A 56,193-nucleotide genomic window follows, 5' to 3' on the forward strand; every position below is an offset into this window, starting at 1 on the left:
CCGAGGGCACGATCCGCAAGCTCTTCGCCGAATCCGTCGGCGAGAACACCGTCCATGGCTCCGATGCGCCGGAGACCGCCGCCATCGAGATCGCGCAGTTCTTCGCCGGCAACGAGATCACCGGCTGATCCAGCGATCGCTGTCTTTGCATGAGAGGCGGGCCGCATCGCGGTCCGCCCTTTTGCATGGGCTCAACCGGTCGCCATGCCGGATCCATGCTCATGGGTGCAGAGGCTGTGATCGGCCAGCGTCTCGATGACCCGGCATTCCGCCAGCGACCCGTGGCGACAATCCCCGATCATCCGGGCGAGCTCGTCCCGTAGCGCCTCCAACTGCGCGATGCGCCGCCGCACCGCGGCCAGATGCCGCTCGGCGATGCTGTCCGCCCCCGCGCAGGAGGCCCGGGGATCGCGCGTCATCGCCAGCAATTCCCGGATATCCTCGACCGAAAAGCCGAGATCGCGGCCATGGCGGATGAATTGCAGCCGCTTCAGATGCTCCTGGCCATAGCTGCGCCTGTTGCTGGCGGTCCGGGCCGGGGCCGGCATCAGGCCGATCTGCTCATAGAAGCGGATCGTCGGCACCTTGACCCCGGCCGCCTCCGACAGCGTTCCGATCGGCATCTCCTGCATCGAAGGTGTCTCCCACCAGATTTTCGCTTGATCCTCTAGTCGCTAGAGCATGTAGCGTTCGGGCCTCTACGATGAAAGGCCTACCCGATGAGCGATTCCTGCACGAGACATCATGATCATGCCGCCGCGACCCCAGCCGCGCCCGAAGCGAGCTGCGGCTGCTCCGGCAACCCGGTCTTCGACGGCGTCGACCCCACCTATAAGCGCATCCTCTGGACCGTGATCGCGCTGAACGGGGTGATGTTCCTGGTCGAACTCGTCTCGGGGCGGCTCGCCGGCTCGCAGGCGCTGCAGGCCGATGCGCTGGATTTCCTCGGCGACACCCTGACCTATGGCCTCAGCCTCGCCGTGATCGGCATGACGCTGCGCACGCGCTCGCTCGCCGCCATGGCGAAGGGCCTGTCGCTGAGCGTGATGGGCCTCTGGGTTCTGGGCTCGACGCTCTATCAGCTGCTCGGGCCGGGGCTGCCCAAGGCCGAGATCATGGGCGTGGTCGGGTTTCTGGCGCTCGCGGCCAATCTCGCCAGCGTGCTGCTGCTCGCCCGCTACAAGGATGGCGACGCCAATGTCCGCTCGGTCTGGCTCTGCTCGCGCAATGACGCGATCGGCAATGTCGTCGTGATGATCGCTGCGCTCGGCGTCTGGGGCAGCGCCACGGCCTGGCCCGATCTGGCCGTCGCGGCGATCATGGCCGGCCTGTTCCTGCACTCCTCGAGCCTGATCCTGCGCCAGAGCTGGCGCGAGCTGCGGGCCGGGCGCGATCTCGGCGCGCTGGCGAGCCATGGCCATGCGCATGGTCATGATCACGCCCATTGAAAGCCTTCTGCCAACCGGGCCGGGACCGCGTCGCCGCGGCTCCCGGATCGGACGGGGCAGGGCGATCAGAAGCCGAGATCGAAGGCGTAGCTGGCGGAGACGCCGATGGTGAAGGAATCGCGCGAGCCGAATGTCTTGACGATCGGGGTCCGCACGGCGTCGCCCATCAGGTGCTTGTATTCGACATAGCCGGTGGTGGAGAGCCGTTCCGTCCAGTTGTAGGTCGCCTGCGCCAGCACGCCGACGGAGTGGACGCCGGAATTATAGCGCTGCAGCAGCCCGCCGGTGCCGATGCCCGAGAGCGGCCCGAAATAGGTGCGCAGGTAATCGGCGCTGACCAGCGTCATGCGCGGCCCGGCGCCGATCTCCCAAGCGCTGCCGATGCGGGTGAAGGCATCGAGCTTGACCTCGGCGACCATGGCGTCATGGGCGATGAAGCCGCGGCGCAGATCGACGCGGCCGCGCAGCCAGGAGGTCGGATAGAACTCGACGAAGCCGCCGGCCTCGAAGCCAAATTTGGTGTTGCCGACCAGCGAGAGGGCGGGGTTGGTGCTGGCCCGGCGCTCCCAGAGCAGATTGCCGGAGAAGCCGATCCGCCAGCCCTGGCCGGAGAAGAAGCCGATCGAGAGCCCGTCATCCTCGGAGGACCACCAGGTGCTCTTGATGCCGCGCCCCAGCGAGATGATCGGCCGCGGCCGGAAGATGTAATCGTCCGAGCCGGCGTAATCGGGTTGATACCGCAGCCCGGCGCCGAGCTTCAGATTCCAGTTCTGGGCGGATTGGGGGGAGGTCAGGGTGCTGTAGTCGCTGGATTGCGCGGCAGCGCGCTCCACCGGCGACAGGACGAGGCAGGCGAGAAGCCCGGCGACAAACGCAACGCAACGCATCGACACAACTCCGGCGCGACAGCGCCTTCCGATCAGGAATTTCATGCAATCTGACCCGTTAGTGTTAATTGCGCGTTGATATCTGCGCGGTGCTCGCCGGCGGCGCCGGGACGATCCCCGGGGACATGTCCCGCCGGCGGGATTCGCCGAGGCCCTTGCACCCTAGGCCGGGCCGGCTCTGCAAGGAACCGCATTCCCAATCACGGTTGCGTCGGCTACCAGTTGAGCATGACAGAATTGCCCCGCATCGCGCATCACCCCTCGGTCTGCCCGCATGATTGCCCCTCCGCCTGTTCGCTGGAGGTCGAGGTGATCGACGGGCGCAGCATCGGCCGCGTCAGGGGTTCGAAGCGCCAGAGCTACACCGATGGCGTGATCTGCGCCAAGGTCGCGCGCTATTCCGAGCGCATCCACCATCCCGACCGGCTCCTCCATCCGCTGCGTCGCGTCGGCCCCAAGGGCTCCGGGCAGTTCGCGCGGATCAGCTGGGACGAGGCGCTGGACGAGATCGCCGAGCGCTTTCTCGGGATCGAGGCGGAATTCGGCGCCGAGGCGGTCTGGCCCTATTACTATGCCGGCACCATGGGGCTGGTGATGCGCGACGGCATCAACCGGCTGCGCCACGCCAAGCGCTATTCCGGGCAATATTCCACGATCTGCACCACCATGGCCTGGACCGGCTTCATCGCCGGCACCGGCCGTCTCGCCGGGCCCGATCCGCGCGAGATGGCGAAATCGGATTGCGTGGTGATCTGGGGGACCAACGCGGTCCATACCCAGGTCAATGTGATGAACCACGCCGTCAAGGCGCGGAAGACGCGGGGCGCCAAGATCGTCGCGATCGACATCTATCGCAACGCCACGCTCGACCAGGCCGATCTCGGGCTGGTGCTGCGGCCGGGTACCGATGCCGCGCTGGCCTGCGGCGTCATGCACATCCTGTTTCGCGACGGCCATGCCGACCGCGACTATCTCGCCCGTCACACCGACGCGCCGGCCGAGCTGGAAGCGCATCTGAAGACGCGCACGCCGGAATGGGCCGCCGCCATCACCGGGCTGAGCGTCGCCGAGATCGAGGAATTCGCCGCGCTGGTCGGCACCAACAAGCGCAGCTTCTTCCGTCTCGGCTATGGCTTTGCGCGCCAGCGCAACGGTGCCGTCTCGATGCATGCCGCGCTCTGCGTGCCGACGGTGACGGGCGCCTGGCAGCATGAGGGAGGCGGCGCCTTCCACAGCAACAGCGGCATCTACAAATGGCGCAAGAGCCTGATCGAGGGGCTCGACGTGATGGACCGCTCGGTGCGCCAGCTCGACCAGTCGCAGATCGGCCGCGTCCTCACCGGCGATGCCGAGGCGCTGCGCCAGCGTGGCCCGGTCAAGGCGCTCTTCATCCAGAACACCAACCCGGTCTCGGTCGCTCCGGAGCAGGAGCTGGTCAAGCGCGGCTTCGCCCGCGACGATCTCTACACCGTGGTCCACGAGCAGTTCATGACCGAGACGGCCGCGATGGCCGACATCGTGCTGCCGGCGACGCAGTTCATGGAGCATGACGACATCTATCAGGGCGGCGGCCACCAGCACATCATGTGGGGCGGGAAACTCGTCGATCCGCCGGGCGAATGCCGCTCGAACCATGAGGTGATCTGCGCGCTGGCCGCGCGGCTCGGCGCCAGCCATCGCGGCTTCGCCATGACCGCGCGCGAGATCGTCGACTGGACGCTGCGGGAAAGCGGCCGCGGCACGCTGGACGAGCTGATCGCCACTGATTTCACCGATGTACAGCCGGATTTTCGCACGGCGCATTATCTCGACGGCTTCGGCTATCGCGACCGCAAATTCCGCTTCAAGCCGGATTGGCCGGCCGTGCCGAACGCCAATGACGGGGCGGTCGGGCCCTGGCAGCAGATGCCGGCGCTGCCGGATTACTGGAACGTGCTGGAAAGCGCCGACGAGGCCCATCCCTTCCGCCTCGCGACCAGCCCGGCGCGCAGTTTCCTGAACTCGACCTTCACGGAGACGCCGGGTTCGCTGAAGAAGGAGGGCCGCCCGACGCTGATGCTGCACCCGCTCGACGCCGCGGCGCTCGGCATCGGCGAAGGCGACGAGGTCGAGATCGGCAATGGCCGCGGCAGCGTCTTCCTGCACGCCGTGCTGTTCGACGGCGTGGTCAGGGGGGTGGCGATCGCCGAATCGATCTGGCCCAACAGCGCCCATAGGCACGGGCGCGGCATCAACACCATCACCGGCGCGGACGCAGTCGCGCCCTTCGGCGGGGCCGCCTTCCACGACAACAAGATCTGGGTCCGCAAGGCGGCGCTCGGCGATGCCGCGCAGCCCGTGAGCGGCGCGGGCTGAGGCTCGCGGTGGCGACGCCGCGCTGCGTCGACGCCACGCTTGACCTTTGCCGATCGCTATGGACCATCGCAGCGCGCGGATGGGCCGGCCCTTAGGCTGAGTCTCCGCAACCATGGGAATGTCTCGCGATGATGATTCGGCGGATGGGTGCGGCTGTTCTGGCCGCTGGGGTGGCTGCGCTGCTGTCGGTGGCGGCACAGGCCGCGAGCAGCCAGGCGCCGTTGCCGCCGCCCGATCCCACGGCGAAGAACCTCAGCCCCTACCGCATCCAGCTGCGCGCCTTCGACGCCTGCCTGGTCACCCAGTCGCGGCTGATGGGCACCACCCGCGAGGCCGTGCATTCCGCCTGCAGCTGCTACGCCAAGGGCACTGTGGGGTCGATGACGAAGGCGGAGCTCCAGGCCTTCCGCGACACCGGCTATTTCGACGACAGCACCCGCGCCAAGGCGCTCGGCTTCATCGATAGCTGCCGGCTGCGCCGCCCGATCTGACGGGTTGTTACAACCGGGCGGGTTGTATCCTCGCCCTGTTCCTGACATGTTCTGGCAGGAGGCTGCGACAATCTGTTCCATGAACGGAGCGGCCGCAGCGCTGCATCCGGCCGCAGCCATTTCAGGACAGGACATTCAAGCGATGCAACGCGCCGAACGTTTGCTCGATCTGATCCAGAGCCTGCGCCGCCGCCGCCGGCCGGTCACGGCCGATACGCTCGCCGCCGAGCTCGACGTCTCGGTTCGCACCGTCTATCGCGATATCGGCGCGCTGACGCGCCAGGGCGTGCCGGTGCGCGGCGAGGCCGGCATCGGCTACATCCTCGACGCCGGCTTCGACATGCCGCCGCTGATGCTCTCGCCGGACGAGATCGAGGCGGTGCTGGTCGGCATGCGCTGGCTGACCGAACGGGCCGATCCGGTGCTCGCCCGCGCCGCCGAGGATGTCGTCAGCAAAGTGGCAGCGGTGCTGCCTGCGCATCTCAAGCCGATCCTGCTCGACGGGGCGCTGTTCGCGCCCGTCTACGGCGCCGACAAGCCGGTCGATCAGGTCGATGTCGCCGCGGTGCGCGCCGCCATCCGCCAGGGGCGCAAGCTCCAGGTGCGCTATCGCGACGAGGCCGGCCGCGAATCCGAGCGGATGATCTGGCCGATCGGCATGACCTTCTTCGACAGGGTGCGGATCGTCATCGCCTGGTGCGAATTGCGCGGCGCCTTCCGTCATTTCCGCACCGACAGGCTGACCGATCTCGTGGTGCGGGAGGAGCGCTATCCCGCCCGCCGGGCCGATCTGTTCCGGCGCTGGCAGGCGGAGGAGGCGCAGGCCCAGCGCGACGGCGAGGCCTGCGAGAAGAATCGCGGCGCGGCCGACCAGGCTCAGCGCGCGACCAGCGCCCCGTCGACCAGCGCCACGCGGCCGGAGGCGAGCTGCGCCAGGGCCTGAGGATAGATCACATGCTCCTGCGCCAGCACGCGGCGGGCGAGGGTCTCCTCATCGTCGCCCGGCAGCACCGGCACGCGCGCCTGTGCGATCACCGGCCCGGCATCGAGCTCCGGCACGACGAAATGCACGCTGCAGCCATGTTCGGCGACGCCCGCCTCCAGCGCCTGGCGATGGGTGTGCGTGCCCTTGAACAGCGGCAGCAGCGAGGGGTGGATATTGATCATCCGCCCCTCCCAGCGCCGTACGAACCAGGGCGTCATGATCCGCATGAAGCCGGCGAGTGCGATCAGCTCGATCTGGTTGACCCGCAACACCTCGTCCATCGCCCGCTCGAAGGCCTCGCGATCGCCCTGGAAGGCGCGATGATCGACGATGGCGGTGGCGATGCCGAAGCCGCGGGCCCGCTCCAGCCCGCCGGCATCGGGCCGGTTGGAGAGCACCAGCGCGATCTCGGCCGGATGGTCCGGCGCCTGCGCCGCCTCGACCAGCGACACCATGTTCGAGCCGCGGCCGGAGATCAGGATCGCCGTGCGCTTGCGCGGATGGGTCCGGCTCACAGGGCGAGCTTGCCGCGATAGGCGACCGCGTCCTCGCCCGCTGCCAGCGCCACGACCTCGCCGAGCCGCACCGGCGCTTCGCCCGTGTCCCGGAGTGCGGCCTCGACCTCGACCGCCTTGCCGGCTTCCGCCGCGACGATCATGCCGATGCCGCAGTTGAAGGTGCGCAGCATCTCGGTTTCGGCCACGCCCCCGGTCCGGGCCAGCCAGCCGAAGACCGGCAGCACCGGGATGGAAGCCAGATCGAGCGCGACGCCGAAGCCCTCCGGCAGGACGCGCGGGATGTTGTCGGGGAAGCCGCCGCCGGTGATATGCGCCAGCGCCTTGATGCCGGAGGTGGCCTTCAGCGCCGCGAGCAGCGGCTTCACATAGATGCGGGTCGGCGTCAGCAGCGCCTCCGCCAGGCTCTGCCCGGCGGCGAAGGGGGCGGGCGAGGCCCAGCCGAGCCCGGTCATCGCCACGATCCGGCGCACGAGCGAATAGCCGTTGGAATGGACGCCGGAGGAGGGCAGGCCGAAGACGACGTCGCCGGCGGCGAGATCGCCGCGCGGCAGCAGCGCGCCGCGCTCGGCCGCGCCCACCGCGAAGCCGGCGAGGTCGTAATCCTTCTCGGCATACATGCCGGGCATCTCGGCGGTCTCGCCGCCGATCAGCGCGCAGCCGGCCTGGCGGCAGCCATCCGCGATGCCGCGGACGATCTCGACCCCGACAGCGGGATCGAGCTTGCCGGTGGCGTAGTAATCGAGGAAGAGCAGCGGCTCCGCGCCCTGCACGATCAGATCATTGACGCACATGGCGACGAGATCGATGCCGATCGTGCCGTGCAGCCCGCTCTCGATCGCGATCTTGACCTTGGTGCCGACCCCGTCATTCGCCGCGACCAGGATGGGGTCGGAGAAGCCGGCCGCCTTCAGGTCGAACAGCCCGCCGAAACCGCCGATCTCGGCGTCGGCGCCGGGACGTCGCGTCGAGCGCACCAGCGGCTTGATGGCGTCGACCATCGCATTGCCGGCATCGATGTCGACGCCCGCCTGCGCATAGGTCAGTCCGTTCACGCCGGGCTTGGTCATGTCTCGCGCCTCGCTTGGATCAGCGCGAGCGATAGGCAAGCACGGCCCGGCTGGCAAGCCGGGAAGGGCCGCCGACCTTGCCGATCCACCGTTTCCGGGGCTAGCGTCGCCGCCCATCGCCGGGAAAGCGCGCCATGACCCTGCCGAACCTGATCACCATCGGAAGGCTGGTTTTAGTGCCGGTGCTGATCATGATGATCGTCAACGAGCGCTGGCAGGGCGCCTTCATCCTCTTCCTGATCGCCGGCCTGTCGGATGCGCTCGACGGCTATCTCGCCAAGCATCACGGCATGGCGAGCGAGCTCGGCGCCTATCTCGACCCGATCGCCGACAAGGCGCTGATCGTCTCGATCTACATCACGCTCGCGGTCGTCGGCGTGATCCCCTCCTGGATCGTCATCCTCGTGGTCTCCCGCGACATCATGATCGTCTCGGCGGTGATCCTGTCCTGGGTGATGCTGCGGCCGGTGCCCATCGCCCCGATGATCATCAGCAAGCTCAACACGGTCGCGCAGATCGGCTTCGCCGCGCTGGTCCTCGGCAGCAAGGGCTTCGGGCTGGATCCCGGCCCGGCGCTGCAGATCGCGCAGGGGCTGGTGGCGCTGTTGACGCTCGGTTCGATGGCGGCCTATCTCGGCTATTGGCTGCGGCACATGGCCAGCTGAACCGACCGTCCGGGTTCGGCGCCGACGCCTTGGAAGACCGACTGCCCATCCCCATTATCCGCCTCCGGGCGCCGCCGAGCACGAGAGATCGAGACAGATGACATTGCAGCGGCAGATCGGCTTCTGGCTGGCCTCTCTCTTCCTGCTCGTCCTGCTGCTGGTGCTGCTGCGCGACGTGCTGCTTCCCTTCATCGCCGCGCTCGCTCTGGCCTATCTGCTCGATCCGCTCGCCGACAGGCTGGAGCGCCTGGGCATGAGCCGGCTCGCCGCCACCCTCGTCATCCTGGTCGTCTTCCTGCTGCTCTTCGTGCTCGCCCTCGTGCTTCTCGTGCCGCTGCTCGGCCAGCAGCTCTCCGCGCTGGTGCAGAAGCTGCCGACCGACGCCGCGCGGCTGCAGAGCCTGGTGCTCGAGCGCGGCGGGCCCTGGCTGGAGCGGCTCGGCGGGGCGGAACTGGCCAAGGATGCGCAGAGCTCGCTCGGCAACATCGTCGGCGAGGCGACGAAATGGGTCGGCAGCGTGCTGCAGGGGCTGTGGACCGGCGGCACCGCGATCATCGGCCTGTTCTCGCTGCTGGTGCTGACGCCGGTAATCGCCTTCTACCTGCTGGTCGATTGGGATCGCATGGTCGCGACCGTCGATGGCTGGCTGCCGCTCGACCATCGCGAGACGATCCGCGGGCTGCTGCACGAGATGGACCGCTCGATCGCCGGCTTCCTGCGCGGGCAGGCGCTGGTCTGCCTGCTGCTCGGCCTGTTCTACGCCGTCGGGCTCAGCCTGCTCGGCGTCAATTTCGGCGCGCTGATCGGCATCATCTCGGGCTTCCTCTCCTTCATCCCCTATGTCGGCTCGCTGACCGGGCTCGTCCTCTCGGTCGGCGTCGCGATCGTGCAGTTCTGGCCGGACTGGACCATGCCCCTGGCGACGCTGGCGGTCTTCGCCGCCGGGCAATTCCTGGAGGGCAACATCTTCCAGCCGAAATTCGTCGGCGATTCCATCGGCGTGCACCCGGTCTGGCTGATGTTCGCGCTGCTCGCCTTCGGCACGCTGTTCGGCTTCGTCGGGCTGCTGCTGGCGGTACCGCTGGCGGCGGTGATCGGCGTGCTCTGCCGCTTCGCCCTGCGGCAATATCTGGCGAGCAACATCTATCATGGCGGCAGCGCCGCCAGGGCGGCCGAAGCCGCGGCCAAGATCCGGGCCGAGGGCTGAGCCGGCCCCGCAATGCCATGGAAGAGCCCGCAGCCATGACCGAGGCGCCCCGCAAGCCGCGCCAGCTCGCCTTCGACCTGCCGGTGGACAGCCGCCACGGCGTCGAGGATTTCCTCATCGGCCCCTCCAACGAGGCGGCCTATGCGCTGATCGAGGCCTGGCCCGCCTGGCCCGAGGCCTGGCTGCGGCTGATCGGGCCGGAAGGCGCCGGCAAGACCCATCTCGCGGCGATCTGGGCGAAAACCTCGCATGCCTGGACGGTGCAGGCGCAGGAGGTCACCCAGGCCGATGTGCCGCATCTCGTGTCGCAGGGCGCGCTCGTGGTCGAGGATTGCGATTCCGGCCGCCTCGACGAGCCGGCGCTGTTCCACCTGATGAACGCGGTGAAGGCCAAGCGCGGCACGCTGCTGCTGACCGCCCGGAGCGCGCCCGATCGCTGGGGCCTGACGGTGCCGGACCTGCTGTCGCGGCTGCGGCTCGCTCCGCATGCGGTGATCGAGCCGCCCGATGACGCGCTGCTGCGGGCCGTGCTGGTCAAGCTGTTCATCGACCGCCAGCTGATCGTCGACACCGGCATCATCGAGATGCTGGCGCAGCGCATGGAACGCTCCTTCGCCGGCGCGCGCGCTCTGGTCGACGGGCTCGACCGTCTGTCGCTGGAGCGCGGCCGCCGCGTCACCCGCGCTCTGGCCGGCGAGGCGCTGGCGGCGCTGTTTCCGGACACGCCCTAGAAGCGCCCGCCAAGCGGCGCAACCCTTCCAGCGCCTCAGGCCGGCGGCTGCGGCGTCAGCACTTTGCCTTGCGGGAAATCGAAGATCTTGCCGGTCTCGGTCCAGCCGGGCGAGGCGAGCTGCAGGAGATGCGGCGCGAGTTCCTCCGGCGTCTTCAGCGTCAGCGGGTCTTCGCCCGGCATCGCCTCGGCCCGCATCCGCGTCCGCAGCGGCCCCGGATTGACCAGCATCACCTTCATCGGCGTCGTCGCGGTCTCCGCGGCATAGGTGCGCGCCATCGCCTCGACGGCGGCCTTGGAGATCGAATAGGGGCCCCAATAGGCCAGGCATCTATGCGCCGCGCCGGACGAGAGCATGATCACCCGCGGCGCATCCGAGGCCTGCAGCGCCGGTTCGACGCTCTTCAGCAGGCGCCAATTCGCGCTGACATTGATGTCGAAGACCCGGTTCCATTCCTTGGGCGATGCATGGGTCAGCGGGGTCAGCGGCCCCAGTATCCCGGCATTGGCGAGCAGGATGTCGAGCTTGCCCCAGCGCTGCAGCAGGGCGGGGCCGAGCTTCTCGATCGCCGCCGCATCCGCCAGATCGACCGGGACCAGCGTCGCGCCCTCGCTGCCGGTCGCCTTGATCTCGTCATCGAGCTCCTCGAGCGCGCCGGAGGTGCGGGCCAGCGCCACGACATGCGCCCCCGCGCCGGCGAAAGCGAGCGCCGCCGCCCGGCCGATGCCACGCGAGGCGCCGGTGACGAGCGCGACGCGCCCTTGCAGAGGCTTGGTCATCCTGTGGATCCCTGTCGCGGTAGAGCGGAGCTCCGGGGGCGCGACGCCGTCTTGCGGGTCGCGCCGGAGATCCGCGGAGAGGCCCGGCGCCGGTCAGCCCGCCTCGGCCAGAAGCGAGATCTGCTGCTTGGCGCTCTCGCCGATCACGTCGGTCAGCGAGGTCGGGTAGTCGCCGGTGAAGCAATGATCGGTGAATTGCGGCCGCACCGGATCGCGGCGGTCATGGCCCATCGCGCGGTAGAGCCCGTCCACCGACAGGAAGGCCAGCGAATCGGCGCCGACGAACTGCCGCATCTCCTCCAGGGAATGCGTCGCGGCCAGCAGCTTCTCGCGGTCCGGCGTGTCGATGCCGTAATAATCGGGATGGGTGATCGGCGGCGAGGAGATGCGGAAATGCACCTCGCGCGCCCCGGCCTCGCGCATCATCTTGACGATCTTAAAGCTGGTCGTGCCGCGCACGATCGAATCGTCGACGAGCACGATGCTCTTGCCCTCGACCACGCTGCGATTGGCAGAATGCTTCAGCCTGACGCCGAGCTCGCGGACCTTCTGCGTCGGCTCGATGAAGGTGCGCCCGACATAATGGTTGCGGATGATGCCGAGCTCGAAGGGGATGCCGCTGGCCTGCGCGAAGCCGAGTGCCGCCGGCACCCCGGAATCGGGAACGGGCACGATGACGTCGGCATTGGCCGGAGCCTCCTGTGCCAGCACCGCGCCCATCTGCTTGCGGCGCTCATAGATGCTGCGCCCCTTCACGATGGAATCGGGCCGGGCGAAATAGATGTATTCGAAGATGCAGGGCCGCTCCGCGGTCGGCGGGAAGGGCTTGTGGCTCTCGATCCCCGCTTCGGAGACGACCACCACCTCGCCATTCTCGACCTCGCGGATGAATTTCGCGCCGATGATGTCGAGCGCGCAGGTCTCCGAGGTCAGGATCGGGCAGCCATCGAGCTCGCCCAGCACGAGCGGGCGGATGCCGAGCGGATCGCGCGCGCCGATCAGCTTCTTGTTGGTCATGCCGACGAAGGCATAGGCGCCCTCGATCTGGCGGATCGCCTCGACGAAGCGCTCGATGAACTGGCCCTTACGGCTGCGCGCCACCAGATGCAGCAGCACCTCGGTATCGGAGGTCGACTGATAGATCGCCCCGTCCCGCACCAGATTGCGGCGCAGGGTCAGCCCATTGGTCAGATTGCCGTTATGCGCCACGGCGAAGCCGCCGCCATGCAACTCGGCGAAGAGCGGCTGGACATTGCGCAGGATGGTCTCGCCGGTGGTGGAGTAGCGGACATGGCCGATGGCCTGCGCGCCCTTGAGCTTCTCGATGACGGCGGCCTCCGAGAAGGTGTCGCCGACGAGGCCCATGCGCCGCTCGGAATGGAAGCGGCTGCCGTCGAAGGAGACGATGCCCGCCGCCTCCTGGCCGCGATGCTGCAGGGCGTGCAGCCCGAGCGCGGTCAGCGCCGCGGCATCGGCATGGCCAAAAATGCCGAAGACGCCGCATTCCTCCCGCAGCCGGTCGGCATTGGGGTCGAAAGCGTCGTCAGGCACGATCTGCGGGTTCATCGCGGTCTCCATGCATCAGGTCCCGGAGGGTCCTGCGCCAGAATTACGGACGTGTCGTGGCAGGCTTGCTGGTATCGATGATGCGCTGCAGGGCGGCGCGGTCGCCGGCGCCGGGGGCTTCGGTCCGGCGCTGCGGATCGGAGGTCGGGCTGGCCGGGGTGCGCGGCTCCTCGGCCGGGGCCTCGGTCGGCTCGTCGCCGGTCTTCGGCTTCAGCCGCTGGATGAAGTCCGTGTTGATCTCGGCCGGCAGCATGGTCAGCAGCGAGCGCCCGGTCTGCTCCAGGATCGGCCGCGCCTTGGCGTCCCGCGCCCAGGGCGGCATCTTGGTGTCGCCGATCAGCGAGGAGAACAGGAGATAGCCGATCACCGCCAGCAGCAGCCCGCGCCCGGCGCCGAAGACGAAGCCGAGGGTGCGGTCCAAGGCGCCGATGCGCGAATCGAGGACAAAATCCGAAATCCGCGCCGTGATCAGCGAGACGATGATCAGCGTGACCAGGAACAGCGCCGCGATGGTGGCGATCAACGCAATGGTGTCGTTCGGAATATATTGCTTGGCGAGGGGCAGCAGCGAGGGGTGAAACACCCAGGCGACCGCGGCCGCCGCGGCCCAGGAGGCGATGGCGAGCACTTCGCGCGTCAGCCCCCTGACAGCGGCCAGCAACGCCGAGATCAGCACCACGCCGATGACGACGAGATCGAGAATTGTCACTGGCATGGACGGGCCGCTTCGCTCGAATTGGGGATGGCCTGCAGCAAATGGGCGGGCCGCGTTGGTTTTGCTATACGCGCTCGCGTCCGCGGCGTCACCATAGCCGCGGCTTCATTTCACATCTCTGCGAGGCGCGCGCGCCGCGATATCGGCAACGAGCTCCGTGACATGGCCGAAGCGGCGCAGCATCAGCCCGCCGCCATCCCCGGCATCGGCACCGCCGGCCGGCATCAGCGCCGCCTCGAAGCCGAGCTTGGACGCTTCGCGCAGCCGCGCGGCGGCGACCGAGACCGGCCGAATCGCGCCCGACAGGGCGATCTCGCCGAAATACACCGCCTCGGGCGGCAGGATCGCCCCCGTCAGCGACGAGACCAGCGCCGCCGCCACCGCGACATCGGCGGCCGGTTCGTTGACGCGCATGCCGCCAGCGACGTTGAGATAGACGTCGTGCTGGCCGAGCCGCAGCCCGCCATGCGTCTCGAGCACGGCGAGCACCATGGCGAGCCGGCTGTTCTCCCAGCCGACCACGGCGCGGCGCGGCGTCCCGAGCGAAGTCGGCGCGACCAGCGCCTGGATTTCGACCAGCACCGGCCGCGTCCCCTCGATCCCGGCGAAGACGGCAGCACCCGGCGCCGCCTGGTCGCGCCCGGCCAGGAACAGCGCCGAGGGGTTGGAGACCTCCGACAGGCCCATGCCGGTCATCTCGAAGACGCCGATCTCGTCGGTCGGCCCGAAGCGGTTCTTCTGCGCGCGCAGGATGCGGAAGGCGTGCACGCCTTCTCCCTCGAAGGAGAGCACGGCATCGACCATATGCTCGACGACGCGCGGCCCGGCGATCTGGCCGTCCTTGGTGACGTGGCCGACGAGGATGAGGCAGGCGCCAGAGGTCTTGGCGTAGCGGATCAGCGCCTGCGCCGAGCCGCGCACCTGCGTCACAGTGCCGGGCGCGCTCTCGACCTCGCCGGACCACATGGTCTGAATCGAATCGATCACCACCAGCGCCGGCCTGGTACCCTGGTTCAGCGTCGCGACGATATCCTCGACATTGGTCTCGGCGGCCAGGTCGACCGGCGCCTCGGCCAGCCCCATCCGCTCGGCGCGCAGCCGCACCTGCCCGGTCGATTCCTCGCCCGAGACATAGACGACGCGGCGCCCCGCCTGCGCCAGCGCCGCGCAGGCCTGCATCAGCAGGGTGGATTTGCCGATGCCGGGATTGCCGCCGATCAGCAGCACCGAGCCCGGCACGAAGCCGCCGCCGGTGACGCGGTCGAGCTCGCCGATGCCCGCGGTGATGCGCGGCGCGTCCTGGGTCTCGCCCTTCAGCGTCTCCAGCGCGAAGACACGCCCGCGCGCCCGTCCGCCGGCCGCCGGCCGGCCGCCCGGAACCGGCGCCGCCTGCGCCTCCTCCGACAGCGAGGACCAGGTGCCGCAGGCATCGCATTTGCCCTGCCAGCGATGATAGACCGCGCCGCAGGCCTGGCAGATATAGGTCGGTCCGCGCTTGGCCATCTAGCCGGCCCGCCCGCCGCGCGCCGGCAGGATGCGAGCGTGTTCCGGGATCGATGCCGTGGCGCTGCGGCAGGGCGCAGCCGCCGGCTCAGAGCCCGACATAGCGGCGGCCATAGCGGCGTCCGAGGCTGGTCAGGATCTCGTAGCCGATGGTCTTGGCGCCCGCTCCCACCGCCTCGAGATCGAGCGGCCCGCCGAGAAGCGTCACCGCCTCGCCGCGCGCCGCCGAAGGCGCATCGGTGACGTCGAGGATGATCAGATCCATCGAGACCGAGCCGACGAAGGGACAGGCGACCCCGCCGACCAGCGCCGTGCCGCCGGGGAGGGCGTCGGTGCCGCTGGCATTGCGCGGATAGCCATCGGCATAGCCGAGGCAGATGGTGGCGAGGAGGCTGCGGCGGGGTGCCGTCCAGCGGCCATTATAGCCCACCTGCGCTCCGGCCTCGACGCTGCGCAGCTGGATGATGCGGGCCTCGAGGCCGACGACCTGGCGCATCGGATTGGCGCGGCCCGGCGTCGGATTGCCGCCATAGAGCGCATAGCCCGGGCGGGTCAGGGCGTAGGAGGGGCAATCCGGCAGGAAATGGCCGGAGGAGTTCTTGAGCGAGGCCGGCAGCCCGGGAAAGGCCGCGGCGATCGTGGCGAAGTCGGCGGCCTGCCGCTCGCTGGCGGGATCGGCCTCGTCCTCGGAGGCCGAGAAATGCGTCATCAGCAGGCCGATCCCGGCGGCCGCGACCGCGTCATGCCCGCGCGCCAGATCGAGCGCTTCGGACGGCTGCAGGCCCAGCCGGTTCATGCCGGTATCGACATGCAGGGCGGCCGGGCGCACCGCCGCGCCCGTCGCCCGGAAGCCGCTCCACTCCGCCAGCTCGTCCCGCGAGCCCAGCACCGGCGACAGGGCGTGCTCGGCGTAGACCGCGCATCGACCAGGCAGCAGCCCGTTCAGCACATAGATCGTCGCCTCCGGCGCGACGCTGCGCGCCCTGATGCCCTCGGAGAGATGCGCGACGAAGAAGCTCCGGCAGCCGGCGCCGGAAAGCGCCGTGACCGCCGGCTCGATGCCGATGCCATAGGCGTCGGCCTTGACCACGGCGCCCGCTTCGCTCCCCGCCAGCGCCGCCAGCTGGCGCCAATTCGCCACCAGCGCGCCGAGATCGACGGTCAGCGTCGCGGCGTCGGTGTGGGGCTGGACCGTGTCGAAGCGGCTCATAGACGATCCGGCAGATGCGATTCATCGGCGCGGTCGGAGAAGCGCGTGACATCGGCGTCGAATTGCAGCTGCACCGTGCCGGTGGGGCCGTGGCGCTGCTTGCCGATGATCAGCTCGGCCAGCCCATGCGCCTGCTCCATCTCGATCTGCCATTTATTGTGCTCTTCGGTGCCGGGGCGCGGCTCCTTGCCCTTGAGGTAATATTCCTCGCGATAGACGAACATCACCACGTCGGCATCCTGCTCGATCGAGCCGGATTCGCGCAGATCCGACAATTGCGGGCGCTTGTCGTCGCGGCTCTCGACCTGGCGCGAGAGCTGCGACAGCGCGATGATCGGCACCGACAGCTCCTTGGCCAGCGCCTTCAGGCTGGTGGTGATCTCGGTCAGCTCCTGCACGCGGTTCTGGCCGTTCTTGCCGGAGCCCGAGAGCAGCTGGAGATAGTCGATGAACAGGACGTCCAGCCCCTTCTGGCGCTTGAGCCGGCGGGCGCGGGCGACGAGCTGGGCGATCGAGATGCCGCCGGTCTGGTCGATATAGAGCGGCAGCTTCTCGATCTGCGCCGCGACATCGGTCAGCCGCGCGAAATCGGCCTCGGTGATACGGCCCTGCCTGATCTTGTAGGAGGAGATGCCGGACTGCTCGGCGACGATACGCGTGGCCAGCTGGTCGGCCGACATTTCCAGCGAGAAGAAGGCGACGATGCCGCCGTCGACGCTCTTGATCGAGCCGTCGGGCTGGCGCTCGCCGCGCCAGTTCTTGGCGATGTTGAAGGCGATGTTGGTGGCGAGCGAGGTCTTGCCCATGGCCGGGCGCCCGGCCAGCACGATCAGGTCCGAAGGCTGCAGCCCGCCCATGCGCTGGTCGAGGTCGCGCAGCCCGGACGAAATGCCGGACAGGCCGCCGGCGCGCTGATAGGCGCTCGCCGCCATGTCGATGGCGAGGCGCAGCGCCCCGTCGAATTTCTGGAAGCCGCCCTCGTAGCGGCCTTTTTCCGCCAGCTCGTAGAGCTTGCGCTCGGCCTCCTCGATCTGCTCGCGCGGCGGCAGGTCGACCGGCGCGTCATAGGCGACGTTGACCAGATCCTCGCCGACGCCGATCAGCTGGCGGCGGATGGCGAGGTCGTAGACGGTGCGCCCGTAATCCTGGGCGTTGATCACGGTCGTCGCTTCGGCCGCCAGCCGCGCCAGATATTGCGAGGCGGTGATGCCGCCGAGATCCATCTCGCCGACGAAGGTCTTCAGCGTGATCGGCGTGGCGATCTTGCCGGCGCGGATCAGGCTCGCCATCAGCTCGAAGACGCGCTGGTGGATCGGCTCGAAGAAATGCTCCGGCAGCAGGAAATCGGAAACCCGGTAGAAAGCCTCGTTATTGACCAGGATCGCGCCCAGCAGCGCCTGCTCGGCCTCGATGTTCTGGGGCTGGACGCGGTAATCCGGCTCGCGAGTGTCGAGGCGGGCGACGAGGGCGGTTGCTGTGGCCATGGCCTTCGATAGGTCAGAATCGGCGGGCAGGGAAACCGAAACAAAAAGAGAACACAAGATTTAGGCGGAACTCTGCCCGCTGTCCACAGGCCGGCTGCGTCCCCGCTATCGGCGCCGACCGATTCTGCCTCCTGCGCGCGTGCCGCGCCTGCCGCCGGGCCCATGAAAAAGGGCGCCGCGATCGCTCGCGGCGCCCCTGTTTTCGGTCCGGCGTCGCGTGCGATCAGCGATCGTCTTCGCCGGCCTCGGCCAGCGCGGCGCCGACCTCGAGCCCGAGATCGTCGAGGTCGAACTCCTCGCGGGCGGTGACGTTCTCGCCGCGGACCTGGCGCTCGGCCTCCTCGGCGGAGCGGGCGACGTTGATCGTCACCGTCACCGAGACTTCAGGGTGCAGCACGACCGGGACGGTGTGCAGGCCGAGCGTCTTGATCGGCGCGTTGAGCGTGACCTGGCTGCGCGCGACGTTGAAGCCGTCGGCGGTCAGCGATTCCGCGATGTCGCGGGTCGAGACCGAGCCGTAGAGCACGCCGGACTCGCCGGACTGGCGCAGGATCACGACCGAATGCCCGTTCAGCGTCTCGGCGACCGATTCGGCCTCCGACTTCAGCTCGAGATTGCGGGTCTCGAGCTCGAGCTTCTGGCTTTCGAAGCGCTTGCGGTTCTCTTCGGTGGCGCGCAGCGCCTTGCCGCGGGCGAGCAGGTAGTTGCGGCCGAAGCCGTCGCGGACGCGGACGACTTCGCCCATCTGGCCGAGCTTGGCGACGCGTTCGAGCAGGATCACTTCCATGGTCTTCTTCTCCGTGATGAGTCTGGTGGATGGTCAGGCGTTGGGTGGTGGCGGGGGAGCCAGCCGCTTGCGCAGGCTGAACAGGGTGTCGAGGAAGCCGGCCAGGACCAGCAGGGGGGTCAGCACGGCCTGCATCACGACGAGCGCGACATACACCGAGATCAGCATCGGCATGCGCCAGGGCCGGCCGCGCGAGGCGTCGTGCAGGAAAGCGAGGCCGGTGAACATGAAGGCGGCGAGCAGCGCGCCGGTCAGCGCCGCGCCGGCGACGCCGATGAAGCCGCCCAGCGCCGAGGCGACCAGCGCCAGCACCAGCAGCAGCAGGGCCTGGCGGGGCAGGGCGGTGGAGGGGATGAAGGGCCAGGGCCGCGCCAGACGGCCCGAGACCTGCACCACCTTGGCGGCGATCCAGAGATTGAGCGCGATGGTGGTGACGAAGGAGGCGCCGATGCCGACCGGAACGGCCGGGGCCAGCGTCTGCGCGAGATCGCGCACGCCGACATCGGAGGGCAGGTTGACCAGCTTGGCCCGCGACATCTCGGTCAGCAGGTTCTCGATCATCCGGGTGATGACGCCGCGATAAGATTCGTAATCGGTGGTCATCACCAGCGCGCTGCCGACCGTGACCAGGGCCGCCGTACCGGCGATCCAGAGCAGCAGCCGGCCGAGTGGGTACCATTCGACGCCATGCTCCTCCTGCCGTGCGAGCAGCGCGAGATAGGCGATCCACCAGGCGGGGAGGGCGATGATCACGGCATAGGCGGCGCCGGCCGAGGCCACGAGCACGATGGCGATGGCGATCGCCCCGGTGAGGCTGGCGACGAGGCCCGACCGGTGGTTCCAGCCCAGCGCGGCGATGAAGATGGGAAGCGGGGCCGCGGAGTACAGCAGCAGCGCCAGCGGCGATCCCGTGATCACCACTGCGAAGAGCAGAGCCGAAACGAGGCCTGCGCCGATGCCGACGGTTGCGAGCATGTCCTGTCCTGCTGTCCCGCTGCTCGCAGCCTCGCGGCCGGCAGGGTGAGAGGCGCTTTCGCCTCAACGAACCAGGCGGGGTTTCACCGCCGGGCGACCAGATGGAAAGAGAAGGCCCGGCGGCGCCCGAAGACGCCGCCGGAAAACGTATGAGCTCAGCGGATGACGTAGGGCAGCAGGCCGAGGAAGCGGGCGCGCTTGATGGCCTGGGCCAGCTCGCGCTGCTTCTTGGCCGACACCGCGGTGATCCGCGACGGCACGATCTTGCCGCGCTCCGAGATGTAGCGCGAGAGCAGGCGCACATCCTTGTAGTCGATCTTCGGGGCGCCCTCGCCCGAGAAGGGGCAGGATTTGCGGCGGCGGAAGAAGGGGCGGCGTGCGCCGGCTGATGCAGTCGACATGGCTCAGGCCTCCGCGCCGGTGGTTTCGGTGGTCTCGTCGTCGCGACGCGGGCGGTCGCGACGTGGGCCGCGATCGAAGCGATCGCCGCCGCCGCTGCGGTCGAAGCGGTCGCCCCGCTCGCCGCGATCGTCACGGTCGCGCTTCTGCAGCATGGCCGACTGGCCTTCCTCGAGCTCCTCGACGCGCACGGTCAGGAAGCGCAGCACATCTTCGTTGATGCGCATCTGGCGCTCCATCTCCAGCACGGCGGCGGAGGGGGCGTCGATGTTCAGCAGCGAGTAATGCGCCTTGCGGTTCTTCTTGATGCGATAGCCCAGCGACTTCACGCCCCAATACTCGACCTTGGGAACCGAACCGCCATTCGCCTCGATGATGCCCTTGAACTGCTCGACAAGGGTCTCGACCTGCTGCGCGCTGACGTCTTGTCGCGCGAGCATGATATGCTCGTACAATGCCATTGATTGGCCCTTCTGTTTCACCTGCTTCGCCCGGCGCGGAGCCCTCCGAGCCCTGGAACAGGCCCGACAGGATTTCATCGAAGGCGGAGACACGGGATGACGGCGCCTGGAGAAGAGCCTGCGAGCCGTGCCTGCGGGCAGGACTCGCCATCCGTTCAGCCTCCGGCCGAACAAGCAGGGCTGCTCGATACAGCGTCGCCTTGCCCCGCGCAACCGAAATCGCGGCGGTAACCCTGTGAATTTGCATAAAATACCGGCTGAAAGCTTGACGAGGGCGCGCCTGCAATGTGACAGCGCCGGTCCGACGCTGTTTTACCCGCCGTTAATCCTTCAGTCGACCGAGGGCACATGACCATCGCTTTCATCTTCCCGGGACAGGGCTCGCAGGCCGTCGGCATGGGCAAGAGCCTCGCCGAGCAGTTTCCCGCCGCGCGCGCCGTCTTCTCCGAGGTCGACGACGCCCTGTCGCAGAAGCTCTCGACGCTGATGTTCGAGGGACCCCTCGACGAGCTGACCCTCACGGCGAACGCCCAGCCGGCGCTGATGGCGGCGAGCCTCGCCGTGCTGCGCGTGCTGGAGGCGGAGGCCGGGCTCTCGATCGGCCGCGACGCGGCCTTCGTGGCCGGCCATTCGCTCGGCGAATATTCGGCGCTCGCCGCGGCTGGCGCGCTGACGGTGGCCGACGCCGCCCGCCTGCTGCGGATCCGCGGCGACGCCATGCAGAAGGCGGTGCCGGCGGGCGAGGGCGCGATGGCCGCGCTGCTCGGTGCGGAGCTCGATCTCGCCCGCGCGATCGCCGCGGATGCGGCGCAGGGCGAGGTCTGCGAGGCGGCCAACGACAATGGCGGCGGCCAGGTCGTGCTCTCCGGCGCCAAAGCCGCCGTCGAGCGCGCCATCCTCCTCGCCGGCGAGCGCGGCGTGCGGCGCGCCATGCTGCTGCCCGTCTCCGCGCCCTTCCATTGCGCGCTGATGCAGCCGGCGGCCGCGCTGATGCGCGATGCGCTGGCGCAGGTGGAGCTGAAGGCCCCCGCCGTGCCGGTGATGGCCAATGTCGGGGCGGCGCCCTTGTCCGATCCCGACGCGATCCGCGCCTCGCTCGTCGCGCAGGTCACGGGCACGGTGCGCTGGCGCGAATGCGTGCTCGCCATGGCAGCCGCCGGAGTGACCGAATTCATCGAGCTCGGCAGCGGCAAGGTGCTGGCCGGGTTGGTCAAGCGCATCGTCGCGGGCGGCGCCACCATGTCGGTGGGAACCGCCGACGACGTGGCGGCTTATAAGGCGCGGTCCAACTGACAACGGCGGAAAGCCGGAGCACGGGGAGAGACGATGTTTGAGCTCACGGGGAAGAAGGCGCTGGTGACCGGCGCGACGGGCGGGCTCGGCGGCGAGATCGCCAGGCTGCTGCACCGGCAGGGCGCATCGGTGGCGCTGTCGGGCACGCGGGTCGAGGCGCTGGAGGCGCTGGCGGCCGAACTCGGCGAGCGGGCCTTCGTCACGCCCTGCAACCTCTCCGACAAGGATTCGGTCGAAGCGCTTGTCCCTGCGGCGGAGGCCGCGCTGGGCGGGCTCGACATCCTCGTCAACAATGCCGGCATCACGCGGGACAATCTGTTCCTGCGCCTCAAGGACGAGGATTGGGACAGCGTCATCGCCGTCAATCTCACCGCCGCCTTCCGGCTGTCGCGGGCCGCGGTCAAGTCGATGATGCGCCGGCGCCATGGCCGCATCATCTCGATCGGCTCGATCGTCGGGACCACCGGCAATCCGGGCCAGGGCAATTACGCCGCCGCGAAGGCCGGGCTGATCGGCATGTCCAAGGCCCTGGCGGCGGAGGTGGCGAGCCGCAACATCACCGTGAACGTCGTCGCCCCGGGCTTCATCGAGTCGCCGATGACGCAGGCGCTGAACGAGAAGCAGCGGGAGGGCATTCTCGCCGACGTGCCGATGGGCCGGCTCGGCTCGGGGGCCGACATTGCCGCCGCGGTCGCCTATCTCGCCAGTGACGAGGCTGCCTACATCACCGGGCAAACCCTGCATGTGAACGGTGGAATGACAATGATCTGAAGGGGTTGACGCGAGGTGCCGAGGTCGTGCCGGAAGCGCCGCTTCGCTCTCGCCAGCCTCAAAGCCCTGTGCTAACTAGCGCGCACGCGCCGGGCGTGGCTCGCCGGGGGGCTTGACGGAACCCAGGTTGTTGCGTTTGTGCAGGCGTTGAGAGTCCGCCCCGCTCGTCCCCGGACAGGCGGGATTCCGGAGTGCATATCCCACTACGCGTCGCGATCGAGCGGTGTGTTTTTCAAGCTTTAAGGAAGAGACCCATGAGCGATGTCGCCGAGCGCGTGAAGAAGATCGTGGTCGAGCATCTCGGCGTCGAGCCTGAGAAGGTCGTCGACGGCGCGAACTTCATTGAGGATCTGGGCGCCGACAGCCTCGACACGGTCGAGCTGGTCATGGCGTTCGAGGAAGAGTTCGGCGTCGAGATCCCCGACGATGCGGCCGAGACGATCGTGACCGTCGGCGACGCCGTCAAGTTCCTGTCGAAGAGCGCCTGACCGGACGGTCCGGCACGCGCTGAAAGAGCCATGGCCTCGCAACGTCCACCTCTGCCACGTCATCCTTCCCTGCGGCGGGTCGTCGTCACCGGCCTCGGCATGGTCACGCCGCTCGGCTGCGGCGTCGAGCCGAGCTGGGCGGCGATCCTGGCGGGGCGGAGCGGGGCCGGGCCGATCACCAGCTTCGACGCGAGCGATCTGCCGGCCCGTATCGCCTGCAACATCATTCGCGGCGATGGCAGCGACGGCAGCTTCAACCCCGATGAGTGGATGGAGCCGAAGGAGCAGCGCAAGGTCGACGACTTCATCGTCTTCGCCATGGCTGCCGCCAAGCAGGCGCTGACCGACGCCGACTGGTTCCCGCATGAGCATGAGGACCAGATCGCGACCGGTGTCGCGATCGGCTCCGGCATCGGCGGGCTCGGCGGCATCTACGAGGCCTCCATCCTGCTGAAGGAGCGTGGGCCGCGCCGGCTCTCGCCCTTCTTTATTCCCGGTCGCCTGAGCAACCTCGCCGCCGGCTATGTCTCGATCGAATACGGGCTCAAGGGCCCCAACCACGCCGTGGTGACCGCCTGCTCCACCGGCGCGCACGCCATCGGCGACGCGGCTCGCATGGTTTCGCTGGGGGATGCCGACGTGATGGTCGCCGGCGGAACCGAATCGGCGATCAACCGGCTCGGCATCGCCGGCTTCTGCGCCTGCCGCGCTTTGTCGACGAATTTCAACGACACGCCGGAAAAGGCCTCCCGGCCCTATGATCGCGACCGCGACGGCTTCGTGATGGGCGAGGGCGCGGGCGTCGTCGTCCTCGAGGAGCTCGAGCACGCTCTGGCGCGCGGCGCGCGCATTTATGCGGAAGTCGTCGGCTACGGCATGTCGGGCGACGCCTATCACATCACCTCGCCGGCCGAGGATGGCGACGGCGCCTATCGCTGCATGGCGATGGCGCTCGACCGCGCCGGCATCACCGCCGCCGATCTCGACTACATCAATGCGCATGGCACCTCGACGCCGCTGGGCGACGAGATCGAATTGCGCGCCGTCGAGCGGCTGCTGGCGAATGCGCCGCAGCGCCCGTCGATGTCCTCGACCAAATCCGCCACCGGCCATCTGCTCGGCGCGGCGGGCGCGATCGAGGCGATCTTCTCGATCCTCGCGATCCGCGACCAGGTCGCGCCGCCGACGATCAACCTCGACAACCCGTCGGTCGAGACGGAGATCGATCTGGTGCCGCATGTCGCGCGCAAGCGCCGCATCGACACCGTGCTGTCGAATTCCTTCGGGTTCGGCGGCACCAACGCCTCGCTCGTGATGCGCCGCTACGGGGACTGAGCGCGCAAACAGCGCGCTTTCGCCACAATATCTGCTAAGGTGTCATCGCGTTCGGCGGTGACGATCTTCCCCGACGATTGTGACGCCGCCGCCGGCAAGGCTGCGGCAGGACGAGTGCGAGTTCTGAACCTGTGAATCAATCGCCACGTGTCGCCCCGAAAAGCCCCAACGAGGCGTTGAAGCCGGTCACGCCGCCGGCACCGCCGCCGAAGGCGCGCCGCCGGCGCCGCAGCCCCTTCATCGCGATGATGAGCGGGTTGTTCACAGCGCTGGTCATCATCGCCGGCTTCGTCGGCGTCGGCATCGCGGTGCTGGACAGCCAGAGCAAGGCGCCCGGCCCGCTGGCGAGCGACCGCGTCCTGATCATTCCCCGCGACAGCGGCCTGACCGAGATCGCCGATCTGCTGCAGCGCGAGGGCATGATCGAGCATCCCTGGACCTTCCGCGCCGCGGCCCTTTTGTCGGGCAACTGGACCAAGCTCAAGGCCGGGGAATACCTGTTCAAGGCCCGCGCCAGCCAGGCCGACATCCTCAACATCATCGCCGAGGGCAAGGCCGTCGAGCACGGCATCACCATTCCCGAGGGGCTGACCAGCGAGCAGATCGTGGCACGCCTGCGCGAGAACGAGCTGCTCAGCGGCGACATCATCCAGACGCCGCGCGAAGGCTCGATCCTGCCCGATACCTACAAATTCCCGCGCGGCTTCGCGCGGCAGGCGATCATCGACCGGATGGCGCGCAGCCATCGCGAGGTCCTCGCCGAGGTCTGGCGGCGCAAGCCGGCCGATCTGCCGATCAAGACCCCGCAGGAGCTGGTCGTGCTGGCCTCGATCGTCGAGAAGGAGACCGGCCGCGCCGATGAGCGCCCGCGCGTGGCCGGCGTCTTCATCAATCGGCTGAACCGCCGCATGAAGCTGCAATCGGACCCGACGATCGTCTATGGGATCGTCGGCGGCAAGGGCACGCTCGGCCGCTCGATCCTGCGCACCGAGATCACCCAGGCGACGCCCTACAACACCTATGTCATCGACGGGCTGCCGCCGGGGCCGATCGCCAATCCGGGCCGCGCCGCGCTCGAGGCCGTGGTCAATCATTCCCGCACCAAGGACCTCTATTTCGTCGCCGACGGCAGCGGCGGCCATGCCTTCGCCGAGACGCTCGAGCAGCATAACCGCAACGTCCAGCGCTGGCGCCAGATCGAGGCGGCGCGCCGCGATCCCGGCCGCGCCGCACCGGACAATTCGGTCGACAAGGTCGAGCCGCCGCCGGCACCGGAGCAGCGCACCGAGGCTCCGGGCGCCCAGCGCGCCGATCTCGGCGAGAGCGACGTCTATCCCGTGCCGGCCAACCGGCGCACCGCCGCCAGCGCCGACGGCACCCGCATCCGCGCCTTCGACGCGTCGGAGGGCACGCCGCGCGACCCGCTGCTCAACAAGACCTTCGATCTCAACTCGCCGAAACAGATTCCGCCGCTGCGGCCCTGAACCGGCCTCTTGCCAGTTTTCCACCAGCCGCTGCAGCCATCTCGCTTGCCGCTCGCCGCACCCGACACTACGGTCCCGCCGCATAAGGGCGACTGAAAGGACCGACGTGGCGATCGAGAGCATGACCGGCTTTGCCCGCATCGCCGGTGTCGAAGGCATCCATGCCTGGGCGTGGGAAATCCGCAGCGTCAACGGGCGCGGGCTCGACATCCGCGTCAGGGTCCCCTCGGGATTCGAGGCCGTCGCGGAGGTCGCGCGCAAGCGGCTCGGCGGCGCCTTCGCGCGCGGCACCCTGCACGTCAACCTCTCCCTCAGCAGCGATGCGGCACCGCCGCGGCCGCGCATCAACGAGGCCGCGCTCGCCGCGCTCGTCGAGGCCGTGGCGCGGCTGCCGGCGAGCGACGCCATCCGGCCGGTCAGCTATGACGGCCTCCTGGCGGTCCGCGGCGTGGTCGAGCTCAGCGATGAGGCGCAGGATGTGCTCGGTCTGGTCGAGGCGCCGGTCCTGGCGGGGCTCGAGGAGGTGGTGGTCGCCTTGCGCCAGGCGCGGCACAGCGAGGGCGCGGCGCTGGAGGCGGTGCTGACCGGGCAGATGGAGACGATCGAAAGGCTGACGCGGGAGGCGGAGGCCCATCCCGCGCGCGGCGTCGAGGCGATCCGCGAGCGGCTCGGCGCGCAGGTCGCGGCGCTGCTCGGCGCGAGCCCGGCGCTCGATCCGCAGCGCTTGCATCAGGAGGCGGCGCTGCTCGCGGTCAAGGCCGATATCCGCGAGGAGCTCGACCGGCTCCAGGCGCATGTCGCGGCGCTGCGGGCGCTGCTGAAACAGGGCGGCCCGATCGGCCGCAAGCTCGATTTTCTCTCCCAGGAATTCGGCCGCGAGGCATCGACGCTCTGCGCGAAAGCCGGCGATGCCGGTCTGTCGCGCATCGGGCTGGAATTGCGCACGGTCGTCGACCAGATGCGCGAGCAGGTTCAGAATGTGGAGTGATGGCTGATGGCTGACGTGCTTCGCCCGGCCCGCCGCGGCCTGATGCTGATCCTGTCCTCGCCGTCGGGCGCCGGCAAATCGACGCTGACGCGGCTGCTCTCGCAGAACGAGAACAATCTCGACCTCTCGATCTCGGTGACGACGCGCCAGCGCCGCTCCTCCGAAATCGACGGCGTGCATTACCGCTTCATCGACCGCGCGAGCTTCGACCAGATGCGCCAGCATAATGATCTGCTGGAATGGGCCGAGGTGCATGGCAATGGCTACGGCACCCCGCGCCGCGACGTCGAGACCTCGCTGCGCGAGGGGCGCGACGTGCTCTTCGACATCGACTGGCAGGGCACCCAGCAGATCGTCAAGAAGGCGCGGGAGGATGTCGTCACCATCTTCATCCTGCCGCCATCGATGGCCGAGCTGCGCTCGCGTCTGGTGCGCCGGGCCGAGGACGCGCCGGAGGTCATCGCCAAGCGCCTCCAGAACGCCCGCGACGAGATCGCCCGCTGGGAGAAATACGATTACGTCATCGTCAACGAGGATGTCGAAGCGGCCTATGCCTCGGTCCGTGCCATCCTCACCGCCGAGCGGTTGAAGAGGACCCGCGCCACCGGCCTCGGCGAATTCGTCGAGCGGCTGCTGGCGGAGCCTCTGCCTTAAAGCGCGGGCTGCGTCGATCCGGCCAGGGAGAGCGGCCTCAGCCCTGCCCGTCCGCTTGCGGCCGCGCGGCCTGGCGCAGTGTCGCCAGCACCTGCGCCAGCCTGACGAAGCCCGCGACAGGGATCTCCTCCGCCCGGGCCGTCTCGGAAAGGCCCGCCGCCTCGATCAGGGGCAGCGGCTCGGGCAGCACGGCCTTCAGGCTCTGGCGCAGCATCTTCCGGCGCTGGCCGAAGGCGGCGAGCGTGATCCGCTCCAGCAGCTTCAGGTCGCAGGGTTCAGGCGCGGGGCGGGGCACGATATGCACGACCGAGGAGGTGATCTTGGGCTGCGGCACGAAGGCGGTGCGCGGCACGTCGAACAGGATCCTCGCCTCGCAGCGCCAGCCGACCAGCACCGCCAGGCGGCCGTAATCGGCGCGCTGCTGCGGCGTCGCCACGATGCGCTCGGCCACTTCGCGCTGGAACATCAGGGTCAGCGAGCTCCACCAGGGCGGCCAGGGATCGGTGCTCAGCCAGCCGACCAGCAGCGGCGTTCCGATATTGTAGGGCAGGTTGGCGACGATGCGGGCCTGGCCCGGCCCGACCAGCGGGCGCAGATCGGTCGCCATGGCGTCGCCATCGACGATCTCCAGCCGGCCGGGATAATGCGCCGCGATCTCGGCGAGCGCCGGCAGGCAGCGCTTGTCGCGCTCGATGGCGATGACCCGTCCGGCGCCATTGGCGAGCAGCGCGCGGGTCAACCCGCCGGGGCCGGGGCCGATCTCGACGACGGTCTCGCCCTCCAGCCTGCCGGCCGCCCGCGCGATCCGGCCGGTCAGATTGAGGTCGAACAGGAAATTCTGGCCGAGCGCCTTCTGCGCCATCAGCCCATGGCGTTCCACCACCTCCCGAAGCGGAGGGAGATCGTCGATCTGGCTCATGCGCCGCCGCTGCCCGTCGCATCCGCCATGCGCCCCGCCAGGCGCAGCGCGGCGCAGAGGCTGTCCGGCCGGGCGATGCCGCGCCCGGCGATGTCGAAAGCCGTGCCATGGTCGGGCGAGGTGCGGATGAAGGGCAGGCCGAGGGTGACGTTGACGCCCTCGTCGAAGGCGATGGTCTTGATCGGGATCAGCGCCTGGTCGTGATACATGGCGAGCGCTGCGTCATAGCCGGCGCGGGCGCGGGCATGGAACATGGTGTCGGCGGGATAGGGGCCGGAAGCGTCGATCCCCAGCGCCCGCAGCGCCGCGACGGCCGGGGCGATGATCTCGGCATCTTCCGAGCCGATGCTGCCGCTCTCTCCCGCATGGGGGTTGAGCCCGCTGAGCGCCAGCCGGGGTGCCGGGATCCCGAATTGCGACCGCAGCCCGGAGGCCACGATCCGCCCGGTCTCGACGATCGCCTCCTGCGTCAGCCGCAGCGGCACCTCGCGCAGCGGGATGTGGATCGTCACCGGCACCACCGCCAGCTCCTCGCACCAGAGCATCATCACCGGGCGCGGCGCGACGCCGTCCACGGCGGCGAGCTGCGCCAGGAACTCGGTATGGCCGGGATGGGCGAAGCCGGCCGCATAGAGCACGGCCTTGGCGATCGGATTGGTCACCACGGCCGCGGCCTGCCCGCGCCGGACGGCAGCGACCGCCTGCTCGATCGAGGCGATGGTGGAGGCGGCCCAGCGCGGGTCGGGCGAGCCCGAGGCCGCCTCGACCGCATGGCCATGGCCGACCACCGGCAGCGCCCTTGAGAACCGGCTGGTCACCCCGTCCCAATCGCTGGATTCCAGCGGCACGGCGAGGTCGAGCCGCCTCGCGACCGCGGCGAGATGGGTGATGTCGCCGAGATAGGCGAAGGCCGGCAGAGCCCGCTCATGCCGCAGCAGCCAGGCGCGCAGAGCCAGTTCGGGGCCGATCCCGGCGGGATCGCCTTGCGTCAATGCGAGGGGGCGCTCGGGCATCCCTGTCTTCCCGTGAGGACGCCCTGGCCTGGACGCGCCTTCGTCAGCGCGTCGAGGAGCTCACGCCGTCGCCGACGGTCTGGCCGTCGAGATTTTGCGAGTAGCTGATCTCGCCCAGCGTCCGCAGTTCGAGCCGGAACATCACCGTGCGCGAATCCTTCGTCGCGCCGGCCTGACGGTCGGCATAGCTCTGGGTGTAGCTGACGTCGAAGATCGTGCATTCATCGGTGTAGTTGAGACCGACCGAGGTCGAGGCGGTTTGGAACAGCCCGGTATTCGGGTAGGTCGGCAGCGCCGTGGTCGCCGGCGCGGCGGAATAGGCGGCGTATTGCGTCCGGTACCGCTCGCGATCGTATTTGTACTTGTCGAGATCGAAGAGAACGCCGCCCCGCAGGCGCCAGTTCTGCGCCACGAGGATCGAGCCGTTGAGCGACAGGCCCTCGCGCCGGCGGCTGGTGCCGAGCTCGGGCTGCGGCTCGTAGCGGGCATAGCCGACCGAGGCCGAGATGATGCTGTTCGAATAGATCGCCGAGCCGTCGATGCGCTGGGCTTCCAGGCTGGTCGCATCGAGCCTCGCCGCGCCGGCCATGGTGAAGCCGCGGAAGGGCGAGAACTGCGCCCGGGCGACATAGTCGGAGACGTCGTTGGTCAGGCCGGAATTCAGGCCGGTGTTCAGGAGATCGCCCTGGGCGAAGGAGTTGCGTCCGCCGAGATGATAGGACTGGCCGAGCAGCAGGTTGGCGAAGGCCTCCCGGCCGAAGCGCCCGGTATAGAGCATGCCGACATTGGCGCGCGACCCGCCCTCGACGCGGTCGTAGCCGGAGAATTTGCCGCTCCACTCGAACAGGTTCGAAGCGTCGAAGACCAGGCTCTGCGAATCCTCGTTGGCGATGCGCAGGCTGCTGGTCTCGTTCGGGCGGGCGACGATCTGCGCCACCGGCTCGATGATATGCGTGCCCCAATTCGTCCTGGCTACGAAGGGATAGCGGTACATCATGCCGACCGCCGGCATGGCGCGGCCGAACACCTCGTCCGACGGATCGGCGATGGTCGTGACGCGGTTGTTGAAATAGCCGGTCGTCGACGGGTTGACCGAGAACAGGTCGGCCCGCAGCGAGGCGTAGGGGGTCCAAACCTGGCCGATCGGATCGATGAAGTTGCGCCGCCAGGAGACCTCCGCCGTGGCGCGGGCGATATTGCCGGCCAGCCCGCGCACCAGGCACTTGTCCTTGGTATAGACGGCGCAGCCATCATAGAGCGAATAGCTCGGCGTCACGAGCAGGCTCGTCGATTGCGCCGGGATCTCCTGGAAGGCCGCCGCCTCGCGCGAGAGGTTCGTCAGATTGACGTTGAAGGAGAGCTCGCCGCCCAGGAAACTGGGTTTGTGGACGCGCTTGTTGTAGTCGAGCACCGGCAGCACGACCGGCTGCTGCTTCTGCCAATCCGAGGAGGTCAGCGGCTGGAAATAATAGCCGCGCAGGTCGAACCAGGCGCTCTCGCTCTGGCCGTTGAGATAGACCGTCGAGATCGATTCCTGCAGATAGGTGGTCGAGCTGATGCTCTCATTGATGATGCGATAGTTCTTGTAGAACCAGCGATCGGTCGATCCGGCGACGTTCCAGCCGAAATTCCAGCGCGGGTTGATGAAGAACTTGCCGCTGCTCTCCACCGAACCGCGGAAATCCTTGTCGCCGGCGCCGAGCGGCGTCGGCAGGAAGGCGGTCGGCTCCTTTTGGAAAATGCCGGAGACGCGGATCTTGTAGGAGCCGTTGACCAGCCTGTGGCGCCATTCCGCCTGGCCGAGCAGGCCCTGCCGCGACAGATAGGTCGGCGTCAGCGTCAGATCGTAATTGGGGGCGAGGTTGAAGAAATAGCTCAGCCCGACGCCATAGCCCAGCGCGTTGGTGTTGATGAATTTTGGCGCGAGGAAGCCGGATTTGCGCTTGACGGTCGAATCCGGGCCCGAGAAATACGGGATATAGGCGATCGGAACGCCGGCGAATTCGAGCCGCGCATCCTCGTAATAGATCGTCTGTTCCGACTTCTTGTGGATGATGCGGGCGGCCCGTACCTGCCAAAGCGGCGGCCGCTCAGGCTTGTCCACGCAGGGCTCGCAGGCGGTGTAGATGCCCTTGTCGAAGATGAAGGTCTCGCCATCCGTCCGCTCGGCCCGCGGCGCGGTGAAGCGGGTCTTGTCGGTGTTCACCACCCGCAACGAATCGATGAAGCCGTCGCGGAAATCATCGGTGAGATTGAAGCGGTCGCCGGTGATGACGCTGCCGTTGCTCTCGGTGATGCGGGCATTGCCCGTGGCGATGACGCGGCTGTTCTTGCGGTTGTAGACGACGCGGTCGGCCTCGATGGTCCGGCCCTGATAGAGGATCTGGACATTGCCGACGGCGGACACCGTGTCGTTGTCCTTGTCGTAGACCAGTTCGCGCGCGTCCACGACCATCCGCTCCTGGGGAGCGGGCGCCGGCACCTGTGCCCAGGCCGGGCCGGCGCAGAGCAGAGGGGCGAGGCTCGAGGCAAGCGCTGTCGCAGCTGCAAAGCGCGTCATGCCTTTCACGCTCCACCTCATACGAGCAACCCTAAATTAACCATAGGCACAGTATATCTCACCCGTCTTCCTGATGCAGGAGCGCCAGGACGCCGAGCATGGTTCCCACCACGGCCGGCAGCCAGGCTGCGATCACCGGGCTCACGATGCCCGTCGATCCCAACTCCTCCGACAGCTGTGTCGCCACATACAGCACGAAGCCAGCCGCAACACCACCTATCACCAGTCTGGTCACACCACCAAACCTGAAAAATCTTAAGGAAACGGACGCGGCCACGAGCACCATCGCGACCAGCAGCAGCGGCCGCGCCAGAAGCGATTGATAACGCAGCTCATATCGCGTCGTGTCCAGGCCTGCGCGTTTTGTCTGCTCAATGACCGAGGGCATCGACCAGAAGCCGACGGCGTCGGGCGGGGTGAAGCTTTGGCGCATCTGGTCCAGTTCCAGCGTCGTGGCGAACAGGTAGCTCGTGTAGCTCTGTGGCTCTTCCGTGGCGGAGGTCACACGCGCGTCGACGAGCTCCCAATGGCCGGTGCGCAGCATGGCCTGGCGGGCGTCGATGCGCTCGATGAACCGTCCCGCCGTATCAAAGCTGAAGATCGTCACCTGCGCCAGCCCCGTGCCGTCGGGCAGAGCGGAGACGGCGCGGATGATCGCCTGGCCGTCGACGCTGCTCTGGCGCAGCCAGATCGGTTGGCTGGTCAGGACCTGGCCGGACCGCGCGAAGATGCGGGCCTCCAGCACGCTCGCCTGGCGTTTCAGCGTCGCCGAGATCGGGTTGTAGGCGACGACCGAGAGCAGGCCGATCACCCCGGCCACCAGCGCGGCCGGCTGCAAAAACTGCCAGGCGGAGACGCCGACCGAGCGGGCGACGACGAGCTCGAGCTTGCGGCTCAGCGTCAGCAGCGCGAACATCCCGCCGAACAGCGCGGCGAAGGGGAAGATCTGCTCGGCGACGGCCGGCACCCTGTAGAAGGCGAGCTGGACGATCAGCGGCGTCGTGGCGACGGGAGAATCGCCCGCCCGGCGCATCAGCTCGACGAAATCCAGCGTGCCGATCAGGAAGAAGAAGGTCACGAAGACGCTGAGGATCGCGCGGATGAACTGGCGCGTGAGATAGCGCCCGAAGGTCGAGACGAGCAGCATCAGGCGCGCCTGAATTTCAGGGCCAGCGCCGCGATCGGCGCCGTGACGGGCTCGAACAGCCGCGCCAGCCAGGGCCGTATGCTCTGCCCGAACAGGATCACCGCGACGGAAAGGATGATCGAGACCAGCGGCAGGAGATAGAGCAGCAGAACGGCGAAGCCGGAGCGCACGCTGGCGGTCCAGGCCGCATAGGCGCCGATGCGGACGGCGCCGACGATCAGGATCGCCGCCTGGATCGCGAAGGCCCGGCCCTGGCGGGTGGTGCGCGCCTCGCCGATGCAGGCGAAGGCGATCAGCATGAAGGCGAAGGGATAGAGCGGCGCCGAGAGGCGGTTGTGCAGCTCCGCGCGGAAGCGGCCGGACTGGAACTGGTAGTATTTCTCGTTCGGATCCTGGTTGAGGAGCTGCCAGGTGGTGCGCTCGCGCGGCTTGTAGATCACCCCGTCGCCATCGCCCTCGCCGGCGCCGCCGGCCGCCTCGCCCGAGAGGGCGGAGAGGTTCAGGGCGTAGCGCTCGAAGGAGATGATCGAGGTCGAATCGGTGCGGCTCTCGCGCTGGATCGTGCCTTTTTCCAGCATCAGGAAGCTGCTGCCTTCAGCCTCCACGGTGCGGCCGCGCTCGGCGATGTAGATCGAGGGCTGGTTGGGGTCGCGCCGGTCCTGCATGAAGATGCCGAGCAGCGCGTCGCCTGATTTTTCGCGGTAATGGAATGTGACGCCGGAATCGAGCGAGACGAACTGTCCCTCCTTGACGACATTGGCGACGAAATCCGCGCGGATCAGCGTGATCAGGTCGCGCAAAGCGCGGAACCCGGCCGGCATCACCGACAGCGACATCCACGCCACCAGCAGCGAGGTCGCGATGGTCAGGACGATGAAGGGCCGCGTCAGCCGATGGGGGGCGACCCCGGCGGCGTTCATCACGATCAGCTCGGAATCGCTGTTGAGACGGTTCAGCGTATAGAGCGTCGCCATGAACAGCGCGACGGGCGCGATGCCGGCGATCAGAGCGGGCAGAGAGAGCAGGGTGACGGTGAAGAAGATCATCACCGTCTGGCCCTTGCCGGTGACGAGATCGACCTCGCGCAGGGCCTGCGTCACCCAGATCACGCTCGTCAGCCCGACCAGCAGCACGATGGCGGCCACCGCGGCGATCTTCAGGATGTAGCGGTCGAGGCGCTGCAGGATCACTGAGGGAGTTTCCGTTGCGAAAAGTTGACTGCGGCGGCCGCTGCGGCCCTTGGACGACCGCCGCAACCCACCCTATGGTATAGGCGCAAACATGGCGCAAACGGGAATCGTTTGCGGCAGCCACCCCACCAGCCACTCCTACCCCGTCCTCGCCAGATTGTGAGCCATCGATGTCGCAGCGCCTCAAGCTTGAGCTGAAACCCCTCGACGCGGTCACGGGTCAGGACCTGGTCGTGCTCGTCGCCGACGGCCTTGCTGCCCCCGGCTCCGCGCGCGATCTCCTGGGCGAGGCGGGCGAGGAGCTGCTGGCGCGGGCGGTCTCCGTCGAGCGCTTCAAAGGCAAGGCGCTGGGCGGCCTGACCGCGCTGGCTCCGCAGCAGGCGCCCTATCAGCGGCTGATCGCGGTCGGGGTCGGCCCGCTCGCGGATCGGGACACGCTGGATTTCGCGAAGCTCGGCGGCGCCATTGCCGGGCGGCTGGCGCCGGGGCGCAGTGCCGACATCGTCCTGGCACTGCCGGACGCCGAGCTCTCCGCCGAGCAGGCGGCCGAGATCGCCCTCGGGATGAAGCTGCGCGCCTATGCGTTCGACCGCTACAAGACCAAGAGCAAGGAGCCGGACGAGGCCGAGCCGATCGGCGTCACCCTGCGTTTCGCCGATCCGGCCGCGCTGAAGAAGGCGCTGAAGGCACGCGAGGCGGTGGCCAACGGCGTGATGCTGGCGCGCGACCTCGTCAACGAGCCGCCCAACATCCTGTTTCCCGAGGAATTCGCCGAGCGGGCGGCGAAACTGGCGAAGCTCGGCGTCGAGGTCGAGATCCTCGACGAGAAGCAGCTGCGCAAGATCGGCATGCGCGCACTCCTCGCCGTCGGCCAGGGCTCGCGCCGCGAAAGCCGCGTCGTCGTGATGCGCTGGAATGGCGGCAAGGGCAGCGAGGCGCCGGTCGCCTTCATCGGCAAGGGCGTCACCTTCGATACCGGCGGTATCTCGATCAAGCCCGGCGGCGGCATGGAGGACATGAAGGGCGACATGGCCGGCGCCGCCTGCGTCACCGGGCTGATGCATGCGCTGGCCGCCCGCAAGGCCAAGGTCAACGCGATCGGCGTGATCGGCCTCGTCGAGAACATGCCCGACGGCAATGCCCAGCGCCCCGGCGACATCGTAACCTCGCTCTCGGGCCAGACCATCGAGATCATCAACACCGACGCGGAGGGGCGCCTTGTCCTGGCCGATGTGCTCTGGTACACGCAGGACCGCTTCAAGCCGAAATTCATGATCAATCTGGCGACGCTGACGGGTGCGATCCTCGTCGCGCTCGGCCATGAGAATGCCGGTCTGTTCTCCAATGACGACGCGCTCTGCGAGCGTCTCGGCGCCGCCGGCCAGGCGACGGGCGAGACGGTCTGGCGCATGCCGCTCGGCAAGGCCTATGACAAGATGATCGATTCCAAATTCGCCGACATGAAGAATTCGGCCGGGCGCTATGGCGGCTCGATCACCGCCGCGCAATTCCTGCAGCGCCATGTCAACGACACGCCCTGGGCGCATCTCGACATCGCCGGAACCGGCATGAACTCTCCGAATTCCGAGACCAACCGGTCCTGGGGCTCGGGCTGGGGCGTGCGTCTGCTCGACCGGCTGGTACGGGACCATTACGAGCGCTGAGGTGCCGACCCTCCCGTCACTGCGAGCGCAGCGAAGCAGCCCAGGACAGGCCGCGATCTGGGCTGCCGCCAGCCACGACGCGGCAGCCGTCCCGGGCATGGCGGAATGGCGGATCGGCCATGGCTGAAATCCTGTTCTTCCACCTGCAATCGCGTCCGCTGGAATCGGTCCTGCCGACCATTCTCGAGCGGGCGCTGTCGCGCGGACAGAAGGTCGTCGTCGAGGTTGCGAGCCCCGAACGCCTCAGCGCCGTCGACGATCATCTCTGGACCTATTCGGACGAGAGTTTCCTGCCGCATGTCACGGCGGCCGAGCCCGATGCCGCGACAAATCCCGTCGTCCTGACGATGCAGGACCATAATCCGAACGGCGCGGTGGTCCGCATCTGCGCCGATGGCGTTCGCATTCCCGACGCATTGCAGGATTACGAGCGCGTCGTCCTGATTTTCGATGGCGACGACCCCGAGGCGCTGGCAGCGGCGCGCGAGGATTGGAAGAAGGCCAAGGCTTCAGGTGCGGCCGCCAGCTACTGGCAGCTCGACGAAGCCGGCCGATGGGAGAAGAAAGCGTGAAATCGGCTGTTCGGTCTGCAATTGTCCTGATTCCCTGCGCGCTGTTGCTCGGCGGCTGCTCGGTCGATATCGGCGGCTTCTCCTTCGCCTCGGACAAGGCCGGCCCTGCCGACAGCACCGGCTCGACCACGCCACGCAGCGCCAGCCCCCGGGTCCAGACCCAGGAAGCCCGCCTGACCTCCGACGGCGAATGCGACGCGGATGTCTCGCTCGATTCCGCGACCAGACCGGCTCCCGCAGCCATCGCGGAAGGCATCACCGAATGCGAGTTGGTGAAGCTGAAAGGCGCCAAGCCGACCGATGTGCTGGTCGGCGAGAGCGGCAAGGGCCAGCGCGAGACGCAGGTGCTGTATTCCGAGCCCGGCGGCCGCGAGATCTACATGTTCACCGACAACCGCCTGACCCGGATCGTCAAGCCAGGGCAGGGGTGAGATTTAAATCAACGCGCGAATGATCAGCGTGGCGCCTCGATAGCGGCAGCATCTGTTCCGATGAGAAGGTGGCTGATCGTCTTCGGCACGGGGAAGCCATAGCCGTCACCAAGGTCCAGCCAGCTCAATCGGCCGGATCGGTGGTAGGCGCTCGTATAGATGTCGGCGCCGATCGCCTGCAATGCCAGCATCAGCGCCTGCATTCCGTCGAGCCCGTAACCCGAGCCGTTATGGGTGCCGTCTGGCCAGCCTATGCGATAAAGGCAGGACCAATCGCGCTCGCCCTGGACCGGGAGATCAATGGAGATCGGGATCTCGAAAGCCCGTTCTTTTGCAGAATAATGAAGTACCCTCTCAAGGATTTTCATCTTTGGCGGCTCAATAGTTGAAGGGCGGAATTTGCTGGCGAGCCAAGCAGGATGCGTAACGCTGGTAGGCCTGTTCATAGCGCGATCAAAGGCCGACCATTCGGCATTGGAAGATGTCGCGGTCGAACTGGGCTTCGCAAATCGCGCGCAAGCCGCGGCCTGTCGCAGCCACGAGCGACTGCAGCGGATTGCCGTCTGATCCAGCGCCACTGGGAGAACCTCCTGAAGTCCATTGCCCTGCATCGGGATGCCCTGCCGGCACGCGTGGCTGATCTTGGCTGAAGCCGTCTTTGGCGATCAGTAGGCAAAGGCGACCGAAGGCCGCCATCATGCGGTCGCCCTCACGCTGAGAGGCCAGTTCGAGACGGCGTCGACGGCGTGTCGGCAGCAGGTTTGAGGGCGCATTTGCTGTCCGCATGATCCGACTCCGACGAGGACCAGACCAGACGATGCATCGGTTGGACCCTGCCGGGGATCACTCGGTGACGGGCTAGGCGCTCTCCAGCTCCGCGCTCAGCTCAAGCCACTCCTCCTCGGCCGCTTCCAGCGTCTTCGCCAGGACCGCCCGCTGCTTCGAGAGTTCGCGCGCCTTGTTGGGGTCGCGGGCGAAGGCCGAGCCGTTGCCCAGCACGCCGTCGACCTTCTCGATCAGCCCGGTCAGCTTGGCGATCTTCGCCTCGGCGAGGTTGAGCTTCTGGCGCAGCGGCCCTTGCGCCGCGCGCTTCACCGCCGCGCCTTTGCGATCGTCCACTTTCGCGGCAGTCTGCGGCGCCTCCGCCGCAGGCTTCTCGCGCCGCGCGGCCTTTCCGGCGCCGAGCACGAGGCTGCGATAATCCTCCATGTCGCCGTCGAAATTCTTCACCGTGCCGTTGCCGACGATCCAGAGCCTGTCGGCGCAGGATTCGATCAGGAAGCGGTCATGGCTGACCAGGATGACCGCACCGGGATAGTCATTGATCGCATTGACCAGCGCCGTGCGGCTGTCGATGTCGAGATGGTTCGTCGGCTCGTCCAGGATCAGCAGATGCGGCCCCCCAAACGCCGCCAGGCCGAGCATCAGCCGCGCCTTCTCGCCGCCGGAGAGATTTTTCACCGGCGTTTCCGCCTTGGCCGCGGGGAAGCCGATCTGCGCCGCCTTGGAGCGCACCTTCGCCTCCGGCGCATCCGGCATCAGATCGCGCAGATGCGCCACCGGCGTATCCTCCAGCCTGAGCTCGTCGAGCTGGTGCTGGGCGAAATAGGCGGTCTGCAGCTTGGAGGACCGCCGCATCTCGCCCGAAAGCGGCGCCAGCCTGCCGCCGAGCAGCTTGCAGAAGGTCGATTTGCCGTTGCCGTTCGAGCCGAGTAGCGCGATGCGGTCGTCCGGAAGCAGGGTCAGGTTCAGCCGCGACAGCACCTTGCGCTCGCCATAGCCCGCCGCGACGTCGTCCAGCACGATCATCGGCGGCGAGAGCGGGCGCTCCGGTCCCGGCAGGCTGAAGGGCTGCACGTCGCGGTCGACGATGGTGGCGATCGTCTCCATCTTTTCCAGCCGCTTCACGCGCGACTGGGCCTGGCGCGCCTTGGTCGCCTTGGCCTTGAAGCGATCGACGAAGGCCTGCAGGTGCTTGCGCTCGGCATCCTGCTTCTCCTTGGCCTTGGCGAGCTGCATCTGCTTCTCGGCGCGCTGCTTGGCGAAGGAGCTGTAGCCGCCGCGATAGATCGTCAGCTTGCCCTGGTCGAGGTGCAGGATGTGGTCGACGCAGGTATCGAGCAGCTCACGGTCATGGCTGACGACCAAGACGGTGTGCGGGTAGCGCTCGAGATAATCATAGAGCCAGAGCGTGCCTTCGAGGTCGAGGTAGTTCGTCGGCTCGTCGAGGAGCAGCAGATCGGGCTCGGAGAACAGCACCGCCGCGAGCGCGACGCGCATCCGCCAGCCTCCCGAGAAATCGGAGCAGGGCCGCTGCTGCGCCGCCTCGTCGAAGCCGAGACCGTGCAGCACGGTGGCCGCCCGGGCCGGCGCCGAATGCGCTTCGATATCGGCGAGCCGCGTGGCGATCTCGGCGATGCGATGCGGCTCGGTCGCGGTTTCCGCTTCCGCCAGCAACGCGGTGCGCTCCGTATCGGCGGCGAGCACCACCTCGATCAGCGATTCCGGCCCGCCCGGCGCTTCCTGCGCGACCCCGCCGATTCGCCGGCCCCGCGGCAGGCTGATCTGGCCGCCTTCCGGCGAGAGATCGCCGGTGATAATCTTGAAGAGCGTCGTCTTGCCGGTGCCGTTGCGGCCGAGCAGCCCGACCCGCGCGCCATCCGGCAGGGAGGCGCTGGCATGGTCGAGCAGGAGCCGGTCGCCGAGCCGATAGGTGATGTCGCTGATCGTGAGCATGCAGGCGTTTAGGCGCTAACCCCTTCCCGGCGCAATCGGAAACGGCAGCAGCCCGCACGTGACATGGTTTCGCCATGATCTCGCCGCGCCGCAGCCGCTCTCTCCGGCGACCAAAGGTAAGTCGACGAGGGCGATTCGACATTGGAAGGACAGGGGATGGCTTCTCGTTTTCATTTCGGGCGTCGCGCTTCCGCGTCCTACGGCATTGTTGTGCTGCTCTCAATGTTGCTGGGCGGAGCCGCCGTAGCGTCAGGCTTCATCAACTGAAGTCTAGTCGTCTTTTAAATCAAATTTAATTCAAAACATTGGATTATCCGCCCCTCTCCATTGCAGCGGGTGCGGAGTCCCCTACGTTGTTCAGCCTGGTCATCCGTCTCCCCGCCATCATGGTCGTGATCGCCTGTCTGACCGGGCTGGCCGTGGCCACCGCCGCCTTCGTCGCGGTGTCGCTGTCGACGCACCAGGCCGTGGCCGCGAGGCTGCACGATCTCGCCGACAGCCATGCCCGGGCGATCGAGCGGCGCTGGAGCCAGGTCCGCAGCGATCTCGCCACGCAATCGCACCGGCCATTCGCGGCGGTATCGATCGCCGAGCTCGCCATCTGGTTCGAGCAGGGCGAGGCTCTGCGGACCGAGATCGTCGAGCATTACCGCCCGCGCGCCGCGATGAGCACGGAAGATCGTGTCGGCATCACCGGCGCGGGCCATGAGAACGCCTATTCCTGGCGTCACCCCGCGGTCCACGACACCTATGCCTCGACCGCGGCGCTGGCCGGCTATGCCGATATCTTCCTGATCTCGGAGCAGGGGCGTGTGGTCTACAGCGTGACCAAGGGCCCGGAATTCGGCAGGCTGGTCTCGGAGCCGTTCCTGGCGCAATCGGGGCTCGGCCGCGTCGTCGAGCAGGCCCGGCTGAACCCGGTCGGCGAGATCGCCAGCGCCGATTTCGCGCCCTATGACGTGGTCGGCGGCGAGGCCCGCAGCTTCCTCGCCATGCGGATCGCTCCCTCCTCCGCCACCGATCTCGACATGGCTCCCGGCTTCCTGGTTATCTCGCTCGGCTCGGCCTTCATCGACGAGGCGCTGGCCCTGACCACCGGCGGACTGCGGTTCACCACCACGCAGGTCGTCGGCGCCGACGGCTTCCTGCGCTCCGGTCTGGCCGGGCGGCTCTCGGGGCTGGCGCCCGCCGGCACGCTTGATCCGGCCGCGCTGCGCGCCGCCGCCGGCAGCCTGATCCCGATGAAGAGCCGGGACGGGCAGGCGTTGGTGGTCACCGGCCGCGAATTGCGGCTCGGTGGCTGGACCTGGTTCGTCTGGCTGACCAAGACCGAGGCGCAGGCCTTCCAGGTCATCGAGCGCCTGAGGTCCTCGGTGGTCATGGCCGGCATGGGCGCGGTGATCCCGCTGACGCTCATCGGGCTGCTGGTGGGGCTCTGGGTCGCCCGCCCGATTCGCGGCCTGGCGGATGCGCTGAGCGGCATCGCCGGCGGCGAGACGGATACCAGGATCCCCGGTGCGCATCGCCGCGACGAGATCGGCTCGATCGCCGCCGCGGTGCAGCGCATCCGCACGACGCTGCTCCGCGACGAGCAGGCGCGCCAGGCGGAGCGCGAGGAGCGGGCGCGCGAGGTCGAGCGTCAGCGCGTGCTGGTGATGGGGCAGCTAGCGGCCGAGCTCGAGGATTCCGTGCTGAGCATGACGAATTCGGTCTCCGCCGCCGCGGAGGAACTCGCCGCGACGGCGCGGGACCTCTCGCGCGGCGCCCGCGATACCCATGACAATGCCGGCACCGTCCATCAATCCGCCTCGCGCGCGGTGCAGGCGATCCAGTCGATCGAGAGCGCCGCCGGCGAGCTCAGCGCGGCGATCGACCTGCTCGACGCGGATATGCAGGCCTCCGAGGCGACGGCGCTCTCGGTCCGGCAATATGCCGACGAGATGTCCCCGGTCATCGACTGCCTCGCCGCGGGTGCGACGCGCGTCTCGGACGTGATCGGCCTGATCTCGGACATCGCCTCGCAGACCAATCTCCTCGCGCTCAACGCCACCATCGAGGCGGCGAGGGCGGGGGAGGCGGGGCGCGGCTTCGCCGTGGTCGCGGCCGAGGTCAAGGGGCTGTCCGGCCAGACGGCGCGGGCGATCGAGGACATCTCCCGCCAGGTCTCGCTGATGAATGCGGCGACCAGCGCCACCGTCGAATCGATCGCCGGCATCCGCAGCATGATCTCCGGGCTGAGCGAGGCCGTGGAGCGGGCCGCCGCGACGACGCGGCGCCAGCAGAGCGTCACTCACGCCATCGTCGCCGATGTCGGGGCGACGACCGGGGAGTTCAGCCGGATCGGCGACGCGACGCGGCAGGTCTCCACGGGATCGGAAGAGACCTCGGCCGCCGCCGCCGCCGTGCAGCGCGCCTCCGGGGAGCTCTCGCAGCTCGCCGCCTCGCTGAAATCCCGGATCAACGGCTACATCACGCAGGTCAGGGCCGCCTGACCTGCCGGTGCCGCCAGAAGGCTCGTCCGGCCGAGAGCGCGCGGCTTTCTCGGCCACGGCGCTTGTCGCGGTCATCGCGGGCGGCTAACCCTTCAGCATGGAGCGCATCGCCTATTATGCCGGGTCGTTCGACCCTGTCACCAACGGCCATCTCGACGTGATCGCGGCCGCCTGCCGGCTCTGCGACCGGCTCGTCCTCGCGATCGGCGTGCATCCCGGCAAGGCGCCGATCTTCTCCGCGGAGGAGCGGGCGGAGCTGCTGCGCGCCGTGGCGGGTCCGATCGCGGCCGAGGCCGGCGTCGCGCTCGACGTCGTCACCTTCGACCATCTGACCGTGCGGGCCGCCCGCGAGGCCGGTGCGACGCTGATGATCCGCGGCCTGCGCGACGCCACGGATTTCGACTACGAAATGCAGCTCGCGGGCATGAACGAAGCGATGGATGGCGGATTGCAGACCGTCTTCCTGCCGGCTTCCGCCTCCGTCCGTCACATCACCGCGACACTCGTCAGGCAGATCGCCAGCATGGGCGGCGACGTCTCACCCTTCGTGCCCGCCGCGGTGCTGGCGCAACTGCAGCGCAAATTCGCAGCGCGCTGATCGCGCAGCCGCGAATAACCCCGGCCAACTGCTTGCATTTTGGCCCCTCCAATGGTGTTTCTGGCGAGCCTGACTCGCCGTTCGCGCCGCGGGTCCACCCGTTCGAGTAATTACCATGCGCCTGTCCCGTTATTTTCTGCCCCTTCTGCGCGATACGCCCAAGGAGGCAGAAATCGTCTCGCACCGGCTGATGCTGCGGGCCGGCATGATCCGCCAGCAATCGGCGGGCATCTATTCCTGGCTGCCGCTGGGCCTGCGCGTGCTGGACAAGATCAACCGCATCGTCCGCGAGGAGCAGAACCGCTCGGGCGCCATCGAGATCCTGATGCCGACGGTCCAGTCGGCCGATCTCTGGCGCGAGAGCGGGCGCTACGACGCCTATGGCAAGGAGATGCTGCGCATCAAGGACCGGCATGATCGCGACATGCTCTACGGCCCCACGAACGAGGAGATGGTCACCGACATCTTCCGCTCCTATGTGAAGTCCTACAAGGACTTGCCGCTGAATCTGTACCACATCCAGTGGAAGTTCCGGGACGAGGTCCGGCCGCGCTTCGGCGTGATGCGCGGCCGCGAGTTCCTGATGAAGGACGCCTATTCCTTCGACGTCGACAAGGCCGCGGCGCGCCACGCCTATAACCGCATGTTCACCGCCTATCTCCGGACCTTCGCGCGGCTCGGCCTTAAGGCGATCCCGATGCGGGCCGATACCGGGCCGATCGGCGGCGATCTCAGCCATGAATTCATCGTGCTGGCCTCGACCGGCGAGAGCGAGGTGTTCTGCCACAGCGACTATCTCGCATTCGAGACGCCGGCGGCGGATACGGATTTCGACAGCGTCGAGGCGCTGCAGGCGATCGTCGAGAAATGGACGGGGCTCTATGCCGCGACCGAGGAGATGCATGACGCGGCGGCCTATGCCGCCGTCCCCGCCGAGAAGCAGGTCTCGGCGCGCGGCATCGAGGTCGGCCACATCTTCTATTTCGGCACGAAATATTCCGAGCCGATGGGCGCCACCGTCGCCGGGCCCGACGGGCAGAACCTGCCCGTCCATATGGGCTCCTACGGCATCGGCCCGAGCCGGCTGGTGGCGGCGCTGATCGAGGCGGGGCATGACGATGGCGGCATCATCTGGCCCGACGAGATCGCGCCCTTCGACGTCGCGGTCTTGAACCTCAAGACCGGCGACGCCGGCACCGACGCCGCCTGCGAGAAGCTCTACGGGGCGCTTCTCGCCAAGGGCTACGACGCGCTCTACGACGACACCGCCGAGCGGCCGGGCGGCAAATTCGCCACCGCCGATCTGATCGGCATTCCCAGGCAGATCATCGTCGGGCCCAAGGGCCTCGCCGAGGGCAAGGTCGAGATCAAGCGCCGCGCCGGCGGCGAGCGCGAGCTCGTTCCGCTCGAGGCAGCGCTCGATCGCTTCAAGGGCAAAGCGGCGTGAGCGCGGCAGAGACGAGCGCCAGCGACCAGCCGACCGGCACCCGCGCCTTCGCCGGCTTCGAGTGGCTGCTGGCCGGGCGCTATCTGCGAACGCGGCGGCGCGAGGGCTTCGTCTCCGTGATCGCCGGCTTCTCCTTCCTCGGCATCCTGCTCGGCGTCGCGACGCTGATCATCGTGATGTCGGTGATGAACGGCTTCCGCAAGGAGCTGCTCGAGAAGATCGTCGGGGTGAACGGCCATATCTTCGCCACGCCGATCGACCGGCCGCTCGACGATTACGACGTCGTTTCGGGGCGCCTGCGCAGCATTCCCGGCGTGAAATTCGCGATCCCGCTGGTCGAGGGCCAGGCCTTGGCCTCGTCGCAGACCGGCAATGGCGGCGTCTTGGTGCGCGGCATCCGCGAGGCCGACATCAAGTCGATCCCCTTCATCGGCGGCAATGTGAAGTCCGGTACGCTCGACGGTTTCGACGGCGGCGGCGGCGTCGCCATCGGCAAGCGCCTCGCCGATCAGCTCGGGCTGCAGGCCGGCGACAGCATCACCATCGTCTCGCCCAAGGGCGCTTCGACGCCGTTCGGTACCGCGCCGCGGATCAAGGCCTATCCGATCCAGGCGATCTTCGAGATAGGCATGACCGAGTTCGACGCCTCCTTCGTCTTCATGCCGCTGACCGAGGCCCAGGCCTATTTCAACCGCGAAGGCGACGTGAACGTCATCGAGATCTTCGTCGACAATCCGGACCGGACCCAGCAGGTCCGCGACGCTATCGAGGCCGATGCGCCGCGCCCGCTGGTGCTGTCGGACTGGCGCCAGCGCAACCGCACCTTCTTCAACGCGCTGGAGGTGGAGCGGAACGTGATGTTCATCATCCTGGCGCTGATCGTGCTGGTCGCGGCCCTGAACATCGTCTCCGGCCTGATCATGCTGGTGAAGGACAAGACCGCCGACATCGCGATCATGCGGACGATGGGCGCCTCGCGCGGCACGGTGCTGCGCGTCTTCCTGCTGACCGGCGCGGCGATCGGCGTGCTCGGCACATTGGCCGGCCTCGCGCTCGGCATCGTCTTCGCCAACAACATCAAATCGATCATGGCCGGGCTGAACTGGCTGACCGGCGCCAATCTCTGGGACCCGACGGTGCGCTTCCTGAGCGACATCCCCTCGGTGATCGACTGGGGCGAGGTCGCCAGCGTCGTCGCGATGGCGCTGACCCTGTCGCTGCTGGCGACGCTCTATCCGGCCTGGAAGGCCGCGCGGCTGGACCCTGTCCAGGCGCTGCGGATGGGCTGAGGCGGAACTGGCATGGCACGCGAAACCCCCACGCTCTTCCTCTCGCAGGTCGAGCGCTTCTATCCCCAGACCGACGCCCCGCTGGAGATCCTGCGCAAGGCGGATTTCGCCCTGTGGCCGGGCGAGCTCGTGGCGCTGGTCGCGCCGAGCGGCACCGGCAAATCGACGCTGCTGCATGTCGCGGGCCTGCTCGAGCAGCCCGATGCCGGCGAGGTCTATGTCGGCGGCATCGCCACCTCGAAGCTCGACGATCAGGGGCGGACGCGGCTGCGCCGCACCGAGATCGGCTTCGTCTACCAATTCCACCATCTGCTGCCGGAATTCACGGCGCTGGAGAACGTCGTGCTGCCGCAGCGCATCCGCGGCCTGCCCAAGGCCGTGGCGGAAGAGCGTGCCGCCGAGCTCCTGACCTTTCTCGGCCTGGGCGAGCGGCTCGATCACCTGCCGGGAGAGCTCTCGGGCGGCGAGCAGCAGCGCGTCGCCATCGGCCGCGCGGTTGCCAATACGCCGCGCCTGCTCCTGGCCGACGAGCCGACCGGCAATCTCGACCCGCACACCTCGCTGCACGTCTTCAGCACGCTGGTGGCGCTGGCGCGCGCGTCGGGCCTCGCGGCGCTGATCGCCACGCACAACCTCGAACTCGCCCACCGCATGGACCGCCAGGTCACCATCCGGGACGGGCTGGTTGTCCCGCTCTGACGGGCGAGCCACGGAGCCGCCGCATCCTGTCCGGGAGCCGCTCCGGCTCCTGATAGGCCGCGAGTGCAGCGTCCCGAGGAAGATGGCGCGGCGCCCCTCGCGGCATGTCCCTGCTCGCGTCTTCCACCCCGCCCACTGACCTCCCTTCCGACCGGCGTTAACACTTTCTTGACTCCGCCGCGCAGCTGGGCGGTGGATCGATTGACGAGAACAAAACACGAATTAAAGTAGACATATCGAAAACAACGGGGAGGGATCGACATGGTCGCGGCGCGAAAACTGGTGGCTGGCCTCGCGGAACTGCTCTCGCTCGGGCTGTTCTTCGGCATGATCTGGATCTGGGCTGCGGTGCTCTCGGGCCCCGGCGTCTGAGCCCCGGCGCCGCTGCCGCGCCTGCGGCCCCGACCCGCCCGCGATGCGCGGTGGACACGCTGAAATGACGCTCGACGCCCATGCGCCCGGCGCTTCATATGAGGCGGCGAAATCCGGCGCGACTCGCGCGGCGGAGGATGCGGGGCAGAGGTGCGAGATGGGCGAGAGCGGGCGGCGAAACGGCGAGGCGCGCATTCTGTCCGAGGTCGGCTTCGTGCATCTCCACGTCCATTCCAGCTATTCCCTGCTGGAAGGCGCCATGACCATCGCCACGCTGGCCAAGATGGCGGCCGCCGACGGCCAGCCGGCGCTGGCGCTGACGGACACCAACAACCTCTTCGGCGCACTCGAATTCTCCGAGAAGCTCGCCGGTGCCGGGCTGCAGCCGATCGCGGGCGTGCAGCTCTCGGTCGATTTCGCCGACGAGGCCGAAGGCGGGCGCCGGCCGCTCAACCCCGAGACGCCGCATATCGTGCTGCTGGCCATGACCGAGACCGGTTACGGCAATCTGATGAAGCTGGTGACGGAAGCCTGCCTCGCCACCGGCGGAGCCGGCCAGCCGCTCTCCAGCATCGAGCGGCTGCGCGCCCATCACGAGGGGGTCATCGCCCTGACCGGCGGCTATGGCGGCCCGCTCGACTGCGCGATCCGCAACGGCCAGCTCGCCCAGGCCAAGGCGCGCCTGCAGACGCTCGCCACCATCTTCGGCGACCGGCTCTATGTCGAGATCCAGCGCAATGGCCGGGACGAGCAGGAGGCGCTCGAGGCGCATCTGCTGACCCTGGCCTATGATGCCGACCTGCCGCTCGTCGCCACCAACGAGCCCTTCTTCGCCAAGCCCGCGGATTTCGACGCGCATGATGCGCTGCTGGCGGTGGCGGCGGGACGCCTCGTCTCCGATGGCGAGCGCCGCCGCGTCACCCCCGAGCATTTCTTCGCCAGCCGCATCGAGATGAAGCGACGCTTCTCCGATCTGCCGGAAGCGCTTGCCAATACGATCGAAATCGCGATGCGCTGTACCTGGCGCGTCGGCCAGCGCAAGCCGATCCTGCCGCGCTTCGGCGAGGAGGGCCGCGACGAGGCGGAGGAGCTGCAGATCCAGGCGAAGGCCGGGCTGGAGCTGCGCCTGGCCAAGCATGGGCCGGCGCCGGGCTATACGGTGGAGGAGTATGAGAAGCGGCTCGATTTCGAGCTGTCGATCATCACCCGGATGAAGTTCCCGGGCTATTTCCTGATCGTCTCGGACTTCATCAAATGGGCCAAGGCCCAGGACATTCCCGTCGGTCCGGGCCGCGGTTCGGGCGCCGGCTCGCTCGTCGCCTATGCGCTGACCATCACCGATGTCGATCCGCTGCGCTTCGGCCTGCTGTTCGAGCGCTTCCTCAACCCCGACCGCGTCTCGATGCCGGATTTCGACATCGATTTCTGCCAGGACCGGCGCGAGGAGGTGATCGACTACGTCAAGCGCCGCTATGGCGAGGAGCGCGTCGCGCAGATCATCACCTTCGGCACGCTGCTGGCGCGCGGCGTGCTGCGCGATGTCGGCCGCGTGCTCGAAATGCCCTATGGCCAGGTCGACAAGCTGACCAAGCTGGTGCCGCAGAACCCGGCCAAGCCGATCTCGCTGGTCGACGCCATCGCCGGCGAGCCGAAGCTGCAGGAGGCGGCGGCGGCCGAGCCGATCGTCGCCAGGCTGCTGGAGATCGGCCAGAAGCTCGAAGGGCTGCATCGCCACGCCTCGACCCATGCGGCGGGCGTCGTCATCGGCGACCGGCCGCTGGAGCAGCTGGTGGCGCTCTCGGTCGATCCGCGCACCGGCATGCGCGTCACCCAGTTCAACATGAAATGGGTGGAGCAGGCCGGGCTGGTGAAGTTCGACTTCCTCGGCCTGAAGACGCTGACCACGCTGACCACCGCCGTGAAGCTGATCGCCCAGCGCGGCATCACCATCGACCTCGCCGAAATCCCCTTCGACGACCCCAAGAGCTACGAGATGCTGGCGCGGGGCGAGACGGTCGGCGTGTTCCAGGTGGAAAGCGCCGGCATGCGCAAGGCCCTGGTCGAGATGAAGGCCGACCGGATCGAGGATCTGATCGCGCTGGTGGCGCTCTACCGGCCGGGGCCGATGGACAATATCCCGACCTATTGCCGCCGCAAGCTCGGGCTGGAGGCCCCGACCTATCTCCACCCGAAGCTCGAGCCCATCCTGGCCGAGACCCATGGCATCATCGTCTATCAGGAGCAGGTGATGCAGGTGGCGCAGGCGCTGTCGGGCTATTCGCTCGGCGAAGCGGACCTGCTGCGCCGCGCCATGGGCAAGAAGATCAAGGCGGAGATGGACGCCCAGCGCGACCGCTTCGTCCGCGGCGCCACCGAAGGCGGCATGACCAAGGACATCGCCTCCGAAATTTTCGATCTTCTGGCGAAATTCGCCGATTACGGCTTCAACAAGAGCCATGCCGCGGCCTATGCGGTGGTCGCCTATCAGACCGCCTATCTCAAAGCCAATTACCCCGTCGAGTTTCTGGCGGCGTCGATGACGCTCGACATGGGCAACACCGACAAGCTCTCGGAATTCCGGCGCGATGCCGAGCGCATCGGCATCAAGGTCGAGCGCCCGACGATCAACCGCTCCGGTGTCGCCTTCGACGTCGCCGATGGCGCGATCTTCTATGCGCTGGCCGCGATCAAGGGCGTCGGCGGGGCGGCGGTGGAGGCGATCGTGCAGGCGCGGCGCGCCGGCGGCCCCTTCCGCGACCTCGCCGATTTCGCGCGGCGCATCGACACCAAGCAGGTCAACCGCCGCACCATCGAGGCCTTGATCGCCGCGGGCGCGCTGGACGAGCTCGAGCCGGAGCGGGCCCGTGCCATGGCCGCGGTCGACGGTGTCCTCGCCCTCTCCAACCGCACCCGCGAGGCGGCGGCCGGCGGCCAGTCGGAGCTGTTCGGCGGCGGCATGGTGCAGGAAGCCTTCCGCATCCCGCCGGTCGAGCCCTGGTCACCGGCTGAGCGGCTGAAGCGGGAACATGACGCTGTCGGCTTCTTCCTCTCGGGCCATCCGCTGGATGATTACGAGCATGTGCTGAAGCGGCTGCGGGTGCAGCGCTATGCCGATTTCGCCCAGACCGTGCGGGCCAACGGAACCGGCGTCGCCAAGGTGGCCGTCTCGGTGATCGACAAATCCGAGCGGCGCACCAAATCCGGCAACAAGATGGGCATCGTCAACCTCTCCGACCCGAGCGGCCAGTTCGAGGCGGTGCTGTTCTCCGAGGGGCTGCAGCGCTATCGCGACCTGCTCGAGCCGGGCAGGGCGCTGGTGCTGCGGCTATCGGCGGTGCTCGATGGTGAGGATGTCCGCCCGCGCATCGAGGATGCCGAGGTGCTGGACGATCTCGCGGCGCGTCAGAAGCAGGACCTTCTGGTCTATCTCCGCGACGACAAGGCGCTGGCCTCGATCGCCGAGCGCGTGCGCCCGCGCAGCGACGGCATGAAGGCGGACGGCAAGATCGCGCTGGTGATGATTCTCGACGATGGCGCGCAGGAGGTCGAGATCGAACTGCCGGGGCGCTATCCGGTCAACCAGCAGATCGCCAATGCGGTCCGGGCCGCGCCGGGCGTGGTCAGCGTCGAGCTGCGCTGAGGGCTGGCGCTGCGCGCCTGGCGGGGCTAGGATGCCCTTGGGTCAGGCGGAGATGGCAATGCCGACTCATGGGATGATGGACAGGCGCCAACTCATTGCCGGGGCGACGGTCTTGTCCGTTGCAGCGACCGGCCGGGCAGGGTTCGCACAGGAGAAACCGATGATCGACGCGAGCACGGCGCTGATCGTGGTCGACGTGCAGAATGATTTCTGTCCCGGCGGCAGCCTGGCGGTCGCGAAGGGCGACGAGGTCGTCCCCGTCATCAACGCGCTGGGCAAGCGCTTTTCGACCATCGTCATGACGCAGGACTGGCACCCGGCCGGGCATTCGTCCTTCGCCTCCAGCCATCCCGGCAAAAAGCCCTTCGATCTCGTCGAGATGCCCTATGGCGCGCAGGTGCTCTGGCCGGACCATTGCATCCAGGGGACGAAGGGCGCGGAATTCCGGGCCGATCTCGATCTGCCGACGGCGCAGGCGATCATCCGCAAGGGCTATCGCCCGCAGATCGACAGCTATTCCGGCTTCATCGAGGCCGACCGCAGGACGCCGACCGGTCTCGGGGGGTATCTCCGCGAGCGTGGCATCCTCCGCGCGGTGGTGGTCGGGCTCGCAACGGATTTCTGCGTGAACTGGACCGCGCAGGATGCGGCCAAGGCGGGGCTCGAGACGCTCGTCGTCGAGGAGGCCTGCCGCGCCATCGACCTGAATGGCTCGCTCGCCAAGGCCTGGGCCGATATGGCGGCGCTGGGCGTGAAGCGGGTCACGGTGGCGGGACTGCCGGGCTGAGCTTCGACGTCGCGTTCGGATCGCCGCTGCCATGGCGGCGGTTCCGCCCCGCGGGCCGGGGGGGCCTAACTCGCGCCGTCTACCGCGAGTCGTGAGCCGCGGCCTTGCTTTCCCGCCCTATCCCCTGTATGGCGCAGCCCATCCCACATGGGGCGCATCGTCTCGGCTCTTCGAGACGTTCCGGTGACTTGGCAGCCTATGCCTCGTTCATTCGCATCCCAGAGGCTCAACCGGAAGGACGATAACACCATGGCACTGCCCGATTTCTCCATGCGCCAGCTGCTCGAGGCCGGGGCCCATTTCGGCCACCAGGCGCATCGCTGGAACCCGAAGATGTCGCCCTATATCTTCGGCACCCGCAACAACATCCACATTCTCGACCTGTCGCAGTCGGTGCCGATGCTCTCGCGCGCCCTGCAGGCGGTGTCGGACACCGTCGCCCGCGGCGGCCGCGTGCTCTTCGTCGGCACCAAGCGCCAGGCCCAGGACGCCATCGCCGATGCGGCCAAGCGTTCGGCCCAGTATTACGTGAACTCCCGTTGGCTCGGCGGCATGCTGACCAATTGGAAGACGATCTCGGCCTCGATCCAGCGCCTGCGCAAGGTCGACGAGCTCCTGAACGGCGGCAGCACCGGCCTGACCAAGAAGGAGCGGCTGATGCTCGCCCGCGAGCGCGACAAGCTCGAAAAGGCGCTCGGCGGCATCAAGGACATGGGCGGCACGCCGGACATGATCTTCGTCATCGACACCAACAAGGAAGCGCTCGCGATCAAGGAGGCCCAGCGCCTCGGCATCCCGGTCGCCGCGATCGTCGATTCGAACTCCGATCCGGACGGCATCACCTTCCCGGTGCCCGCCAATGACGATGCCGGCCGCGCCATCCAGCTCTATTGCGACCTGATCGCCCGCTCGGCGATCGACGGCATCTCCCGCGCCTCTGGCGACCATGGCGTCGATCTCGGCGCTTCGGAAGCGCCGATGGTCGAGGAGGCCCTGGCGGCCGAGCCGGCGGCCGATGCCGCTCCGGCCTTCGAGCTGCTGACCGCGCCGCGCGGCGCGCCGGACGATCTGATGAAGCTCTCGGGCATGGGTCCCGAGACCGTGCAGAAGCTCAATGATGGCGGCGTCTTCCACTTCTGGCAGATCGCGGCCATGTCCCCGGCCGACGTCACCAAGGTCGACCAGGATCTGAAGCTCGGCGGCCGCGTCGAGCGCGAGGGCTGGGTCGCCCAGGCCCGCGATCTCGCCGAGGCGTGATCCCCCCTGCGGCGCGTCACAGGCGCGTCGCAGTCGGCTTCGAATGATGCGTGACAAGCGCCGACGGCCGGAAACGGAACGTCGGCGTTCTCCCATCGCAGGATCAAATCCCTTTCTTTCCAGAGGTCGCGCCGCCTTCCTGGCCGCGACCCGAGACCATAAGGACACAGGCACATGGCAGCGATCACCGCCGGGATGGTGAAGGAACTCCGCGACAAGACCGGCGCGGGCATGATGGACTGCAAGGCCGCGCTGTCGGCGGTCGATGGCGACATGGAAGCCGCGATCGACTGGCTGCGCACCAAGGGCCTGGCCAAGGCCGCCAAAAAGGCCGGCCGCGTCGCCGCCGAGGGCCTCGTCGCCGTCGCCGTCTCCGGCACCCGCGGCGTCGTCTCCGAGCTCAACTCCGAGACCGATTTCGTCGCCCGCAACCTGGAATTCCAGGCGCTGGCCCATGGCATCGCCAATGTCGCCCTGGAGAAGGGCGGCGACGCCGAGGCCGTGCTGGCGCATCACTATCCCGGCGGCGGCTCGGTCCAGGAGGCGATCGCCAACGCCATCGCCACCATCGGCGAGAACATGACGCTGCGCCGCGTCGCCGAGGTCAAGGTCTCGGCCGGCGTGATCGGCTCCTATGTCCATGGCGCCGTGGCCGACGGCCTGGGCAAGATCGGCGTCATCGTCGGGCTGGAATCGACCGGCAAGGCCGATGAGCTCGCCGTGCTCGGCCGCCAGCTCGCCATGCATGTCGCCGCGACCAATCCGATCGCCCTCGATCTCGCCTCGGTCGATCCGGCCGTGCTGGAGCGCGAGAAGGCGATCCTGGCCGAGAAGAACGCCGGCAAGCCCGCCCATGTGCTCGAGAAGATCACCGAGAGCGGGCTGAAGAGCTACGCCAAGGAATATTGCCTGCTCGACCAGGCCTATATCCATGACGGCTCCAAATCGGTCTCGCAGGTGCTCAAGGAGATCGAGGGCAAGGTCGGCGCCCCCGTCGCGCTGAAGGGTTTCGCCCGCTTCGCGCTCGGCGAGGGCATCGAGAAGGAGGAGCAGGATTTCGCAGCGGAAGTCGCTGCCGCCGGCGGCACGACGGGCTGATCCGTCCGAGGACGAGACACGAAAAGGCCGCGCCTTGCGCGGCCTTTTTTGTATGAAGGCGATGGCGCCCGCGAATCGCGGGCAGGCGTGACAGCGGAGAGAGCCAATGAGACCCAAACGCGTCCTCGTGAAGCTGTCCGGCGAAGCCCTTGCGGGAGCAGCGGGATCGGGCCTCGACGGCAGCACGCTGACGGCTCTGGCCGGCGACATCGCCAACGCCTCGCATGAGGGCGTCGAGATCGCCATCGTCGTCGGCGGCGGCAATTTTTTCCGCGGCGTGCAGGGGCTGACCAAGGGCCTCGACAGGACCAGCGCCGATTCGATCGGCATGCTCGGCACGGTGATGAACGCGCTGGCGCTCGAACATGCGATCGAGAGCGCGGGCGCGCCGGCGCGCGCCATGTCCGCGGTGCCGATGCCCTCGCTCTGCGAGAGCTATGCCCGCAAGCGCGCGCTCGACCATCTCAGCCATGGCAAGGTGGTCGTGCTGGGCGGCGGCACCGGCAACCCCTATTTCACCACCGATACCGGTGCGGCCCTGCGCGCGGCGGAGCTCGGCTGCAGCCATCTGCTCAAGGCGACGCAGGTCGACGGCGTCTATTCCGCCGATCCGAAGAAGGACGCCTCGGCGGTCCGCTACGAGACGCTGACGCATGAGGATGCGATCCGGCGCGACCTGAAGGTGATGGATACCGCCGCCTTCGCGCTGGCCCGCGATGCCGGGCTGACCATCGTGGTGTTCTCGATCGCCGAGCTCGGCGCGCTGGCTGCGGTGCTGCGCGGCGAGGGCAGGGCGACCTACGTCACCCCTTGAGCCTCAATAGGTCGCCCACAGGCCCGGCGTCACCCATTCCAGCAGATGGCCGTCGGGATCGCGGAGATAGAGGCTGGTGCCGCCGCGCTCCCAGCGCATCCGGCCCTCGATCGGGATGCCGAGCTCGGCGAGCCGCGCCTCCCAGGCCGGCAACTCCTCGGCGTCGATCCCGAAGGCGATGTGCAGCGGGCCCTCTCCGTCATGGGGCGGAATCGTTCCGCCGGCCGAATGCTGGGTCTGCAGCGAGGCGCCGCGCTTGAACAGCAGCAGCACGCTCTGCCCGCCGACATCGAAGGCATGCAGCGTGCCGGTCTTGAGCAGGGGCACGAGCCCGAGCTTCTCCTCGTAGAACGCGCGGGCGCGCTCGAGATCATCGACATAGAGCGCGGTCTCGACGATGCGGTTGAGGCGGGGCATGGCGCTCTCCTGCGGCTCTGCCGGGCCGCTCCCATGCGGCCGGCGCGACGGCGGCGGCGAGATTAGCGGCAAGGCGCGGATGGCTCCAGCCGGCGCCGATCCTGTCCCGTCTCGGCGCTTTTCCCTTGCCCGGATCATGGGAACATGCTGTTCGAACAGGTAATTCTTGACCGGGCCGGCCACCGCCGCCATGGTCGCGCCGATTTTGGATTATCCGCAAGGTCTTAAAGATTATGGCCCAGACGACGTTCGATCTCGCCGATGTGAAGCGCCGCATGGCCGGCGCCCTGCAGTCCTTCAAGGGCGATCTCGCCTCCCTGCGCAGCGGCCGCGCCTCCGCCAACATGCTCGATCCGATCCAGGTCGAGGCCTATGGCGCGCGCACGCCCCTGTCGCAGCTCGCCACCGTCAGCGTCCCCGAGGCGCGCCTGCTCAGCGTGCAGGTCTGGGACCGCAGCATGGTCGGCCCGGTCGAGAAGGCGATCCGCGAATCCGATCTCGGCCTGAACCCGCAGACCGAAGGCCAGGTGCTGCGCATCCGCATCCCGGAGCTGAACGAGCAGCGCCGCAAGGAGATGGTCAAGGTCGCGCATAAATACGCCGAGGAATCGAAGATCGCCGTGCGCCATGTCCGGCGTGACGCCATCGACATCATCAAGAAGGTCGAGAAGGAGGGCGCCTTCACCAAGGACGACGTGACCCGCCAGTCCGATCTGGTGCAGAAGGCGACCGACCAGCACATCGCCGAGATCGACCAGGCGCTGGCGGCGAAGGAAAAGGAAATCCTCTCCGTCTGAGGCGCGCCGCAGCCTTTCATCCGTCGCGCGGGCAGGCTCGCGCGACGGCTCCTTCCCGGCGACGGCCCATGAGGCAGATCGATGTCAGCAGAGACGCGTCAGGGTGAGAGCGCAGCGGATCCCTGCCATGTCGCCATCATCATGGATGGCAATGGGCGCTGGGCGAAGATGCGCAACCTGCCGCGCCAGGAAGGCCATCGCCGCGGGCTGGAAGCCCTGCGGCGGACGGTGCGCCACGCCGCCGAACTCGGCATCGAAGTGCTCACCCTCTACAGTTTCTCCACCGAGAATTGGCGGCGCCCCCAGGCGGAGGTGTCCTTCTTGCTGGGGCTGCTCCGGCGTTTCGTCGAGAAGGATCTGGCGGAGCTCGCCGAGGCGGGGCTGCGGGTGCGGATCATCGGCGGGCGCGAGGATCTGGCGCCGGATCTGCGCCGGCTGGTCGAGCATGCCGAGCAGTCGACCGCCGGAAATAGCGGCATGACCCTGGTGGTGGCCTTCAATTACGGCTCGCGCGACGAGATCGTCAGGGCAACGCGCGCCATCGCGACGGAGGTCGCCGCCGGCCGGCTCGACCCCGCCGCGATCGACGAGGCCGTGCTGCATGGCCATCTCGACACGGCCGATCTGCCGGACCCCGAACTGGTGATCCGCACATCCGGCGAGACCCGGATCTCCAACTTCCTGCTATGGCAGGCCGCCTATGCCGAATTCGTCTTCAGCCCCGTGCTCTGGCCCGATTTCGACAAGGCCGATCTCGTCGCGGCCATTTCGGAATATCGCCGGCGCGAGCGGCGTTTCGGCGGCGTCGAGCCGGTGACGGTCCGCAAGGCGGGCGCCGCGTGAGCGAGCCCCGGCCTGCCAGCCCCGCCGCTGCGAGCGAATTGCGGCAGCGCATCCTGTCGGCGCTGATCATGGCCGCCGGCATCCTCGCCGCGACCTGGTGGGGCGGCTGGCCGTTCCGCATCGTCTGGGCGCTGGTCGCCGGTTTCGTCGCCTATGAATGGCTGG

General features: G+C 68.2%; 54 protein-coding genes (2 of these 54 only partly in view). 31 read left to right on the forward strand and 23 right to left on the reverse strand.

The features are described from left to right. On the forward strand, positions 1-128 hold the 3' end of the coding sequence (gene ndk / locus ASG72_RS13755; RefSeq protein WP_056713151.1) for a nucleoside-diphosphate kinase. Its footprint begins 295 nt before the window's first position; the window shows 128 of its 423 coding nt (coding positions 296-423); the start codon falls outside the window, past its left edge; it ends in the stop codon at positions 126-128. Positions 129-191: 63 nt separating this feature from the next. Here ndk and ASG72_RS13760 read toward each other — a convergent pair whose 3' ends face one another. Continuing rightward, entirely contained in the window at positions 192-632 is a 441-nt protein-coding gene (locus ASG72_RS13760; protein ID WP_056713153.1) for a helix-turn-helix domain-containing protein, read from the reverse strand. An 87-nt stretch (positions 633-719) separates the two neighbouring features. Between ASG72_RS13760 and ASG72_RS13765 the strand changes: the two genes are divergently transcribed. Next, the gene (locus ASG72_RS13765) at positions 720-1,448 is read left to right on the forward strand and encodes a cation diffusion facilitator family transporter (RefSeq protein ID WP_056713155.1); all 729 of its coding nucleotides are present in this window, start codon (positions 720-722) and stop codon (positions 1,446-1,448) included. 65 nt (positions 1,449-1,513) lie between these two features. Here the strand turns inward: ASG72_RS13765 and ASG72_RS13770 are convergent, their stop codons facing one another. Beyond that, on the reverse strand, positions 1,514-2,335 hold the full coding sequence (locus tag ASG72_RS13770; RefSeq protein WP_056713157.1) for a MipA/OmpV family protein: 822 nt from the start codon (positions 2,333-2,335) through the stop codon (positions 1,514-1,516). A 228-nt stretch (positions 2,336-2,563) separates the two neighbouring features. On the opposite strand from ASG72_RS13770, the gene ASG72_RS13775 reads away from it, so the two are divergent. From ASG72_RS13775 to ASG72_RS13785, 3 genes are all read left to right on the forward strand, one after another. Continuing rightward, on the forward strand, positions 2,564-4,690 hold the full coding sequence (locus ASG72_RS13775) for a molybdopterin oxidoreductase family protein (protein WP_056713159.1): 2,127 nt from the start codon (positions 2,564-2,566) through the stop codon (positions 4,688-4,690). Positions 4,691-4,833: 143 nt separating this feature from the next. Then, complete coding sequence (locus ASG72_RS13780) at positions 4,834-5,181, forward strand: hypothetical protein (protein WP_156395967.1); 348 nt, start codon at positions 4,834-4,836, stop codon at positions 5,179-5,181. A 142-nt stretch (positions 5,182-5,323) separates the two neighbouring features. After that, the gene (locus ASG72_RS13785) at positions 5,324-6,124 is read left to right on the forward strand and encodes a YafY family protein (protein ID WP_082540338.1); all 801 of its coding nucleotides are present in this window, start codon (positions 5,324-5,326) and stop codon (positions 6,122-6,124) included. Here the strand turns inward: ASG72_RS13785 and purN are convergent. Both purN and purM read right to left on the reverse strand, forming a co-directional pair. Then, positions 6,058-6,621, reverse strand: coding sequence for a phosphoribosylglycinamide formyltransferase (purN, locus tag ASG72_RS13790; protein ID WP_056714683.1), 564 nt, complete (start codon positions 6,619-6,621; stop codon positions 6,058-6,060). The two genes, ASG72_RS13785 and purN, sit on opposite strands and share 67 nt — an antisense overlap. Before the next feature lie 56 nt (positions 6,622-6,677). Further along, positions 6,678-7,751 (reverse strand): phosphoribosylformylglycinamidine cyclo-ligase, encoded by a 1,074-nt coding sequence (purM, locus tag ASG72_RS13795; RefSeq protein ID WP_056713162.1) that lies wholly within the window; start codon positions 7,749-7,751, stop codon positions 6,678-6,680. A 134-nt stretch (positions 7,752-7,885) separates the two neighbouring features. Here purM and ASG72_RS13800 point away from each other — a divergent pair, with 134 nt between their 5' ends. The 3 genes from ASG72_RS13800 to ASG72_RS13810 all read left to right on the forward strand — a co-directional run bounded on the left by ASG72_RS13800 (position 7,886) and on the right by ASG72_RS13810 (position 10,354). Then, complete coding sequence (locus ASG72_RS13800) at positions 7,886-8,416, forward strand: CDP-alcohol phosphatidyltransferase family protein (protein ID WP_056713164.1); 531 nt, start codon at positions 7,886-7,888, stop codon at positions 8,414-8,416. Between the two features lie 97 nt (positions 8,417-8,513). After that, positions 8,514-9,623, forward strand: coding sequence for an AI-2E family transporter (locus tag ASG72_RS13805; protein ID WP_056713166.1), 1,110 nt, complete (start codon positions 8,514-8,516; stop codon positions 9,621-9,623). A gap of 35 nt (positions 9,624-9,658) precedes the next feature. Beyond that, the gene (locus tag ASG72_RS13810; protein ID WP_056714685.1) at positions 9,659-10,354 is read left to right on the forward strand and encodes a hypothetical protein; all 696 of its coding nucleotides are present in this window, start codon (positions 9,659-9,661) and stop codon (positions 10,352-10,354) included. Between the two features lie 35 nt (positions 10,355-10,389). On the opposite strand, the gene ASG72_RS13815 is transcribed toward ASG72_RS13810, so the two are convergent. The 10 genes from ASG72_RS13815 to rpsF all read right to left on the reverse strand — a co-directional run bounded on the left by ASG72_RS13815 (position 10,390) and on the right by rpsF (position 20,233). Further along, on the reverse strand, positions 10,390-11,133 hold the full coding sequence (locus ASG72_RS13815; protein WP_056713168.1) for an SDR family NAD(P)-dependent oxidoreductase: 744 nt from the start codon (positions 11,131-11,133) through the stop codon (positions 10,390-10,392). Between the two features lie 93 nt (positions 11,134-11,226). After that, on the reverse strand, positions 11,227-12,699 hold the full coding sequence (purF, locus tag ASG72_RS13820) for an amidophosphoribosyltransferase (protein WP_244488802.1): 1,473 nt from the start codon (positions 12,697-12,699) through the stop codon (positions 11,227-11,229). A 43-nt stretch (positions 12,700-12,742) separates the two neighbouring features. After that, the gene (locus tag ASG72_RS13825; RefSeq protein ID WP_056713172.1) at positions 12,743-13,414 is read right to left on the reverse strand and encodes a CvpA family protein; all 672 of its coding nucleotides are present in this window, start codon (positions 13,412-13,414) and stop codon (positions 12,743-12,745) included. A gap of 105 nt (positions 13,415-13,519) precedes the next feature. Further along, complete coding sequence (gene radA / locus ASG72_RS13830; protein ID WP_056713174.1) at positions 13,520-14,917, reverse strand: DNA repair protein RadA; 1,398 nt, start codon at positions 14,915-14,917, stop codon at positions 13,520-13,522. Between the two features lie 88 nt (positions 14,918-15,005). Then, on the reverse strand, positions 15,006-16,127 hold the full coding sequence (gene alr, locus ASG72_RS13835) for an alanine racemase (RefSeq protein WP_082540340.1): 1,122 nt from the start codon (positions 16,125-16,127) through the stop codon (positions 15,006-15,008). Beyond that, positions 16,124-17,611: a replicative DNA helicase gene (locus ASG72_RS13840; RefSeq protein ID WP_056713176.1), complete on the reverse strand. Its 1,488-nt coding sequence runs from the start codon at positions 17,609-17,611 to the stop codon at positions 16,124-16,126. The genes alr and ASG72_RS13840 overlap by 4 nt, the downstream gene beginning before the upstream one ends. A gap of 223 nt (positions 17,612-17,834) precedes the next feature. After that, positions 17,835-18,398, reverse strand: coding sequence for a 50S ribosomal protein L9 (gene rplI / locus ASG72_RS13845; RefSeq protein ID WP_056713177.1), 564 nt, complete (start codon positions 18,396-18,398; stop codon positions 17,835-17,837). Between the two features lie 33 nt (positions 18,399-18,431). Continuing rightward, complete coding sequence (locus ASG72_RS13850) at positions 18,432-19,373, reverse strand: DUF2232 domain-containing protein (RefSeq protein WP_056713179.1); 942 nt, start codon at positions 19,371-19,373, stop codon at positions 18,432-18,434. A 155-nt stretch (positions 19,374-19,528) separates the two neighbouring features. Next, positions 19,529-19,774 (reverse strand): 30S ribosomal protein S18, encoded by a 246-nt coding sequence (rpsR, locus tag ASG72_RS13855; protein ID WP_038367644.1) that lies wholly within the window; start codon positions 19,772-19,774, stop codon positions 19,529-19,531. A 3-nt stretch (positions 19,775-19,777) separates the two neighbouring features. Beyond that, on the reverse strand, positions 19,778-20,233 hold the full coding sequence (gene rpsF, locus ASG72_RS13860; protein WP_056713181.1) for a 30S ribosomal protein S6: 456 nt from the start codon (positions 20,231-20,233) through the stop codon (positions 19,778-19,780). Between the two features lie 348 nt (positions 20,234-20,581). Here rpsF and fabD point away from each other — a divergent pair, with 348 nt between their 5' ends. The 4 genes from fabD (at position 20,582) to fabF (ending at position 24,120) form a co-directional block, all read left to right on the forward strand. Then, positions 20,582-21,526: an ACP S-malonyltransferase gene (gene fabD / locus ASG72_RS13865; protein WP_056713183.1), complete on the forward strand. Its 945-nt coding sequence runs from the start codon at positions 20,582-20,584 to the stop codon at positions 21,524-21,526. 33 nt (positions 21,527-21,559) lie between these two features. Beyond that, on the forward strand, positions 21,560-22,297 hold the full coding sequence (gene fabG, locus ASG72_RS13870; RefSeq protein WP_056713186.1) for a 3-oxoacyl-[acyl-carrier-protein] reductase: 738 nt from the start codon (positions 21,560-21,562) through the stop codon (positions 22,295-22,297). Positions 22,298-22,551: 254 nt separating this feature from the next. Beyond that, positions 22,552-22,785, forward strand: coding sequence for an acyl carrier protein (locus tag ASG72_RS13875; protein WP_056713189.1), 234 nt, complete (start codon positions 22,552-22,554; stop codon positions 22,783-22,785). A 69-nt stretch (positions 22,786-22,854) separates the two neighbouring features. Then, complete coding sequence (fabF, locus tag ASG72_RS13880; RefSeq protein WP_056714692.1) at positions 22,855-24,120, forward strand: beta-ketoacyl-ACP synthase II; 1,266 nt, start codon at positions 22,855-22,857, stop codon at positions 24,118-24,120. 136 nt (positions 24,121-24,256) lie between these two features. Here the strand turns inward: fabF and ASG72_RS21465 are convergent, their stop codons facing one another. Continuing rightward, positions 24,257-24,385 carry a hypothetical protein gene (locus ASG72_RS21465; RefSeq protein WP_348271601.1) on the reverse strand — a complete coding sequence of 43 codons (129 nt, stop codon included), beginning with the start codon at positions 24,383-24,385 and terminating at the stop codon, positions 24,257-24,259. Between ASG72_RS21465 and mltG the strand changes: the two genes are divergently transcribed. The 3 genes from mltG to gmk all read left to right on the forward strand — a co-directional run bounded on the left by mltG (position 24,369) and on the right by gmk (position 27,246). Then, positions 24,369-25,604 (forward strand): endolytic transglycosylase MltG, encoded by a 1,236-nt coding sequence (gene mltG, locus ASG72_RS13885; RefSeq protein WP_348271600.1) that lies wholly within the window; start codon positions 24,369-24,371, stop codon positions 25,602-25,604. The genes ASG72_RS21465 and mltG overlap by 17 nt on opposite strands. Positions 25,605-25,710: 106 nt before the next feature. Continuing rightward, positions 25,711-26,592, forward strand: a complete 882-nt coding sequence (locus ASG72_RS13890; protein WP_056713193.1) for a YicC/YloC family endoribonuclease — start codon at positions 25,711-25,713, stop codon at positions 26,590-26,592. A 6-nt stretch (positions 26,593-26,598) separates the two neighbouring features. Next, positions 26,599-27,246, forward strand: a complete 648-nt coding sequence (gene gmk / locus ASG72_RS13895; protein WP_056713195.1) for a guanylate kinase — start codon at positions 26,599-26,601, stop codon at positions 27,244-27,246. 37 nt (positions 27,247-27,283) lie between these two features. Here gmk and rsmA read toward each other — a convergent pair whose 3' ends face one another. The 5 genes from rsmA to lptF all read right to left on the reverse strand — a co-directional run bounded on the left by rsmA (position 27,284) and on the right by lptF (position 34,075). Further along, positions 27,284-28,165 (reverse strand): 16S rRNA (adenine(1518)-N(6)/adenine(1519)-N(6))-dimethyltransferase RsmA, encoded by an 882-nt coding sequence (gene rsmA / locus ASG72_RS13900; protein ID WP_056713197.1) that lies wholly within the window; start codon positions 28,163-28,165, stop codon positions 27,284-27,286. Then, positions 28,162-29,178 carry a 4-hydroxythreonine-4-phosphate dehydrogenase PdxA gene (pdxA, locus tag ASG72_RS13905; protein ID WP_056713198.1) on the reverse strand — a complete coding sequence of 339 codons (1,017 nt, stop codon included), beginning with the start codon at positions 29,176-29,178 and terminating at the stop codon, positions 28,162-28,164. The genes rsmA and pdxA overlap by 4 nt, the downstream gene beginning before the upstream one ends. A 43-nt stretch (positions 29,179-29,221) precedes the next feature. After that, positions 29,222-31,633: an LPS-assembly protein LptD gene (locus tag ASG72_RS13910; RefSeq protein WP_244488838.1), complete on the reverse strand. Its 2,412-nt coding sequence runs from the start codon at positions 31,631-31,633 to the stop codon at positions 29,222-29,224. Between the two features lie 163 nt (positions 31,634-31,796). Beyond that, positions 31,797-32,885 (reverse strand): LPS export ABC transporter permease LptG, encoded by a 1,089-nt coding sequence (gene lptG, locus ASG72_RS13915; protein ID WP_056713203.1) that lies wholly within the window; start codon positions 32,883-32,885, stop codon positions 31,797-31,799. After that, the gene (gene lptF, locus ASG72_RS13920; RefSeq protein WP_244488803.1) at positions 32,885-34,075 is read right to left on the reverse strand and encodes an LPS export ABC transporter permease LptF; all 1,191 of its coding nucleotides are present in this window, start codon (positions 34,073-34,075) and stop codon (positions 32,885-32,887) included. The genes lptG and lptF overlap by 1 nt, the downstream gene beginning before the upstream one ends. Positions 34,076-34,245: 170 nt before the next feature. Between lptF and ASG72_RS13925 the strand changes: the two genes are divergently transcribed. The 3 genes from ASG72_RS13925 to ASG72_RS21285 all read left to right on the forward strand — a co-directional run bounded on the left by ASG72_RS13925 (position 34,246) and on the right by ASG72_RS21285 (position 36,742). Beyond that, the gene (locus tag ASG72_RS13925) at positions 34,246-35,739 is read left to right on the forward strand and encodes a leucyl aminopeptidase (RefSeq protein WP_056713206.1); all 1,494 of its coding nucleotides are present in this window, start codon (positions 34,246-34,248) and stop codon (positions 35,737-35,739) included. A 119-nt stretch (positions 35,740-35,858) separates the two neighbouring features. After that, the gene (locus tag ASG72_RS13930) at positions 35,859-36,311 is read left to right on the forward strand and encodes a DNA polymerase III subunit chi (protein WP_056713208.1); all 453 of its coding nucleotides are present in this window, start codon (positions 35,859-35,861) and stop codon (positions 36,309-36,311) included. Positions 36,312-36,355: 44 nt separating this feature from the next. Continuing rightward, entirely contained in the window at positions 36,356-36,742 is a 387-nt protein-coding gene (locus tag ASG72_RS21285; RefSeq protein WP_244488804.1) for a hypothetical protein, read from the forward strand. Between the two features lie 23 nt (positions 36,743-36,765). Here ASG72_RS21285 and ASG72_RS21290 read toward each other — a convergent pair whose 3' ends face one another. Beyond that, positions 36,766-37,320: a hypothetical protein gene (locus tag ASG72_RS21290; RefSeq protein WP_244488805.1), complete on the reverse strand. Its 555-nt coding sequence runs from the start codon at positions 37,318-37,320 to the stop codon at positions 36,766-36,768. Positions 37,321-37,600: 280 nt separating this feature from the next. Continuing rightward, complete coding sequence (locus ASG72_RS13945) at positions 37,601-39,478, reverse strand: ABC-F family ATP-binding cassette domain-containing protein (RefSeq protein ID WP_056713211.1); 1,878 nt, start codon at positions 39,476-39,478, stop codon at positions 37,601-37,603. Positions 39,479-39,831: 353 nt separating this feature from the next. Here ASG72_RS13945 and ASG72_RS13950 point away from each other — a divergent pair, with 353 nt between their 5' ends. From ASG72_RS13950 to pyrH, 10 genes are all read left to right on the forward strand, one after another. After that, positions 39,832-41,970: a HAMP domain-containing methyl-accepting chemotaxis protein gene (locus ASG72_RS13950; protein ID WP_056713213.1), complete on the forward strand. Its 2,139-nt coding sequence runs from the start codon at positions 39,832-39,834 to the stop codon at positions 41,968-41,970. Between the two features lie 97 nt (positions 41,971-42,067). After that, entirely contained in the window at positions 42,068-42,568 is a 501-nt protein-coding gene (gene coaD, locus ASG72_RS13955; RefSeq protein WP_056713215.1) for a pantetheine-phosphate adenylyltransferase, read from the forward strand. Between the two features lie 115 nt (positions 42,569-42,683). Beyond that, positions 42,684-44,015, forward strand: coding sequence for a proline--tRNA ligase (proS, locus tag ASG72_RS13960; RefSeq protein ID WP_056713216.1), 1,332 nt, complete (start codon positions 42,684-42,686; stop codon positions 44,013-44,015). Further along, positions 44,012-45,304: a lipoprotein-releasing ABC transporter permease subunit gene (locus tag ASG72_RS13965; protein ID WP_056713218.1), complete on the forward strand. Its 1,293-nt coding sequence runs from the start codon at positions 44,012-44,014 to the stop codon at positions 45,302-45,304. The genes proS and ASG72_RS13965 overlap by 4 nt, the downstream gene beginning before the upstream one ends. 12 nt (positions 45,305-45,316) lie before the next feature. Next, positions 45,317-46,003 (forward strand): ABC transporter ATP-binding protein, encoded by a 687-nt coding sequence (locus ASG72_RS13970; protein ID WP_056713220.1) that lies wholly within the window; start codon positions 45,317-45,319, stop codon positions 46,001-46,003. A 529-nt stretch (positions 46,004-46,532) separates the two neighbouring features. Continuing rightward, positions 46,533-50,015, forward strand: coding sequence for a DNA polymerase III subunit alpha (dnaE, locus tag ASG72_RS13975; RefSeq protein WP_056714696.1), 3,483 nt, complete (start codon positions 46,533-46,535; stop codon positions 50,013-50,015). A gap of 73 nt (positions 50,016-50,088) precedes the next feature. Further along, a complete protein-coding gene (gene pncA / locus ASG72_RS13980) occupies positions 50,089-50,802 on the forward strand; it encodes a bifunctional nicotinamidase/pyrazinamidase (protein WP_082540344.1) in 714 nt (237 codons plus the stop codon). Between the two features lie 249 nt (positions 50,803-51,051). Further along, the gene (locus ASG72_RS13985; RefSeq protein ID WP_056713224.1) at positions 51,052-52,059 is read left to right on the forward strand and encodes a 30S ribosomal protein S2; all 1,008 of its coding nucleotides are present in this window, start codon (positions 51,052-51,054) and stop codon (positions 52,057-52,059) included. 174 nt (positions 52,060-52,233) lie between these two features. Continuing rightward, on the forward strand, positions 52,234-53,157 hold the full coding sequence (gene tsf, locus ASG72_RS13990; protein WP_056713226.1) for a translation elongation factor Ts: 924 nt from the start codon (positions 52,234-52,236) through the stop codon (positions 53,155-53,157). Positions 53,158-53,263: 106 nt separating this feature from the next. Then, a complete protein-coding gene (gene pyrH / locus ASG72_RS13995; RefSeq protein ID WP_056713228.1) occupies positions 53,264-53,971 on the forward strand; it encodes a UMP kinase in 708 nt (235 codons plus the stop codon). Positions 53,972-53,974: 3 nt separating this feature from the next. Here the strand turns inward: pyrH and ASG72_RS14000 are convergent, their stop codons facing one another. Continuing rightward, positions 53,975-54,388 carry a VOC family protein gene (locus ASG72_RS14000; RefSeq protein ID WP_056713229.1) on the reverse strand — a complete coding sequence of 138 codons (414 nt, stop codon included), beginning with the start codon at positions 54,386-54,388 and terminating at the stop codon, positions 53,975-53,977. A 233-nt stretch (positions 54,389-54,621) separates the two neighbouring features. On the opposite strand from ASG72_RS14000, the gene frr reads away from it, so the two are divergent. The 3 genes from frr to ASG72_RS14015 all read left to right on the forward strand — a co-directional run. Beyond that, entirely contained in the window at positions 54,622-55,185 is a 564-nt protein-coding gene (gene frr / locus ASG72_RS14005; RefSeq protein WP_056713231.1) for a ribosome recycling factor, read from the forward strand. Positions 55,186-55,266: 81 nt separating this feature from the next. Further along, a complete protein-coding gene (locus ASG72_RS14010) occupies positions 55,267-56,028 on the forward strand; it encodes an isoprenyl transferase (protein ID WP_056713233.1) in 762 nt (253 codons plus the stop codon). Beyond that, positions 56,025-56,193 carry the beginning of a phosphatidate cytidylyltransferase gene (locus tag ASG72_RS14015; RefSeq protein WP_082540345.1) on the forward strand. 659 nt of this gene lie beyond the right edge of the window, so only the first 169 of its 828 coding nucleotides appear in the window; it begins with the start codon at positions 56,025-56,027; its stop codon lies off the right edge, out of view. Before ASG72_RS14010 ends, ASG72_RS14015 begins: the two co-directional genes overlap by 4 nt.

Origin of the sequence: Allobosea sp. Leaf344 (assembly GCF_001426225.1) — a bacterium.
Lineage (GTDB): Bacteria > Pseudomonadota > Alphaproteobacteria > Rhizobiales > Beijerinckiaceae > Allobosea.

Excerpts from the sequence above, each read along its gene's own strand:
- ASG72_RS13805 (WP_056713166.1), top strand. The coding sequence starts at position 8,514 with ATGACATTGCAGCGGCAGATCGGCTTCTGGCTGGCCTCTCTCTTCCTG.
- ASG72_RS13765 (WP_056713155.1), top strand. The coding sequence starts at position 720 with ATGAGCGATTCCTGCACGAGACATCATGATCATGCCGCCGCGACCCCA.
- purN (WP_056714683.1), bottom strand. The coding sequence starts at position 6,621 with ATGGTGTCGCTGGTCGAGGCGGCGCAGGCGCCGGACCATCCGGCCGAG.
- ASG72_RS13850 (WP_056713179.1), bottom strand. The coding sequence starts at position 19,373 with ATGCTCGCAACCGTCGGCATCGGCGCAGGCCTCGTTTCGGCTCTGCTC.
- rsmA (WP_056713197.1), bottom strand. The coding sequence starts at position 28,165 with ATGAGCCAGATCGACGATCTCCCTCCGCTTCGGGAGGTGGTGGAACGC.
- pdxA (WP_056713198.1), bottom strand. The coding sequence starts at position 29,178 with ATGCCCGAGCGCCCCCTCGCATTGACGCAAGGCGATCCCGCCGGGATC.
- proS (WP_056713216.1), top strand. The coding sequence starts at position 42,684 with ATGCGCCTGTCCCGTTATTTTCTGCCCCTTCTGCGCGATACGCCCAAG.
- pncA (WP_082540344.1), top strand. The coding sequence starts at position 50,089 with ATGATGGACAGGCGCCAACTCATTGCCGGGGCGACGGTCTTGTCCGTT.
- rpsF (WP_056713181.1), bottom strand. The coding sequence starts at position 20,233 with ATGGCATTGTACGAGCATATCATGCTCGCGCGACAAGACGTCAGCGCG.
- ASG72_RS13780 (WP_156395967.1), top strand. The coding sequence starts at position 4,834 with ATGGGTGCGGCTGTTCTGGCCGCTGGGGTGGCTGCGCTGCTGTCGGTG.
- ASG72_RS13800 (WP_056713164.1), top strand. The coding sequence starts at position 7,886 with ATGACCCTGCCGAACCTGATCACCATCGGAAGGCTGGTTTTAGTGCCG.
- mltG (WP_348271600.1), top strand. The coding sequence starts at position 24,369 with ATGAGCGGGTTGTTCACAGCGCTGGTCATCATCGCCGGCTTCGTCGGC.
- ASG72_RS13840 (WP_056713176.1), bottom strand. The coding sequence starts at position 17,611 with ATGGCCACAGCAACCGCCCTCGTCGCCCGCCTCGACACTCGCGAGCCG.
- ASG72_RS13810 (WP_056714685.1), top strand. The coding sequence starts at position 9,659 with ATGACCGAGGCGCCCCGCAAGCCGCGCCAGCTCGCCTTCGACCTGCCG.
- purM (WP_056713162.1), bottom strand. The coding sequence starts at position 7,751 with ATGACCAAGCCCGGCGTGAACGGACTGACCTATGCGCAGGCGGGCGTC.
- purF (WP_244488802.1), bottom strand. The coding sequence starts at position 12,699 with ATGAACCCGCAGATCGTGCCTGACGACGCTTTCGACCCCAATGCCGAC.
- ASG72_RS13925 (WP_056713206.1), top strand. The coding sequence starts at position 34,246 with ATGTCGCAGCGCCTCAAGCTTGAGCTGAAACCCCTCGACGCGGTCACG.
- frr (WP_056713231.1), top strand. The coding sequence starts at position 54,622 with ATGGCCCAGACGACGTTCGATCTCGCCGATGTGAAGCGCCGCATGGCC.
- dnaE (WP_056714696.1), top strand. The coding sequence starts at position 46,533 with ATGGGCGAGAGCGGGCGGCGAAACGGCGAGGCGCGCATTCTGTCCGAG.
- ASG72_RS13825 (WP_056713172.1), bottom strand. The coding sequence starts at position 13,414 with ATGCCAGTGACAATTCTCGATCTCGTCGTCATCGGCGTGGTGCTGATC.
- gmk (WP_056713195.1), top strand. The coding sequence starts at position 26,599 with ATGGCTGACGTGCTTCGCCCGGCCCGCCGCGGCCTGATGCTGATCCTG.
- ASG72_RS13760 (WP_056713153.1), bottom strand. The coding sequence starts at position 632 with ATGCAGGAGATGCCGATCGGAACGCTGTCGGAGGCGGCCGGGGTCAAG.
- ASG72_RS14010 (WP_056713233.1), top strand. The coding sequence starts at position 55,267 with ATGTCAGCAGAGACGCGTCAGGGTGAGAGCGCAGCGGATCCCTGCCAT.
- pyrH (WP_056713228.1), top strand. The coding sequence starts at position 53,264 with ATGAGACCCAAACGCGTCCTCGTGAAGCTGTCCGGCGAAGCCCTTGCG.
- ASG72_RS13775 (WP_056713159.1), top strand. The coding sequence starts at position 2,564 with ATGACAGAATTGCCCCGCATCGCGCATCACCCCTCGGTCTGCCCGCAT.
- rplI (WP_056713177.1), bottom strand. The coding sequence starts at position 18,398 with ATGGAAGTGATCCTGCTCGAACGCGTCGCCAAGCTCGGCCAGATGGGC.
- ASG72_RS13875 (WP_056713189.1), top strand. The coding sequence starts at position 22,552 with ATGAGCGATGTCGCCGAGCGCGTGAAGAAGATCGTGGTCGAGCATCTC.
- coaD (WP_056713215.1), top strand. The coding sequence starts at position 42,068 with ATGGAGCGCATCGCCTATTATGCCGGGTCGTTCGACCCTGTCACCAAC.
- ASG72_RS14000 (WP_056713229.1), bottom strand. The coding sequence starts at position 54,388 with ATGCCCCGCCTCAACCGCATCGTCGAGACCGCGCTCTATGTCGATGAT.
- tsf (WP_056713226.1), top strand. The coding sequence starts at position 52,234 with ATGGCAGCGATCACCGCCGGGATGGTGAAGGAACTCCGCGACAAGACC.
- ASG72_RS13985 (WP_056713224.1), top strand. The coding sequence starts at position 51,052 with ATGGCACTGCCCGATTTCTCCATGCGCCAGCTGCTCGAGGCCGGGGCC.
- ASG72_RS13970 (WP_056713220.1), top strand. The coding sequence starts at position 45,317 with ATGGCACGCGAAACCCCCACGCTCTTCCTCTCGCAGGTCGAGCGCTTC.
- rpsR (WP_038367644.1), bottom strand. The coding sequence starts at position 19,774 with ATGTCGACTGCATCAGCCGGCGCACGCCGCCCCTTCTTCCGCCGCCGC.
- alr (WP_082540340.1), bottom strand. The coding sequence starts at position 16,127 with ATGAGCCGCTTCGACACGGTCCAGCCCCACACCGACGCCGCGACGCTG.
- radA (WP_056713174.1), bottom strand. The coding sequence starts at position 14,917 with ATGGCCAAGCGCGGACCGACCTATATCTGCCAGGCCTGCGGCGCGGTC.
- lptG (WP_056713203.1), bottom strand. The coding sequence starts at position 32,885 with ATGCTGCTCGTCTCGACCTTCGGGCGCTATCTCACGCGCCAGTTCATC.
- ASG72_RS13910 (WP_244488838.1), bottom strand. The coding sequence starts at position 31,633 with ATGGTCGTGGACGCGCGCGAACTGGTCTACGACAAGGACAACGACACG.
- ASG72_RS13770 (WP_056713157.1), bottom strand. The coding sequence starts at position 2,335 with ATGCGTTGCGTTGCGTTTGTCGCCGGGCTTCTCGCCTGCCTCGTCCTG.
- ASG72_RS13785 (WP_082540338.1), top strand. The coding sequence starts at position 5,324 with ATGCAACGCGCCGAACGTTTGCTCGATCTGATCCAGAGCCTGCGCCGC.
- ASG72_RS13945 (WP_056713211.1), bottom strand. The coding sequence starts at position 39,478 with ATGCTCACGATCAGCGACATCACCTATCGGCTCGGCGACCGGCTCCTG.
- fabD (WP_056713183.1), top strand. The coding sequence starts at position 20,582 with ATGACCATCGCTTTCATCTTCCCGGGACAGGGCTCGCAGGCCGTCGGC.
- ASG72_RS13815 (WP_056713168.1), bottom strand. The coding sequence starts at position 11,133 with ATGACCAAGCCTCTGCAAGGGCGCGTCGCGCTCGTCACCGGCGCCTCG.
- fabG (WP_056713186.1), top strand. The coding sequence starts at position 21,560 with ATGTTTGAGCTCACGGGGAAGAAGGCGCTGGTGACCGGCGCGACGGGC.
- ASG72_RS13930 (WP_056713208.1), top strand. The coding sequence starts at position 35,859 with ATGGCTGAAATCCTGTTCTTCCACCTGCAATCGCGTCCGCTGGAATCG.